This window comes from Pseudoflavitalea rhizosphaerae (assembly GCF_003991355.1).
GTDB classification, from domain to species: Bacteria; Bacteroidota; Bacteroidia; order Chitinophagales; family Chitinophagaceae; genus Pseudobacter; species Pseudobacter rhizosphaerae.
On record NZ_RCSU01000016.1, the window covers coordinates 1 to 57,671 of the forward strand.

At 41.1% G+C, this 57,671-nt stretch carries 41 protein-coding genes, 1 tRNA gene and 1 pseudogene (1 of these 43 running past the window's edge); 18 read left to right on the forward strand and 25 right to left on the reverse strand.

The features are described 5' to 3' along the window. Positions 1–805 precede the first annotated feature (805 nt). From D9Y29_RS22500 to D9Y29_RS22515, 4 genes are all read right to left on the reverse strand, one after another. Positions 806–1,657, reverse strand: a complete 852-nt coding sequence (locus D9Y29_RS22500; RefSeq protein ID WP_127132491.1) for a phospholipase D-like domain-containing protein — start codon at positions 1,655–1,657, stop codon at positions 806–808. 89 nt (positions 1,658–1,746) lie between these two features. Continuing rightward, complete coding sequence (locus tag D9Y29_RS22505) at positions 1,747–2,406, reverse strand: Nmad2 family putative nucleotide modification protein (RefSeq protein ID WP_127132492.1); 660 nt, start codon at positions 2,404–2,406, stop codon at positions 1,747–1,749. A 19-nt stretch (positions 2,407–2,425) separates the two neighbouring features. Beyond that, on the reverse strand, positions 2,426–3,844 hold the full coding sequence (locus D9Y29_RS22510; RefSeq protein WP_127132493.1) for a hypothetical protein: 1,419 nt from the start codon (positions 3,842–3,844) through the stop codon (positions 2,426–2,428). A 112-nt stretch (positions 3,845–3,956) separates the two neighbouring features. Then, complete coding sequence (locus D9Y29_RS22515; RefSeq protein WP_127132494.1) at positions 3,957–4,967, reverse strand: hypothetical protein; 1,011 nt, start codon at positions 4,965–4,967, stop codon at positions 3,957–3,959. Positions 4,968–5,052: 85 nt separating this feature from the next. On the opposite strand from D9Y29_RS22515, the gene D9Y29_RS22520 reads away from it, so the two are divergent. The 4 genes from D9Y29_RS22520 to D9Y29_RS22535 are packed head-to-tail and all read left to right on the forward strand — an operon-like array spanning position 5,053 to position 7,062. Beyond that, positions 5,053–5,241: a type II toxin-antitoxin system HicA family toxin gene (locus D9Y29_RS22520; RefSeq protein WP_127132495.1), complete on the forward strand. Its 189-nt coding sequence runs from the start codon at positions 5,053–5,055 to the stop codon at positions 5,239–5,241. A 33-nt stretch (positions 5,242–5,274) separates the two neighbouring features. Next, positions 5,275–5,664, forward strand: a complete 390-nt coding sequence (locus D9Y29_RS22525; RefSeq protein ID WP_127132496.1) for a hypothetical protein — start codon at positions 5,275–5,277, stop codon at positions 5,662–5,664. Further along, positions 5,645–6,769: a hypothetical protein gene (locus tag D9Y29_RS22530; RefSeq protein WP_127132497.1), complete on the forward strand. Its 1,125-nt coding sequence runs from the start codon at positions 5,645–5,647 to the stop codon at positions 6,767–6,769. The genes D9Y29_RS22525 and D9Y29_RS22530 overlap by 20 nt, the downstream gene beginning before the upstream one ends. A 14-nt stretch (positions 6,770–6,783) precedes the next feature. Continuing rightward, on the forward strand, positions 6,784–7,062 hold the full coding sequence (locus D9Y29_RS22535; protein ID WP_127132498.1) for a hypothetical protein: 279 nt from the start codon (positions 6,784–6,786) through the stop codon (positions 7,060–7,062). A 470-nt stretch (positions 7,063–7,532) separates the two neighbouring features. Here D9Y29_RS22535 and D9Y29_RS22540 read toward each other — a convergent pair whose 3' ends face one another. The 3 genes from D9Y29_RS22540 to D9Y29_RS22550 all read right to left on the reverse strand — a co-directional run bounded on the left by D9Y29_RS22540 (position 7,533) and on the right by D9Y29_RS22550 (position 9,980). Then, positions 7,533–8,984, reverse strand: a complete 1,452-nt coding sequence (locus D9Y29_RS22540) for an RNA-binding protein (RefSeq protein ID WP_127132499.1) — start codon at positions 8,982–8,984, stop codon at positions 7,533–7,535. Between the two features lie 13 nt (positions 8,985–8,997). After that, the gene (locus D9Y29_RS22545; protein WP_127132500.1) at positions 8,998–9,582 is read right to left on the reverse strand and encodes a hypothetical protein; all 585 of its coding nucleotides are present in this window, start codon (positions 9,580–9,582) and stop codon (positions 8,998–9,000) included. 176 nt (positions 9,583–9,758) lie between these two features. Beyond that, the gene (locus D9Y29_RS22550) at positions 9,759–9,980 is read right to left on the reverse strand and encodes a helix-turn-helix transcriptional regulator (protein WP_127132501.1); all 222 of its coding nucleotides are present in this window, start codon (positions 9,978–9,980) and stop codon (positions 9,759–9,761) included. A gap of 458 nt (positions 9,981–10,438) precedes the next feature. Between D9Y29_RS22550 and D9Y29_RS22555 the strand changes: the two genes are divergently transcribed. From D9Y29_RS22555 to D9Y29_RS22580, 6 genes are all read left to right on the forward strand, one after another. Further along, entirely contained in the window at positions 10,439–10,948 is a 510-nt protein-coding gene (locus D9Y29_RS22555) for an RNA polymerase sigma factor (protein WP_127132502.1), read from the forward strand. Between the two features lie 26 nt (positions 10,949–10,974). Continuing rightward, positions 10,975–11,526 carry a hypothetical protein gene (locus D9Y29_RS22560; RefSeq protein WP_127132503.1) on the forward strand — a complete coding sequence of 184 codons (552 nt, stop codon included), beginning with the start codon at positions 10,975–10,977 and terminating at the stop codon, positions 11,524–11,526. An 11-nt stretch (positions 11,527–11,537) separates the two neighbouring features. Further along, the gene (locus D9Y29_RS22565; protein ID WP_127132504.1) at positions 11,538–11,915 is read left to right on the forward strand and encodes a SymE family type I addiction module toxin; all 378 of its coding nucleotides are present in this window, start codon (positions 11,538–11,540) and stop codon (positions 11,913–11,915) included. An 85-nt stretch (positions 11,916–12,000) separates the two neighbouring features. Next, the gene (locus D9Y29_RS22570; protein WP_127132505.1) at positions 12,001–12,759 is read left to right on the forward strand and encodes a sensor histidine kinase; all 759 of its coding nucleotides are present in this window, start codon (positions 12,001–12,003) and stop codon (positions 12,757–12,759) included. Between the two features lie 570 nt (positions 12,760–13,329). Next, on the forward strand, positions 13,330–13,593 hold the full coding sequence (locus D9Y29_RS22575; RefSeq protein WP_127132506.1) for a hypothetical protein: 264 nt from the start codon (positions 13,330–13,332) through the stop codon (positions 13,591–13,593). Next, the gene (locus tag D9Y29_RS22580) at positions 13,586–14,287 is read left to right on the forward strand and encodes a zeta toxin family protein (RefSeq protein WP_127132507.1); all 702 of its coding nucleotides are present in this window, start codon (positions 13,586–13,588) and stop codon (positions 14,285–14,287) included. The genes D9Y29_RS22575 and D9Y29_RS22580 overlap by 8 nt, the downstream gene beginning before the upstream one ends. A 243-nt stretch (positions 14,288–14,530) precedes the next feature. On the opposite strand, the gene D9Y29_RS22585 is transcribed toward D9Y29_RS22580, so the two are convergent. Next, complete coding sequence (locus D9Y29_RS22585) at positions 14,531–15,346, reverse strand: hypothetical protein (RefSeq protein WP_127132508.1); 816 nt, start codon at positions 15,344–15,346, stop codon at positions 14,531–14,533. Further along, positions 15,324–15,782 (reverse strand): hypothetical protein, encoded by a 459-nt coding sequence (locus tag D9Y29_RS22590; protein ID WP_127132509.1) that lies wholly within the window; start codon positions 15,780–15,782, stop codon positions 15,324–15,326. The genes D9Y29_RS22585 and D9Y29_RS22590 overlap by 23 nt, the downstream gene beginning before the upstream one ends. A 630-nt stretch (positions 15,783–16,412) precedes the next feature. Between D9Y29_RS22590 and D9Y29_RS22595 the strand changes: the two genes are divergently transcribed. From D9Y29_RS22595 to D9Y29_RS22605, 3 genes are all read left to right on the forward strand, one after another. Then, positions 16,413–18,914 (forward strand): hypothetical protein, encoded by a 2,502-nt coding sequence (locus D9Y29_RS22595; RefSeq protein WP_127132510.1) that lies wholly within the window; start codon positions 16,413–16,415, stop codon positions 18,912–18,914. 50 nt (positions 18,915–18,964) lie between these two features. Beyond that, positions 18,965–19,324 (forward strand): hypothetical protein, encoded by a 360-nt coding sequence (locus D9Y29_RS22600; protein WP_127132511.1) that lies wholly within the window; start codon positions 18,965–18,967, stop codon positions 19,322–19,324. A gap of 77 nt (positions 19,325–19,401) precedes the next feature. Beyond that, complete coding sequence (locus D9Y29_RS22605; protein WP_127132512.1) at positions 19,402–20,544, forward strand: hypothetical protein; 1,143 nt, start codon at positions 19,402–19,404, stop codon at positions 20,542–20,544. A gap of 61 nt (positions 20,545–20,605) precedes the next feature. Here the strand turns inward: D9Y29_RS22605 and D9Y29_RS22610 are convergent, their stop codons facing one another. Further along, positions 20,606–21,853 (reverse strand): site-specific integrase, encoded by a 1,248-nt coding sequence (locus tag D9Y29_RS22610; RefSeq protein WP_127132513.1) that lies wholly within the window; start codon positions 21,851–21,853, stop codon positions 20,606–20,608. A gap of 248 nt (positions 21,854–22,101) precedes the next feature. Beyond that, positions 22,102–22,186: transfer RNA gene (locus D9Y29_RS22615), tRNA-Ser, on the reverse strand. 637 nt (positions 22,187–22,823) lie between these two features. Between D9Y29_RS22615 and D9Y29_RS22620 the strand changes: the two genes are divergently transcribed. The 4 genes from D9Y29_RS22620 to D9Y29_RS22635 all read left to right on the forward strand — a co-directional run bounded on the left by D9Y29_RS22620 (position 22,824) and on the right by D9Y29_RS22635 (position 28,719). Beyond that, positions 22,824–23,369 (forward strand): RNA polymerase sigma factor, encoded by a 546-nt coding sequence (locus D9Y29_RS22620; RefSeq protein ID WP_127132514.1) that lies wholly within the window; start codon positions 22,824–22,826, stop codon positions 23,367–23,369. A gap of 104 nt (positions 23,370–23,473) precedes the next feature. After that, the gene (locus D9Y29_RS22625; protein WP_127132515.1) at positions 23,474–24,442 is read left to right on the forward strand and encodes a FecR family protein; all 969 of its coding nucleotides are present in this window, start codon (positions 23,474–23,476) and stop codon (positions 24,440–24,442) included. A gap of 125 nt (positions 24,443–24,567) precedes the next feature. Continuing rightward, positions 24,568–27,867, forward strand: a complete 3,300-nt coding sequence (locus tag D9Y29_RS22630; RefSeq protein ID WP_206513853.1) for a TonB-dependent receptor domain-containing protein — start codon at positions 24,568–24,570, stop codon at positions 27,865–27,867. A gap of 12 nt (positions 27,868–27,879) precedes the next feature. Continuing rightward, a complete protein-coding gene (locus D9Y29_RS22635) occupies positions 27,880–28,719 on the forward strand; it encodes a hypothetical protein (protein ID WP_127132517.1) in 840 nt (279 codons plus the stop codon). A 111-nt stretch (positions 28,720–28,830) separates the two neighbouring features. Here D9Y29_RS22635 and D9Y29_RS22640 read toward each other — a convergent pair whose 3' ends face one another. Continuing rightward, complete coding sequence (locus D9Y29_RS22640; protein WP_206513854.1) at positions 28,831–29,334, reverse strand: hypothetical protein; 504 nt, start codon at positions 29,332–29,334, stop codon at positions 28,831–28,833. Positions 29,335–29,558: 224 nt separating this feature from the next. Between D9Y29_RS22640 and D9Y29_RS22645 the strand changes: the two genes are divergently transcribed. Next, the gene (locus tag D9Y29_RS22645; RefSeq protein WP_127132518.1) at positions 29,559–31,286 is read left to right on the forward strand and encodes a catalase; all 1,728 of its coding nucleotides are present in this window, start codon (positions 29,559–29,561) and stop codon (positions 31,284–31,286) included. A gap of 61 nt (positions 31,287–31,347) precedes the next feature. Here the strand turns inward: D9Y29_RS22645 and D9Y29_RS22650 are convergent, their stop codons facing one another. The 13 genes and pseudogenes from D9Y29_RS22650 to D9Y29_RS22710 form a co-directional block, all read right to left on the reverse strand. Beyond that, a complete protein-coding gene (locus tag D9Y29_RS22650) occupies positions 31,348–32,139 on the reverse strand; it encodes a TerC family protein (RefSeq protein ID WP_127132519.1) in 792 nt (263 codons plus the stop codon). Between the two features lie 3 nt (positions 32,140–32,142). Further along, positions 32,143–32,811, reverse strand: coding sequence for a DedA family protein (locus tag D9Y29_RS22655; protein ID WP_127132520.1), 669 nt, complete (start codon positions 32,809–32,811; stop codon positions 32,143–32,145). 38 nt (positions 32,812–32,849) lie between these two features. After that, positions 32,850–33,152 (reverse strand): TFIIB-type zinc ribbon-containing protein, encoded by a 303-nt coding sequence (locus D9Y29_RS22660; RefSeq protein ID WP_127132521.1) that lies wholly within the window; start codon positions 33,150–33,152, stop codon positions 32,850–32,852. Positions 33,153–33,249: 97 nt separating this feature from the next. Then, positions 33,250–33,576: a hypothetical protein gene (locus D9Y29_RS22665; RefSeq protein WP_127132522.1), complete on the reverse strand. Its 327-nt coding sequence runs from the start codon at positions 33,574–33,576 to the stop codon at positions 33,250–33,252. A 179-nt stretch (positions 33,577–33,755) separates the two neighbouring features. After that, on the reverse strand, positions 33,756–35,975 hold the full coding sequence (locus tag D9Y29_RS22670) for a hypothetical protein (protein WP_127132523.1): 2,220 nt from the start codon (positions 35,973–35,975) through the stop codon (positions 33,756–33,758). Between the two features lie 306 nt (positions 35,976–36,281). Beyond that, a complete protein-coding gene (locus D9Y29_RS22675; RefSeq protein ID WP_127132524.1) occupies positions 36,282–37,439 on the reverse strand; it encodes a hypothetical protein in 1,158 nt (385 codons plus the stop codon). Between the two features lie 362 nt (positions 37,440–37,801). Then, entirely contained in the window at positions 37,802–38,254 is a 453-nt protein-coding gene (locus tag D9Y29_RS22680) for an SUKH-3 domain-containing protein (protein ID WP_164735519.1), read from the reverse strand. Then, positions 38,238–39,254 (reverse strand): annotated as a pseudogene (locus D9Y29_RS22685) (RHS repeat domain-containing protein); the annotation flags it as partial. The gene D9Y29_RS22680 and the pseudogene D9Y29_RS22685, both read right to left, overlap by 17 nt. 146 nt (positions 39,255–39,400) lie before the next feature. Then, positions 39,401–39,895, reverse strand: coding sequence for a DUF6896 domain-containing protein (locus D9Y29_RS22690; RefSeq protein WP_127132527.1), 495 nt, complete (start codon positions 39,893–39,895; stop codon positions 39,401–39,403). Then, positions 39,885–48,896 carry an RHS repeat-associated core domain-containing protein gene (locus D9Y29_RS22695; protein ID WP_127132528.1) on the reverse strand — a complete coding sequence of 3,004 codons (9,012 nt, stop codon included), beginning with the start codon at positions 48,894–48,896 and terminating at the stop codon, positions 39,885–39,887. The genes D9Y29_RS22690 and D9Y29_RS22695 overlap by 11 nt, the downstream gene beginning before the upstream one ends. Before the next feature lie 6 nt (positions 48,897–48,902). Then, positions 48,903–49,628: a hypothetical protein gene (locus D9Y29_RS22700; protein ID WP_127132529.1), complete on the reverse strand. Its 726-nt coding sequence runs from the start codon at positions 49,626–49,628 to the stop codon at positions 48,903–48,905. A 2-nt stretch (positions 49,629–49,630) separates the two neighbouring features. Then, a complete protein-coding gene (locus tag D9Y29_RS22705) occupies positions 49,631–57,151 on the reverse strand; it encodes a PA14 domain-containing protein (RefSeq protein WP_127132530.1) in 7,521 nt (2,506 codons plus the stop codon). Between the two features lie 27 nt (positions 57,152–57,178). After that, positions 57,179–57,671: the end of a hypothetical protein gene (locus D9Y29_RS22710; protein WP_127132531.1), read on the reverse strand. 623 nt of this gene lie beyond the right edge of the window; only the last 493 of its 1,116 coding nucleotides appear in the window; its start codon lies beyond the right edge, outside the window; it ends in the stop codon at positions 57,179–57,181.

Here is a 57,671-nt window from a genome sequence, read left to right on the forward strand (position 1 = left end):
CTATTTATAACCCGGATTTATCCGGACAACAATGTTATAAAATGAAAAAAGGGTTCATAATATTTACATAAGCAAAGCAGGAACAATAATGATCGATTGCAGGAATTAATGGCATCCAAATACTAATAGCGGGTGTGGAGCAGATCCTGGAAGCACCAACTGAAATGCAGACAGTTTTTGGTTAACGAATCAATGGAAACCGTATCAACAAAAACGTGTTGGACAACTGTTGTTGTATCTGGCATATACATTATTAGTGTGATAATAAATAAACATAACAGTTAGACAACGCTTTGAATTGAATAGTTCGGGCCTGGTGCTGTTTCAACCTGATCCGATAGATTTTCAAGCTTTCTATTTCGGCAGTAAAAAAGGCGCTGAAATTCAGCGCCTTACTAATAATTATATTATCCAGCGGAGAGAGAGGGAGTAGAACCTATCCCTCAATCCAATTTATTATCAAAGCGTTAGACTCACTGTAACTGGCCGGTGCACCGAATTTACCACCTCTGTGACACTGGCCAAAATTACGGATTTTACTTGGCTAAACCGAAGTATATCCGGACTGGATTCGAACAACTTAATGCAATTTATTTGAAATCAGGTTATTCCATTTGCAAAACTCACTTGGCCCCGAATAGGCCCCCGTTTGAAATAAAATGATTTGTAATGGTATGAAAGAGCTTTATCCTTGCGAAGTTCCTAAATCATACTATTTCGTTTCAAATTAATAACATCATTTGACATCTTTAAAGCTGTAGATAGTCTGCATATGTCTCAGCGGTTCAGGCCGAGTTATTTGAGCCTACAGTAAATTATACTTGGACATTATCTTTTTGCAGAATTCGATCTCTTCAGTTGTAAATAAGCAAGTAAATTCGGGTTGAACGACAAGGTATTCCAATGACAAATCAACTTTAGGTGGAAAGTGATTGGCCAGTTGCTTAAACCCAGGCTTCATGACACCAGAGGTCATTTCGTCATGTAAGATTCTTTTTACAAACTCTACTCCACCGCCGTCTTTTTCCATTCTTTCAAGTAAGCTTTCCCCCACTGATATTTTCAAGGCCCTCGACCTGGCAAACGATTCTTTGATTCTATCCTGAAACTGTTCACGTAACCTTATTTCTTTTTCATCTGTAACTGATAAAAGTAAAGCTACGTTCCTGCCCTCCTGCTTGAGTTTATTCAGAGTCGGGAGGTCAGGGACCTGTGTAGAGCAGCGGTCACATAAATAAGTATGTTTCGCTTTAAAATTATCAAAGACCAAGTTATCTTCCCGGGTATCGCTATTCCTTACGAATACCGTTATATTTTCCTCATTTGTCCTGGCTGAATAAGACCAGTTATACGATCCGTTTATAACAACCTGTTCATCGATAATACAGAATTTATGGTGCAGAAAGCTTTGGGTAGCAATATACAGCTCACCCTCGGCGGCTAAAAACTCCCTGAATGGATGGGTATTAATGAAATTCTCAATTGAATCACTGATAGCTATTTTTACAGTAACCCCCGCCTTTCTGCGGTGTGTTAATTCCCGGATGATATCTTCATCAGTGAGCCAGGCAACCGCCAGTTTGATTTCGCGTTCGGCCTTTTGAATGTGGCCGATTATTTCATGTCGGATCTTGCTAAAAAAAACAGTGACCTGCATTGTACAATAAGATTTATTTTATTAATGATGTATTTTCTTACATCAAAAGACAACCATCTACTTAAATCCAATAAAGATCAGCAGTACCTTCAGAAGCCGTGGGGGGTGTGCACAGGAACATTTTTAGGAAAATGATCCTGTAGGTAGCCCAACAATGATTTGACTGTATTTTCACTGTTGGTAATAAAGCCATGTGGAGTATGATAACGGGGAACCTTGATGTTAAAGCGATCAATAGGAATGGCGCCGCTCCCCAGGTAAAAGAACTCATTGGAAAGTAAAACATACTTGCCATTTAGGTCGACCTTTTTTTCACGATTGCCGTGGTAATAATTCGGAACCTGTTCATAAGTAGTAATAGCGGATTCAGTAAAGCCCTGGAGGGGCTTGTAAATGTTATCTCCCTTAAGTTCAATATCGGAATTTCTACCAGGCTTTTTCATTGCAAAGCGGGGATCATTCCAATAGATATCATAAGGAATCTTTTCCGTTACTTTCATGATAAAGATCAAACGTTCCTGCCCCGGCTTTTCCTGACATAACTCCTTTGAAGTAAACCCAGCTATATAATCACCGACGTGCTTTTTCAACCGAATTAACGGCTTGCAAGTTGCCAGCGATAAAACACCGTGAAACGGATTTGGGGCAAACCCGGTATCATGTGTCATTTTATACGAATACAGCATTAAGATTACAATATAATGAATAATCCGCAAGTATCTTTCCAGTATAACCGGAGGATTTGCCATAACTATTCTATTTAGCCGCTTACTTGGATGGAAACGGACTAAGGATGAGGCATAGATCTTTTAAGGCATGATGTTTAACTAAGCTAACAAGTAATGACCCTATTTTCCAATATCTACCTTCCCAGGCATCATTTCTTATTTCCTCTGACTCTTTCTCAAAATTAAAGTAGCCTTTTTGATAAATATCAGGGCCCAATATCGTCATACATCGATCTATAATAGCTCCCTTTTCCCTAAAATTTGGCGTCGATAGGTTGTGCTTTGGCCGTTGCCGCAGCAAAAAATGGTATACATCATTTTCCTTGACTTCCATTAGAACATCAAAAAAATTAAGATAAGTGTGATTTAGTTCCAGATAGCATTGATGGCCTAAATCTGTAGGTAACTTTTCATTTTTAGAGCATTCCTCAATATCCTTTGCCAGTTTATCAGAAAAGAAGGCCAGATTCTCGTCAGTAGATACACCAATTGCGGGAAGAGCCTCAATAAAATCATCAACGGTAAGTATTTTAGTTTGTATTTCGAATTGTTCATACAACGCCCTGGATTTGGCCAGCGATTTTTTATCTTCTGATACATAATAATCGCAGTACTGTGCGAAGTAAGAGTGTATCCCGTCATTCAGGAGGTTATTGTAGTTATTCTTCCTTGATATCTCATCTTTACTAATTCCCAAAAGATCTAGGCAATGGTAAGCTTGTATGTAGAAATCATAAACAGGGATATTTTCATTGGGCTTTTTGTTAAGGGAATCTCTGACAAATTCGAAAAAGCTTTTTTTGAAAACTGAATCCTTAAATGCTAGGTTAAAATCAACTTCACTGTTATTGAGAGTGAATCTTCCATTATTAATGCCCTCATCAACCATCCACCTTAGCTTTTTATATAATTGATGATTAGTGATCATTTCTTCATATAGTTCGATTTGAGCAGTCATCATATCCTTCATTGTCAATATTGGCTTGTCAGTAGGAAATATTTTAGAAAGTACGGCCTTCTGTTCTTCCGGCACTTCCACTAAATCTATATTTTCGTACATTGGCAAATCGACAAATCTATTCATTAAAGATTTTACTGACCTAACCATTGGTTCGTCATCATCAGATGGCGTGAATAGGTCAAACACAGATCGAACATTAAAATCATCATCTTGATCATCATCAAAAACCATTTTTGGAGTTGCAAGATAAAATGTCGTACGTTTTTCTAATGGATGATATGCTATGTAATTGTCCTTTGTGAATGATTCAATGAACTTAAAATCTGCAAACTTGTGTTCACTTATATCACGCTTTTTGTCTCGAATATGTGCAATTGAAAAGAAAAAACTTAAGTTATCCTTGTATTGATTGAGTAATTTGTTTAATAATTTATATTGATTAGTTTGATTATTTCTGAGTTTACTGTAAACATTGCTATCAAAATAAATTCTGCTCATTAGTATGTTCTTTGATTGTTATCAGGTTTTCAATTGAATTGGGTGTAAAGCAATGTTGGCAGACAAAGATTTTGGTATAAAAAAACAACTCGAAGTCCGCTCCGTCTAGACCTCAGCTTTGTTTGCAATTCGTGCATTGAAGCTTGATCGTTTTCTGAAAATGTTGAATCAGTTTTCCCGCACCTCTCTTGCCGCGAATAGAACATTTTTCAAACCAAAGAATAAATCCTGCCAGCCGCGTCAGTTCCTTTAAAAACTTATGTTTCTCAGCTGCATCGCCTGCAATAAATCGGAATACAATGCCATCTGCAATGGCGGCCGTATACGATAACAAATAGGGCACAATAAAATAATAGTGCTGCCAGTAGCGCCTGAAGTCCTCTTTTTGTGAAAAAACAAAATTCAGGTCTTGAGGACTTGTATGATAGCTTTTATTGGTCGTTACGATATGAATGGCATGATCGGTAAATCCGCTAATTCCTACCGTGGAATCCTTATTATACCTGAATTCGTAAAGCTGCTCGGCATTGAATAATCCTTCATCCAATTGCTCAACTGCTTTCCTGATCAGAGTCTTTCGCTCCTCGGCAGTTTTCTTGCTTGGATCATAGCCGCTAGGTGCGCCATTATAATAGAAACGTTGAATGAAATCTTCCGGGTCCACATACAGGTTTTCAAGAATGAGCAGTTCATCTTTAAACGGTTTTCTCAATAAGGTATATGCGACAGTCATCTTTCCACTTTGAGCTGAGCTTATCGATTCGTAAATGAAATTAGCTTGGTCCGATAGCACAGCATGCGTTATTTGCTTGATCAGTATAGTGTGCAGATCATCAATGTAGTCATTTTTTCTAAGGAAATCGAGTATATGGCTTTTGTCTCCCGTTGCTTTATGGGCATGATCCTCGCTTTGGAACTTAATATGTGTTGTCAGTAACGGTTTGTATAATTCTGATTTCACGATTTCGACCAGTTGATCGTATAATACGGCACATATATTATTACCGGCCCGGTAACGCTTGGGTAAAACAGAGGAATCTCCTTCTTGGATCAAAAGCATAGAAAATAATTCGCATAAAGTTAAAAAAAAATTTGTCAAAAGTAACAATTTTGTTACTTTCATGCTCTGATCTTCGAAATCAGCCCTTGAAACTGGAAGAATTGTGTTATGCATTAACCATATTCTTCACGGTTTAAAACTTAAGGCTATGACTTTTCGAGAAATCAAAAAGTGCCTCCTGCAGGAGGGCTGGGAAGTAAAGGATCAGAGAGGAAGTCATGTTCACATGATCCATCCTTCCAAACCTGGAAAGATTACCATTCCTAAACATGGAAACAGGGATCTGAAGCCGGGTACGGTAAAAGCAATTTGGAAATATGCGGGGTTAGGAAACTAACCTCGCCTTCCAAAACATAATATTACAGAGCAAATGAAGCAAATACCACTAATTATTGAAAGGACCAATGACCGTTTTGTCGGAAGAACACAGTACGACGATAATCTAATTGTGGCAGATGAAAAAAGTCTTGAAAAACTGGAGGACAAGATAAGGGAAATGCTGAAGGGTTTTCATAAAGTCAAACCCTCTGAAATCTCATTTAAGCATAGCTACGATCTATCCGCTCTTTTTGAAAAATTCAGTTATCTGAAAATTTCAAATGTGGCCGAGCTAGCCGGTATAAATGCCAGTCTCCTTCGGCAATATGTAACCGGCAATAAGCAGGCTTCTTCTTTGCAAGCAAAAAAAATTGAAACTGCTATTCACAGAATTGGTAAGGAATTGCAAAATATTCAAGTTTATGGCCCTGTTGAGCGATGATCTGACCGGGAATACCCACCAGAAATTTTTTGAAGAATTAAGCGTGAAGACATTTGTACTTCAGTTCTACTATTGGTTCACACGCGGGTACTGGTCGGTGGAGGAAAAAAAGGAATTTGAAACAACCAACGATCAAAGTGTGGAAAGACTTCAACTGATGAAAGATTTGTCTCGCTGGGACGGAAACTATGGTACCATTTTCACGCTAATCACCAAGACGGATACTTTGATACAAAAGGGAAAGTCACATATGCTTTATAAGCAGACTGCTCCTGATAAGGAAATAGCCACTTATCTGGCTGAGCATCCCAATTGGTATCTAACGGGAATTGATCTGTTTAGGTTTCAGAAATTATTCGACATTTCATCCCTATTAAAAGAAGGCTATATGCTTCAGGACCAGCATATGGGATACCCCGAAAAACATATGTATCAAATTGGTGTCGATTGCCTGGATTATGTGCATTCAGCAGCTTTTTTCTACAACGAAGGATATGAGTACTATCACAACCTGAAGAAAGTCCAGTTCTATGACGAAAAGAAACCGTCGGAGATCGGCCCCTTTGAGTTCACCAGAATTCAGACCAGGGAAGAAATCTTGCTAAGGACTTTTCGAGAGGCCTATATTAATATTATTCTTTTTATCGAGTGTTTTATAAGCTCCGTGGGATATGACGCATTTTTGAATGGCGTAGCAACTAACAAGGACGATGAACTCAGGCTTAGGGGTATTGAATCGATAAAGAAGAAAAATGGAAGATTTGTTTATTCGAACCTCGCTGCCAAACTTGAGAATATTACCCGAATCATTGGAGGGACAGAGATTGATCTGTCAAAAGAACCTTTTAGTTCTTATTTGGAGCAGGATGTTGAATTGCGAAATGGACACATCCATTCATCGCCGGATAAGCCCAAAACATTGCTCACAATTGACGGCTGGAAGGCTATATGCGATGAAATGATAGCTTTTAAATGCCAAAGAATATTGGACTGTTTCTGGACAGCCTGCTATCCCAACAAGTCATTTCCTCTCGGTATTTTTAATGAATTTCATGGTAATTCATTTAAAGGAATTCAGCATAAGCTTATGGCATCAAGAAATTAGCCCAAAAGAAAAGCATGTCAACAAGTATAGAGCTTAAACCTGACGACCGTTGGGAAGGAGTTTACGAAATAAGGACATATCAACAATACCTGGAGAAAATAGGAATGCCCATTCTCCTTATAGAAACTGCAGATGAGAATGTTAAAGGCATTTTTCGGTTGGTAAACAAACTTATTTCTCTTGCATATTTTGAATATGAGTTTTGGGACTTGGCAAGTATGAAAGCGCTATCAGCATTTGAACTCGCTTTAAAGAAAAGATATCAACATCTTCACGGTGCTAGTGTGCCTTAAGGCATGAATCTTAAAAGCTTAATAGAATGGTTCCGGAAAAACAATTATTTTGAAACGGATTCTGAGTATTACCTGGATCATATTCGTATGATACGAAATCATTTCGCACACCCAGAATATCACTCTTTCGGTGGCCCAATGATCTCGTTTTTTCAATGATATGCAAGTTTTTGTTTTAAATGAGTTTTTCTTTATTACTAAAAACGAGTATGCTATCTGCTAATTCTTTTGGGGTAAAGTCAGATAAGCTGAAACATTATCTTAACTTTTAGCTTACCATCGAAAGCATTAAATTTTATATGTAAAATCTTCTCTATTGATTGGAAGCCCTGTGGACGGGGAGGGGGGTGGAGATAGAACCTTTCCCTAGTTTTATTTAGGCTTGGCAGAATTTATATTTCCTAAAGGGACTATATTATTGTATTTATAAAACAAACTCCTAAAACTGGCTGATAAAATATGGGTAGTATTTAGATTAATTGATGAGATTTCATATAATTCCACAACCGCAATTGAACTTCAACCTCTTCTTTATGTACGCTTGAAAAACACTTATTTTGGAATTGCGAAAAGTCTCCGGCAAAACGTTCATCCAATGCCAAGTCCAAAATTTGTTCAACATACTCATTCGGGATGTTTTTTATTACATTTTCTTCAATTGAAGCACGCAGTTCATTTTTCAAATTGTGGCTGAAATACTCAGACAGTACACTATAGTACATCATTCTTGCTACAAATTTTATATTTATCTTATTTTCTTTAACCCCTTTATATAGAGAGCGAAGGCAATTGCCCAAACAGGAAGGTATAAAATCGATATATGTACTTTCTTTCTTGAAATAAATGTAGTCCGACTCAGGCATGGCATCGTTTCCCGGTTTAACGTGCTCGCTTCCAAAAAGGTTAAGCCAATGACTTGCGCTGGAAAATATTTCACCGATTAACCAATGATAATTTGTTGGGTATTCTTCATCTCGGTTTCCGATTTCCACATTTAAATTGGTAAGCATTTCGTCTATCATTCCCTCAAATAGTGTATGCATATGAGGATATGTGTCAACCTTGTTAGTTATCGCCGTAGAATACATTAAAGCTATGAACCTGATATGGTAAAATACAGGTAGGTCGTACCCTTCTTCACCTTTAGTATGCTGGTAGTAATGCGACTGAAGATATATACTATGCATCTTACCTTTTTCCGCTCTTAGTTGTTCCTTAGAAAAATCTGAAATAAGATATAAAAGCCCATTTTCTCTATTTATCAGCAAATTCTTTACAAGAATTGAGTTGAGAAATGGTAAGTTTCTGAGCACAGTATAACTGCCATCGTTAGCTTTGGTTTCTTCATAGTATACAGAAGTGGTGTCGGTAAGAAATGGCTTAAGCACAATCTTAAAATCGGATTCATCTAACAATTCCCATAAATTATTTACATATGCGGGACGATGTTTACTCATTCCTTGTAGAAATTCTGGCTGCAAAATAATTTCCTGATATAAATGCCAATCTCTTTTTTGTAATGTGGGAGATGAATACTTTGTAAACAAAGAGAAAAATTGAGGGAAAGGTAGTTCTGTTAATGCGTTTTTGAAATAATCAATAATCTTACCGTTTACCCTGCCCACAGGCCTGATGACCAAAAACCTAACAACTATCCAAATGAAAAGCCCATAAAAGATCCCAAAAGCAATATTTGTAGGATTAAAACCTTCTTTTATTGTAAACCTCCTAAACCAAGGCCATCTCCCAACCACCTGAGGAAAAAAAATAAGGTACGGTATAGCGATAAACAACAAAGCAAAGAACACTAACAATTCTGCTTTATGCAACTTCAGTTGTAAAAGAGTTCTTTCTTCCTTAGGGAGAACAGTAATTACCCCTATGAAAATAGTGACAACAGTTAACCATGTGTTTATATCCATACCGGTTAGGATATTATACTAACAAATGCTGATAATAATAAGAATGATCGAGCATAAGGAAAGCGTGGGAAGAATCTAACTGTCTGGTAGCATCCCTGAAATCAATATTATGCCCAGCTTCGGCTGAGAATGCATACTTATAATAATATACCGAAGTTATAAGTAGTGCCCCAACCGAATTAATTGTGTTTTGCAAGTTCGCTTCGGAATAATGATCATTTCGTTGATGTTTAACTCTATTGTAACTTCTCCACCAGTCTGGATTGTCTAACCCATTCCAGTTTTCCCACGGTCTATGTGTCATCCCATACCTTGGAATCGAAATTTGCTCGTTTATTAGATCTGGAATGTGGATTGTAATGGCATTTCTATAATGATTAATATTTTCAAATATGCCTCCAGGAGCTACTGTATTACAAAGTTGCTTCATAAGGACATCGACTTCCGAAGATGCCGACAATAATATATGGGCCAATTCAATTGAATAGGTCTGAAGATTGTCTGGGCAAAATTCAATATACCGGGAGATTTTTTCCAAGTCTTTTTGAATCGCTAAAAAGTAATTCCAGTGATATTTAGGGGTAGAGAAATAGATCATAAAACAATAAGTTTAATCTCAATCTATGATTTAACCTGAATTCTCCACTGGTAAATAAAAGTTAGTTTGCCAATGTAATGTTAGCTGCATGTGCATGTTTAAAATTTCAGGCTAATGAAAAATAAAGTTTAAATTCTTGTAAACCCAATCAACAGCTTATGCTAAAAAAAAATCATTCATTTCTTGAATAGGTGGCCATTTGATTCAACCAAGTCTTTAATGTCTATTTTTAAGAGCAGGGAAATATCGTAAAGAACAGTCAATGGAGGTTGTTTTACATTTGAAGCCCAGCGGGAAATCATGCCTTCTGTATAACCAAGTTTTTCGGCCAACCATTTGTTGGTTAAATCCTTTTCTGCAAGAACCACTTTTAAACGGTTTATTTTCCTTTCTGCCATAATTGTCCATTACTTTCTGGCTGAAAATTAAGTAGTTATATTTTTAATGTCAATTATTGCACTATTAACGCAATTAATATCAGTAATAATCACTATTATTGCGTTTATAGTAAACCTTAATTATGTTGTGGTATTATAATGATGATTAATACTTGTTCATTTATTTTTGCAAGCACATAAGATATTATAAGCGTGTTTGCTTTATTCTCTGAGTTGGAAATTACGACCTTCTAAGGCTACGGGGAAATAAGGTAAATCGCTCACGCTACTTGCGTGGGCGTTCTTATTCGTGGCCAGGGCGTCGTAACCCTCCAACTCGATGAGGACTAACCCACGCAATTTTTATGTCCTTTCCACAAATCTCACTTACTTTCCTTCTCACTCACGATAATGGTCCGATTAGTAGCTCACGACCTTAAAGACGGCATTTTCATTATACTTATCAAACAGTGGATAATATGGAAAGCTACACTTTTGACGACCAACTATTGATTGACTTACTCATAAAGAGGGATGTAAAAGCCTTTCAACTCCTATATGAAACGTATTCCCCGGCACTCCACGGTAGTATTATTGAAATTGTAGCTAATAAAGAAATAGCTGCTAAAATCCTGCAGGAAGCATTTTTAACTGCCTGGGAAACCATCAATAGCTATGATAAGGATAAACAAAAACTATTTACCTGGATGCTGCACATTGCTCGCCGGATATCCATTCAAATGCTGCGGTCTATCAATGCCTGGCCTTCGGCATCCCAACTCGCAGAAATAGCAGGCGGCCTGCGTAGCCTATTGAAAGATATGAATGCCAGTCACCGGCAGGTTATTGAACTGATGTATTACAAGGGTTATACTAAAAATAAGGTGGCGGAAACCTTACACATATCCCTTGATACAGTAAATATTTTACTTTATCAAGGCTTGGTGCAACTTCAACTACGACTTGATGCTTTTACTGCTCACCGGTAATTTATTCCTTCGTCTTAATTTGTACTATGAATCCTGTTATTGATAAGAATAACGAATTACTATCCTATGCGGCTATGGTCTGCCCACTTAAAGTAATTGTCCTGATTTTTAATAATACAAAGTTGCAGAATATCAACGCTGAAATGTCAAATCTCTTGAAAGCTGCAATACCTCAATGTGGCACCAAAAAGGAACAAGCACAACTTATAAATTTTCAGAAATGGCAAGAGCATTTATTCAGTGCATTGCACACAGTTTATATAGGTAACAATTTGCGAGCTGGAGGTGAAAACAAAATACCGACAAGGGCGCTAATGGCTTTCAAGCAATCTGGCACCGACGAAAATGATCTAATCTTTATCACGCAAGATCCGACCAAGGTTATCCAGCGATTATTGAAAAGGTGTCCTGCGAGCTATGCCAAAATACGCTTGTGGGATTGGATGGATAGAGGACTTTCAAATAATTCTTTCTACAAATCCAATATTGAGCGCAATACTATATTATACTATTACCAATTATGCGCTGCATTGATTGCTGCAGCAAATAGCCTCAATAATTCCTGCATTGATAATTAAAATAAGATTCAATGAAGCCTCCTTTTTTAGATCATTATCCAAGAGATTATGCTGAAAATATTATATTGAGAGGAATCAGGCTTATAACAGCGAAAGCTGAGAAAATTCACGATATTCTTCAATATAACGAGGCTATTAAAAATATCCTTGCAGATAAGATCGGGGTTAGAAACCTCTTGATAGAAGAACATGCTTATGAGTTAACCCATGGGTTTGGCAAATGCCCGAGGATTCGCCTGAATGCCAGGTGGCTGGACAAATGGGGATTCCAGACAGGAAATCGGGCAAAAATTATTACCATGCGAAACCTTCTTATCATAACACCGGAAGAAATTATCAAAAATGACCTCGTTTCAGATAAACTTCCGCCAAAAAGGTGGAGGCTGTAATAATAAATGAATGTACCCCTATATAGAATATGCCACAACCTGTGTCATAAATTAGGTAGCCATCAAAATATTAAATGTTGTACTAATGAATGAGCAGGATAAAGCCACCTCATCTTCCGACAAACTCGTGAAGATTGAAGATTTGGTAAAAACCAACCAACTTTTGGAATCTGAAAAGAAATCCTTGGAAACCATCATCTTTCAGGAAAGGGATTTCATTGCCAAAGTTGTGCATGAAGCAAGGTGCCATGTGCGAGGCATATTATGGGGATTAAATTCGCTTTTTCATGTAATAGACAATCCCGGAAGAAAAGCCGAATATGAGAAGTTACTTTCCTATTTGAAGGAAAGTACCCTAAAATATAAAAACCTGCTACATAACCTCACCGACTATTCCTTTAACCAATATGGCAGAAAAATCACGATCAAAATGGAACCTGTATTAATTAATGGTTATCTCCATTCCATTGCTGATGAGTTCAATGACTATCTCGCTGAAATAGGACATACACTTCATGTGCAATATGCTGAACCCGTTTTTGAAGCCAACTTGGATATTATGAGGTTCAGTCAGGTTGTTCAAAATTTAATCTTTAATGCTACGCAACATGGAGAAAGCGGAATTATCAACCTGGCCGTTTATACTGACAATCTTGCAAAAATGTGGCATCTTACCATTTGTAACCCTTACAAGCAACTTCGTCAAAAAGAAAATAACGCGAATGCCAATCAAGGTTTAGGGCTGGCGATCAGCCGCCAGTTGATTGAACTAATGAACGGGACAATTGAAATTAACGCAGAAGGACAACTATTCACAGTATCCATTCGTTTGCCACTTCCATAAATAGCTTCTACAAGTTACTCTTGGATCAAACCTCCGTTAAATATGTCTGGACTTAATCTTTCTAAACAACGAATAGCAATGCGCAATGACTTGTCCATTTAATGCTGCCTGGGCTATAATTTCCTATTACTTTTGGCTTTAGTGGCTTTCTAACCTGAGATTTTAGGGGTTCCTTTTTAGATCCTTATGGACAACTTTTATGTACAGATTCCAATTGTCCCACCGGTTGTGGGACAATTGCTGTGTGACAAATTTTAGCTCATTCTTTCTTAAGAAAATGCTTGTTAATAGGACTGTTGTATACAACACACCATCTTGCTGTGCGCATCACCGGCGCACTCAAGGTCAGGATCGGTGATGAAAGACAGGAATTTTTAACCAGACTTGATAGCCTAACAGCCGTCAAACATTCGTCTTCTTAAGATTTATTTTGATCTTAAAGTTGATTATAAATCGCTCATTTATAAGGGCGTTTAATTGACTTTAGATAACCACTTTTGCCACGTCACATGAAAGGAACTAGTTTTAAGTATTAACTTAATTGCTTAAATTTGAGACAAATAAGACAAGATGACGCAGGGACAAAAGCTGGCAAATATCGGACATGATACTATTCTTAAAGTTCGATTGAGTAAATTGAAACGTGGGAGACCTTTTATGATTAATTCTCCCAATCTTCCTTCTTTTCAATGCTACATGGAATACGCTGATGGTACTATAAAAATAGAGCAAATTAATGACTCGGGTACTGATTTCAAAGTAGTGCGTGAACTGTCAGCAGATGAAGCAGCGCAATTGCGTATTTCCCTCGGACTAACTCCGTTCCATGCCTGATTTGTATATTATTACTGGATCAAACGGTGCCGGAAAATCCACGATTGGGCAGGATTACATTCCAGCAAATGTTTTGGCCGACTCTCCAATTTTCGATGGTGACAAATTATATTTACTAAAACATTTGGAGCTATGGAAATCGGGCATGCGAGTTGACAAACAACTCAGGGAATTAGCTAATAACTTTGTCATTGAAACATTTAACCTTCTCGTAGACACAGCGATTTGTGAAAAAAAACATTTTGTCTATGAAGGTCATTTTACTGAAGCCAGTTCATGGAATGTTCCAAGGCTTTTCAAAAATGAAGGCTACGCCATTCATCTAATCTTCTTCGGATTAAATAATACCGATCAGTCTGAACTTCGCGTATTGGAACGAGCTAAAGATGGGGGACATAATGTTCCCAGGCTCATGATCGAAAACAATTTCTATGGCAATCTACAACAACTGAACCTTCATCTTTCACTTCTCGATACTTTTCTGATTTTCGATACGTCTACACTCATTCCAATCCTCCTCGCAGAAATGAGTAACCAGAGGGTTAACTTAGCTTCAGAGAAAGAAAAGCTTCCTGAATGGTTCCAGAAATATCTTCCGGAAATTATAAACAAAGCAGGTATAGGGCATAAGTTATTACGAGGTGACAATTTTCTACAGCCTGATAGCGGCAAAAAGAATAAACCGAAACGATGAATTCTCAATTATGCACGTCGCCAAGTCTTGATACACCTAATAGTCCTTTAAATGAATTCTCATCGACACGATAGTTTGGATAATTTTTCCATTATTAGCACGCCTGTTGGTAAAAAAAGGAATTTGGAAGCCGGCTGCAACTTCGACTGGCCGGTGAAGAATCATAGCTACCTATAAATTTACACCGAAACACCTCTGATTGGGTTTTGAAAAAAAGTATTCTTAAAACATCAAATCTTCAGATTATTTAAGCTCGTCGAACGTATGTGGCCTTGACCTATTAGTGATAGTCCTCAGCTCCCGGATTCTTTTGGTAGTAAATGGATGCCATGTAGAACTAAACAGGTCGTAAATTATGTTAATGCAATAGCGGCCTTCAAGAGATTCCTTAATCTTCAATGCGTGATCATTTGGCTTTCCAGAGATCATCAATGAGGGCGCCAGGTGAAGTGTGTCAAAAACTGTAAAAGTACCGTTTAAATGAGTAGGCTTAATTTCATTCACGATACCAATAAAATTAAACATCAACTCAGGGAATGGGGTAAATTGTTTTACTTCACAAAATGTTACCAGATTGGTATAGGCTACAAATGATAATTTCTTAGACCCTGAATAAAATTCTTCATTAATTTCTATGCTCGATTTTTGAACTACTGAAATATCGGGTGTCGTGTAAACATTCACATCATGCGCAGACTGTATCGCTATATTATGGTGAATTTCGAATTCATGAATTACGCCTTTCTTTTCACGATTTACAGTGAAGTATGAGAAATTCTCCTGGTTACCTTGTGTTGAGCATTTGTACCGGTACTTGTTATCCCTCAAATTCTGAACGGATATCTCATAATCGCGTTCGGTATAGAATTTCACAATATAATTAAAGCAACACATTTCAAAATAATCGCTGATCCGGGAAGCGTGGTTTGAAAAACTGGTTTTATGAATATTCATAAAGTCGGTAATTTCCTTCTCCAGCTCGGTCACATTTCGAAATGGCGATATCTTCCTCCTTTTCTTTGGGCCGGACTTCGGCTTAGCGGTTCCTTTGTTTGCCAAAACTTTTTCGATAATCAATAACGTATGATAAAAATTGTTTAGTCTCATTATATTGGAAAACCCAGTCCGGCATTCCAAAGCGCTCTTGAATTTTTTTATAATGCATAACAATTGCCAACAACCTGTTTTTTTCCTTAACATCCAGATCATAACTGCCAATACTGATAGCCTCCGCATTTCCTACCTTACTGACCGTCCCATAAAATTTTACAACGGCATCTAAATTTGAAATAACACGTTTATGAAAAATAGATAATGCTAGCAAAAGCTCCACAGTCTTTGTGTCTTTTCTAAGAACACCAAAACGCTGGCTATGATTTATTAACCATGTCGCCTCTTTAAACCGGCTTACAAATTCATTGTAAACCTGGCTACTCAGATCGTAGGGCAAGCGGTAGCACATTATATTTATGATTTTGTATTCTTTATTTGACATCAGATGTGAATTACTTTCCAAATTTCGTGGCCCGTTCTTCAATTCTAATTCAATCCTGCCCGTGGTGCTTTGGTTACAACTTTAAATGGCGTCTATTATGTTGATTTGCCGGAATCATTCAAGCCAATCAGTACGGTTATTCTTTTGTTGAAATACAAGGTAAAGTCGGGCTTCGCCAGATCGAGGGCGACGCCGCTTCCTTATTTCCGGAAGACCCAGATTTTCAGAGAGAATAAGAACATATCAGGTGATTTATGATCTATTAGTAACAATTAACTCGTTACTGACAGTAACAAGCAGACGGGTTTGGTTGACCTAAAACTACTGTTTTTTTATATAATATAGTTGAGGGAAACCGTAATTTATGGATTATTTTCATCATACGTAAAGCGCATTATTATTTTTGGTTATATCCGGAAAAATTGTCACCTTCAATATCTACCTAAAACCTTATAAGCCTATGTCAGTGACAAGCCGACAAACTTCTGTAATCATCTATCAGTGTAAGCTCCCCCAAACTTCTTTTCAATAATTTATTTTAGTTCACCTCTATCCTTATTACTCGATTTTCCGTCATCTAATCGCAACGAAATTAAATTGCATTGGGAATTAAATAATGAATGTTGCTTTATGGAATTCAATGAAGATGAACATACCTCGAATAAAAAGCTGAAGTTCCGGTTGTTTAAACCAGAGGAAAGAAATTACTGGAAAAATTTTGAAATTAATATCGACGCCTTTTGTGATAAATGGGGAATGTATAAGAGTGAACTGGAAAAGGAAATAAAAGGATTTTCTGAGGAACAATTGAAGAAAATTTGCTTCCTCTTGGAAGTTACCCCAAAGGTAACCGAGTCAGACTTCGAGGAGACTCTGCTCGGTGCATTGGAAAAATCTATCCTGTTTTTTTGCATTACTAAGTTTGCTTCTGTTAATCCCAAAGCAATATCGAGGCATTATAATATAAGGATTAACGGCGGTAAGGTTGACAGGCCGAAGGTTTTTATAAAGACGCTGGAAATCTATAAATCCGGCAAACTCTCGGAGTTGTATTTACTACTTTTTATGCAACGTGTAGGAAAAGCAAAGTATTCATTTGATGTTGTTGCCCAAAAGGGTATTTTGAGTTTTGAGGCTGCCAGGAAATCTGCAGAGCTGCTGGTAAGGTATTTAAACCGAAATGACAAAGAAGGAAAGGAATACCATTTAAGATTTTCGGAGAAAATTAATAGAGATTTTGTTTTCCTGTTACTCCGGGAGACTTCTGACAAGATAGTTGCTTCCCTGCCCGATAATACCCGGGTAAAGTATGGGCGATATCTTCTTGTAAGAATTGAAGGCACTGGAAAGCTAAGTATCAATACCAAAATCCATCAAGAGGCGGCGAGAATCAAAAACTACCTTGCAAGGAAAACAAAGTCTTCCATTAAATATAATAAGGAGTATGCAACATATGATTCGAAAAAATTCTTTGACTCGATATTAGAAGAAAAGTCAATCTCAAAAGATGTGACTCTACTCAATGTTACGTTTAGAAAAACCGTAATGGGGGAACAGGAATTAAAGGTAAGTGATAAATTGAAAAAGAATGATATTACTCATGTAATAAGGCTCATGCGTGACAAGGGTATTCTAAAGCTAACTGACTTTTCCGAGTTCCAAACATTGACGTTTTCGTTCAAAGGTGTTTCTTTCATTATTCAGATTCGAGAAAATCAATGGGGACAATTGCGCTTAGTAGTCCTGGATCAAAGAAAGCCTGCCAATGAATTAAGAGACTTCAAACAAGCATTTTCACGCGCGTACGATATTCCATTTGACGCTTTCTTAAAATCAAAGGATGTTGTCACTGATAAAATGACCATAACCCGAAAGATTTTAGATAACAAAACGCTCAGCCCGGATATGCCGGAAGATGTTGAGTCTGTGTTTTTAGACCTGATCAATAATAATTTCATAAAAAAACCGGTAACCAGTGCTAAGCGAAAGTGTGAAGAATGCAGGCATGTTTATTGGCAAAAAGGAGATTGTCCTAACTGTGGAAACCAGGCTTTCTTTGAGGGCGACTATATAGACGTTGAAATCGATGAAATGCATTTCGGCGACCATCTTTATAAAAGCATTAAAGCTGACAAATCCTTGACAGTAAAAAAAGTTAAACGCCAAATCAATCGACATTCATTCCCCTTCATTGAAGTAATCAATAAAAATGGTGATTTGCTGAGTATTTACACCAGTAAATCAAATATACCACTTGCGGTAACCGAGCATTTCGAAGAAAATGGCAAGCCTTTGTTAATCGTACTATTAAAATATAAACAAGCTGTACAGGCTGAAATAGCCGAGAAGAATTTTGAGTGCGCTGACTTTGTGGAGATAATTAACAAGGATAAGAGATTTTTGTCTGAACTGGTCAAAACATCCATCGATGCGCAAAAGAAGAAATGGCAAGCCAAGGTTATTCAAAAAGCAACTTTGTCGTTCAACCGGATCAGGTCAAAGGGCGCAAACTATGGGGACCAGTTTTTTGAGAAAGATATTTATAACTTACTTCATGTGCTGTTCCCAATAGCCGATAGGTTGGGTGGCAAATTCGCTGGAGTTAAAGCCCCTGATGGTATTATCTCTATACAGGATTACGGGAAGCCACGCAAGCGATTTTGTTTTGGCTGGGATTGTAAATTCAGCCTATTTACAAAGGGATATCAACTTAACGATAAGCCGGAAAAGCACAAACACTACCTAAGTACATTAAGTAAAAATGAAACTGTAACCTTCTTTGGAGGATTCAAAGTTTATGCATTTATCTCGCAGAACATGGATGAATCAAGGTATGCTAAGTTTTATAGGAAACTTATTGCCAGGGCAAGGTGGAAAGGGCATATCTTATTATTAACTGAAAGTAACGTACTGCTTTTATACACTGTCTATAAAAATAATGAAGAACTCATCAAAAGTTACCCAAACCTTTTCTACAGAAAAATATTTACACTTATCAGCAAACCCTGGCTTGCAGAGTCAGAGCCTTATAAGTACATCAGCAACGAGCGTATCATGCAAACTATGGATGATCTGCAGGCTCAGTTTAAAAAGGTTCATAAAAGGTTTAATTTTAAGAGATCAGATTTTTAATGATCATGGTGTTAAATCCTTTATCTTACTTTACAGATAAATAATGTAAAATGATCGATCTTTCTACCCAATCAGGGTTGTATGATTTTATTCATTCGCACAAGTTAATGAACAGGCATAGTCATATCGAGTTCATGGCTAATGTATCCATTAAGACCAGTAAGCATGAAATTGCCACCGGGCCAGTTAAAATGATGGCGCGGTTGGATGGATATGACAATCCTGGGACACTCACCTTTCTTGATTATGAATTCGATCCAAAGTTGTACCCAAGCGACTTTGCTGTAAAATGGCAAAAGTTTACACATGTGAACCTGGAATATCTGTTGATAGAAGGCTTTCATAAGCTTAATGCAGCTATAGGTAAATATGAAGTAAAGGTTTTTCCGCTTCACAGAACTATAGATTAAATATAACTTGGAAGCAAGTCCTCCGTCCTGTCATTCAGAAACTACCTGTTATTTATTTGTCGTTATTAATGATTCGTATGAATACCTCTGCTCCCAAAATAACTATTCCAGCATTTATAGCATCCCCTTTACCGTTTCGACTTATTAAAAGAAGTACCAACGACAATTGGAATCCAGATATTGACGACATAAATAAATTTACTTACGATTATGTAAGGCTACATCGCGTTAGTGGGACTATTGACATAGGCCTTCCTAAGCCATATACAATGGCCGTTACATTTGATGGAAGTTTCATTTTGCCTGCTATAAAGAAATATTCGGACATTACTACTGCTGTTGACGAGTTTAATAACTTTTTTGGTAGCCTCCTATTAGGAGGCGTTTTTACCCAGGCAGTAGATGCTACATTCTTGCAGCGATGCTTTGTACATAAAAACTACTACTTTGAAACAGTTCATCAGCCGTTAAATTCATTTGTTGAATTGAAAAATAACTTTCGCCACAAACACGCTAGTGTAAAGGATAATATCATTCTAATGGATTGTGAAAGCATTCTATTGCATGATATATCTATTGCTTATTTAGCTGGCAGAGCGATATTGCAAAAAGTCACCAACCTTTCCCCTTCATTCCTTATCAAGGGTATGTCGACATACATTAATAATTCATTTGCTGAATCGCTGGTGAACAACTGGTTGTCGGTTGAACAAATACTGGACAATATTTGGCAAAAAAAAGTCGTTCAAGATCAAAGTCCTGGAACGATCAAAGGTCGCCAAGATTTCCTGAAAGATAACCGGACTTGGACCACTGCAGCAAAGACAGAATTATTCTTCCAGAAGGGCCTAATTAACGAAAGACTTTACAATCAAATTTCAAAAGCAAGAAAAGCTCGAAACAATTTCGTCCATACAGGGACAAATCCTTCAAAAGAAGAGGCTGAGACAGCTTTTAGTTTACTATTTTTCCTGTTGTCACTCGTCGTAAGCGACTTTAAAGAACAAAATATTTTTGACAAATTGCTTTTAAAATATAAAAAAATAGATCCTATAAAAAGAAATTTTTACGACAAAAAGCCAAGTTCTTTTAAAATTGAGGCTGTTTCTTATTGGCTCAACGCGCCAATTCCTCCCATACCAGGTAGCAACAATTGGGATGAACAATTGTATCCATACGACATTGGTTTTGACTTTGATAATCAAGGCGATACTAGATAAAGTCAACGTATAGGAACAAATGTTAGCAATCCGTGCAATAATAACTCATGCAATTCCTATTTTATGCTGTCTTAAACCCAGTCCCTCCTTTATCTTTCTTTCCAAACTTCTCTCGCAACAACCTCATATCATCACTCACCTTCCTGTCAAGGATTTTCGCATAATGCTGCGTTGTCTTTAGATTTTTGTGTCCCAGCATTTTGCTCACCGATTCCATCGGCACCCCATTGCTGAGCGTAACAGTAGTGGCGAAAGTATGCCGGGCAATATGAAAAGTAAGATTCTTATGAATTTTGCATACATCGGCAATTTCCTTCAGGTAGGCATTCATTTTTTGATTACTCAACACCGGCAGGGCTTTGCCCGAATTGACGCAAACAGGGTAGTCCTTGTACTTTTCCAATATTTGCACCGCTGTCGGCAAAAGAGGGATACGGGAAGCTGTTTCTGTTTTTTTCCGGCTGGTGAAGATCCAGTAATCGCCATCGATCCCACGGGCAACCTCAGACCGCTTCAATTTCTGCACATCTGCATAAGCAAGGCCGGTAAAGCAGCTAAACACAAAAATGTCCCTAACGTGATTTAAACGATCAGTTTCATAATCCCTTGAAACAATAGTTTGTAATTCTTCTTCCGTCAGAAAATCTCTTTCCACTTCGTGCTTTGTCATCTTAAAACCTACAAAAGGATCTTTCTGCAGCCAGCCCTTGCGGATACAAATATTAATGATCTTCCGGAAATTGCTGATGTACTTGATCGCGGTATTGTGGTTGCAATTTCTTTGCGTTTTCAGCCAAAACTCATAATCGGCGACAAATTCATAATTCAGCCGTTTGATATCAATGTCGTTAATTCCGTACTTCCATTGCAAAAATGCTTTCGTGTGATTGCTGGAAGTATTATACCGTTCCAGGGTAGCAGCGGAAAACTCCTTTCCGATCAAAGCCGCCAACTGATCGTTGTGGTGCTGGAAAATCTCAATCAGCATCCGGGGCCGTTCCTGGTTGCCCATCCATTTTTCCCGGAATGTTTCAAAAGTAATGTCCAGCCCATCCTGCACCATTTCCCGTTCCAGCTTCAATACTTTACCGGTAAGCGTGTCGAGGTAGGTATTGAGCTGCCGCGCCTCCACGCTGTTACCCCGCGCGCGGCCCGCCGCCGCACTCCAACGCGCGACCTCGATATACCGTTGAATGCTGTGTTCAAGACGTTGCCCATTAATTGTAATGCGGGCATAGATTGGAGTCAAATTCCCTTTGGTCATTTTAGACTTGCGGGCATAAAAAAGAATACTGATCCGGTGTTCCATCTTCCACCTCCTTTTTTGTGTTTTACGAATGATTAAAATCCGTCACTAAAAGTTCTATCGCTTCAAACCCTCACCAGTAGGGCGTTTCCGGAAAATTCGGTGCACCGAAATTAAGTAAGATTCAGGTGCACCGAATTTCCACCTTTCAGGCTGATTTCGTTTGATGCGATTTGAGGTGGAAAAATCAAAAAGGGCTCACAAAACCAGCGTTTTATGAGCCCTTTAATACGATTTGATAACTTATCCAGCGGAGAGAGAGGGATTCGAACCCCCGGACCTGTGACAGTCAACGGTTTTCAAGACCGCCGCATTCGACCGCTCTGCCATCTCTCCGGCGCAAATGTAGGGGCATTGTTGAAAACAACAAAATCTCTTGGAAACATTTTGAAAAAAAATTCATCATTAACAACAGAAACTGAGGCATTAAGAGCAAAACCAGATGCATAAAAAACAGTCTGGACGCGGCTTCCAGGGCATCAATCCTACTCCCTTTGAAAATGATTCTTCCAACTATCCTTTTTTAACAACCACATAGTATCCCCTAATGTTCCTTCACCAACCTGCGGCGACTTCCCAGATTATTTTTTTAAAGCAAATGAAAAGTTCGATAAATTCTCCCCCCCCCACATCCAGGTAAACATCACTGGGGGCCCTCCGGCACGCCTGATCTGAAAATAAGCTTCTTCCAGTTGGCCAGCCGGGGATCATCCTGAACAGAATTTGTAAAAGCTCATTCGTTTCGCTTGTACAAGAGCGTTACCAGTTGCCGGTATTGTTTTTGAGCTGGACGAGGTTGCCAGCACAGTACCGAACGTGCTTCCTGATTCGACAGCTGCATGTAAAAAGAATCACCCAACTTTTAAGCGAATCCGCTACCGCTCCTACCCACCCGGGCATTCATTCCTGATCATGGCATAGCATAACATTAACTTAACACCCGGAAGCTACTTTTGCCCCACAAGTAAAATGTATGCTTTCCAGTACTTCTGCGGATAAAGAATATTTTACCAGGTTGTATAAGCAGCACCATCGCAGCTTGTATGCATATGCCTATAAGAAATCAAAGGACCAGTTCATTGCCGAAGAGATCACACAAACTACTTTCATCAAATTCTGGAACCATTACCGGAAAACCTGCATACAACCTGAAACGCCTGAAAGATTATTGTTCTTTATATCGAAGGCATTACTGGTAGATCATTTCAGAAAAAGATCCACCGCCATTTCCATCGAAGAAGCACTTTCAGAAGTGGAAAACCTGGCAGACAACAGCACTATACAATCTGCGCAGGTATTGCGTTTCGAAGAACTGGTGAGATCCGCCGCGGCGTCACTTCCTGAAAGGCAAAAGCAGATCTTCGAAATGAAATATTTCCGGCAATCGAAACACGGAGAAATTGCTGCCGAACTGAATATTTCTCCACAAACCGTTAAGAACCTCCTGGGCAAGGCCGTGAAAAAAGTAAGGAGAATCGCTGCACAACAATTCCTTCACTCCTTTACAGGTCTTCTGTAATTCCAGTTTCCCATTTTATTATTACCAAATTGTGAACTCGGTTCCTACTGTGGTACCATCGCAGGTCCGTTACGGTATTACAATAAAGAGCGCATTCCATTTCAATGAATCAGAATCAGAATCATATTCATAAGCTCATCGACCGTTTCCTGGCAGGCATGGCAACTCCTGAAGAACAAGAGGAAATGCAACAGTACTTCCATCTGCATGGTCTGCAGGAAGCTTTACCCGAGGCTGAAACTGAATTCCATCCCGGAAAGGAACAGTCGAAGAAAATGTACAGAAACCTTATTCAGCAATTACAACCAGGTGGCGCCGCCAAAGTTTACAGGATGCACAATAAATGGATGCTCCGGATAGCAGCGGTACTCATACCTATAGCTCTCATTGGAGCAGGCATTTACCTGATTCAAAAACCAGCTCCCCAATCTAAAGCCAAATATGCACTTGCGGAAATAAGGAACAACAGCGAAGCCGTTCGTTACCTCCAATTGAAAGACGGCAGTGAGATCTGGCTTAACAAACATGCAGTACTGAAATTGGATACATCCAGCTTCACTCAAAATAGAAAACTGTTCCTTCAAGGTGAAGCCTATTTTGATGTATCGCATGATCCGGCGCATCCTTTTGAAGTGAGTAGCGGACAACTCAATACTGTCGTATTGGGCACCTCCTTTTCTATAAACAGCAACAGCTCCTGTACCAATGTAACTTTATTCACGGGAAAAGTATCACTACAGTCAACAGGTATCAATTCACAACTTTTGAGTCCGGGCCAATCCGGGGAATATGACCTGAAAACCCGTACATTCCGGACTGCACCGGCTTCTGAATATGCCATCGCCTGGAAGACAAAAGAGATAAACTGTAAGAATGAAAAACTGGAATCCATTATTCACTACCTGCAGGATCATTTCGGGATCAATATAAGGATCAGCAAACGAATCGGCGGAAAACGATTCTCGGGAACTCTTTCCCTGCGGGGAAATATATCATCTGTTCTGACCCGGCTGTTATTCGTTCATCAATTACAGCACAGAAAAAATCCGGATGGCAGCATAGTCATTTATTAAAGCACCCATCTGAGAAAACTCTAACTGCCTCACTGAGTGCGGTACAGGAAACTATTGACATCACCTGGCATAAACTAAAATCAACCTAAGCAATGCGCACCAAAAGAATGCAACAACTAATCAGCATGCAACTTCAATTCCTGATTATCTGTTGCCTGACCCTCACCCCTACCCTGCGCGGACTGGCACAGACAGCCGATAAGGGCAACCTGGGCACCATCGTCCGGGAACTGGAAAAGAAATGGATCGATTACAAATTCCTCTACGATTTTGAAGCCTTGCAAACAAGATCGGTAGTATCCAAACCTGATATCGCCAATTTGCCTGTAGAGCAGGTCCTGAACAAACTACGTAAAGACGGGTTCCTTACCTATCGCATCGAATCGAAATCGATTTCCATCGCAGTACTTCCCTTCATCCCATTGAAAAAAGATCCAGGACTTGTAACCGGAAAAGTGATCGATGAAGAAAATGGACAAGCAGTTTCAGCCGTCAGTATCCGTTTCGGCAACAAAGGCACTACCAGTCTTGTAGACGGCACCTTTTCCATCTCCTTACCCAAAGGCAAATACGAAGCTGAGGTTTCCTCCGTCGGTTATGGGAAAAAGATCATATCCGGTGTGGAAGTGAAAGAAGGTCAACTTACCCATCTCACTATCACCCTGAAAAGGAATAAAGGACAACTCGCTGCCGTTGTAGTGAGATCATCCGCAAGGAAAGAAGGCGTGAACGCGCACTACGCCAGGCAGAAGAATGCAGCTGCGGTAACAGACGGCATCAGCTCCGAACAAATTTCCCGTACACCTGATAACGATATGGGACAGGTGCTGAAAAGAGTATCGGGACTAACTACTGTAGACAATAAGAATGTTATCGTCCGCGGTATGTCTGACCGGTACAACCAGGCAATGCTGGATGGTGTAGTGATACCCAGTACCTCCATGAACAGAAGGAATTTTTCATTCGATATTATCCCTGTTGAAATGGTGAGCAATGTAGTGGTAAATAAAACCGCCACTCCGGATATGAGCTCAGAATTTTCGGGCGGACAGGTTTCGATCAATACCCTCGATATTCCTTCTCAGAATTTCACCACTATCACCATCGGTACCGGCGGTAACAGCCAAACTACCGGAAAGGATTTCTACCAGCTGGGAGAACGCAAGAGCAGCGAGTATTTCGGCTTCTTCGACAAATCGTCCAAAAAACCTGAAGGCCTGACTCCCTGGTATTGGAATATTGACGCTATTCAGCTGGATGCCCCTCCGGGCGTAAGCAATGATCCAAAACTCGATGACTGGTCGCTCAACTTCGAAAGACCTGGCATGAAGTACAACGACCTGGATGCGATTGCACAATCCAGGAAACTGAATGCAGATCCCCTGAAACTGCAAAAGTATAAAGGCTCACCCAATCAGAATTATCGAATTGCATTGGGGCGCGTATACAAAATGAAAAACAATTTGCAATTCGGATTTTCCGCCAGCGCCAACCTGAGAAATGAACAAAATATCATACACTTCAATAATGTTCGTGGACAGGATTTCAGGAAGAATTATATAGACAGTTCGAAATATGGACAAAACGGCGCCGGAAGATCTTACCGTTTCAACAGCAGCAGCGGCCTGGTGGGCAATCTCGGTTTACAGGGAGATAAATTCAAGATTGCTCTGAAGAATATGTACGCCCGCACTTACAGCAATAACTACAATGAAGCGGTGCGACTGGATTACCGGGACGAAACACATAAGATGCGGAAAGAAATATACCAGTTGCCCGAGGCCATGTCGCTTCAGCAACACCAGCTCATTGGAGATTACCTGCTCCCCGGCGGTATCAAATTTGAAGGACAATTCGCTTACAACAAGATCAGTCAACAAATCCTGGACGAAAGAAAATTCCAGTACAGGCTCACTACTCAGTTAGGCGACAAATATTATTTCCAAAACCCCAACCTGCTGCAGCACTCAGGATGGTCTAACAACACAGTGGCGCTGGATTCAAGAATGTGGACGCAGATCGAAGAACAGGATTTCAACTGGGCCACTAATTTTTCCAGATCATTCGGAAAAGGAAAAAAGATAAACACTATCGTGAAAATGGGTTACCAGGGATGGAGAAAACAACGTGCACTGGAAGTGTTCCGCATGTTGCCCATGACCAGGTCTGCCAAAGCCGGAGAGATCCTGCCGCAAATCGAGATGCCTTATGAAGTGCTGCTCGATCCGGCCAATGTTGGCGCAGGTACAGGACAGGCATATTACTACGCAGAGAATATCGGCGGAAATATATTCGACGGAGATATGAACAATCATTCCATGTACCTCATGGCCGACCAGAAGCTCTTTGGCAAGCTCAGACTGGTATATGGAGCAAGACTTGAATATTACGATATCAGTAACAGGCAGACTGAATTACTGAGAAAAAAATTCGGCAACGAAATTCCTGATTATCTCAAATTCCAGGAAGAAGCAAAAGAACAGGATTGGCAATTGCTGCCTTCGGTCAATGCCACTTATAGTTTCACCAATACATTGAACCTGCGCGCAAGCTACTCAAAAACCGCTATCCGTCCGGATTTCAGGGAAACCTCTTTTTTCGGGTTCTATGATTATGAGCTGGATGCTAATGTATCCGGACAGGACGTGATATCTACAATGGTGGATAATATCGATCTCCGGTTGGAATGGTATCCCAGTCCGGGTGAGATCATTTCACTAACCGGTTACTACAAGTACCTGGACAAACCAATTGAACTGGTGAACCATCCTGCTTTCCAGGATGGCAGCTATTATGTTTTCGCCAATATGGCTTCAGCCAAAAATTATGGACTGGAAATGGAGGTACGCAAGAACCTTTCATTCGTAGCCGGCAAATCCTGGCTATCTGACCTGTTCGTATATGCGAACGGAACATTATTGAAGTCGACTGTCAACTATGAAGGACCCTGGGAGTTCAGAACTGTTGACGGCAAGATCGAAAGGTTCAAAGAGCGGATTCCGGGAATGGACCGCCCGTTGCTCGGTCAGTCGCCCTGGTTATTGAACCTTGGTGTTGGTTATTGGGGAGAACTGTTCGGAGCAACAGTTAGCTATAATCATCGCGGTTACCGTTCCAACCTGATCATGAAAGATCCTTCGGCCATTGAATACGAACTGGCTCCCAAACTGCTGGACTTCCAGTTATACGGCCGTTTCCTGAAGAAAAAAATGGAAGTGAAAGTAAATGTCGCCAACCTGCTCAATGAGTGGACGCGATATTACGTGAATGCAGAGGGCTATCAGCCTGCCAACGATGGCAGCGGCGTACTGAAATATGATCGTGTAAAAGGAGACAATGGATACAGCAGTGCAGATGGGGATCTCATCATGTACCGCAGGCAGGAAGGTCAGCGATTCAGCATTACTGCCACTTACAAATTCTAAAAAAATAAAATCATGAATAAAATAAAACAGGCCGGTTACTGGTGCCTTCTCCTTATCATAATGCTTGGCTCCTGCCAGAAAGCTGAACAGGTTGAAACTTTCAGGGATTTTGTAAATGTATCTTTCGACGCATCGAAAGTAGCACTGGCTAATAATGGACAGGGGATCTTCATTGCAGCAAAGTACAATGGGTACCCGGTGGAATGGGATTTGAGCCTGAAAAAGATAAAAGTAGTGGAAGGTGAAGGAAAATTTGAGTTCTACGATATCCGTAACGGAAATACAGTACTGGAAAAAACGATCGATGTCAAAGCAGGTTCCGAAGAAACCTATATTTTATTTCAACCTACACTTGAATCACCGGTAACCTTCATCGATGCCAAAATGCAGGACCAGGAAGAAGCTGCTCCTGCAGGACATATAAAATTGAAAATAGCAAATTATGCACAGTACCTTATTCCATTTACCAGAGTGGATGTAAAAATGTACATCTCATACTTCGATGAGGATTGGAATGAAGTACGTGAAGAAATTGGCATGATACGCGATATTGCCAAAGACGTGAATGGTGGCGAATACCAGGTATTGCCGGATGGCGTCCCCGAAGGTTTGGTCAACTATTCATACCTGTTTGAATTCTTCGATCATGAAACAGGGCAGCCGCTCCTGAATTATGGTGGCGCCACCTATTCATCAGCTGCCTTTGCGCCGCCTTATCTCGATCCGCTCCCAGCAAGGAAAGTTTTTACCTTATACCTTGCTCCCTATAAAGCATGGGGCGAAACGCCCTTCTTCCTCAAAAAAGATGAAGAATTTTGGGAGGTAGCATGCAATGTACTTTTCGCAAACTAATTCCGCCCCTAAATTTCAAGCTGTACAGAGAACGCCTCAATTCGTTTGGGGCATTCTCGTTTTTACTGATAAAATAACTGGAATTGTCCGGCGCGCCGGGTAGGGCAACCACTATTTCCCCTGCAATACCTTGTAAGCTTCCGGCACCTCTACCCCGTTGAATTCACCAGTTGAACCATAAAGCACCAGGAGCATGATCACCAATCCGGCAATCATCACAGCAATGGATTGATGCCAGGGAGAAAGACCAGCTATGTTTCTTTCCATTTTTTTATAATGAATGCAGGCAATATGTGTAAAGAAGGAGAAAATAGCCATTGCATAATAAGGAATGAAGAACAAACTGAAAGGAAAGCTATTCATGCCTGCAACCCCAAAGTAGAAATTGGTATCTAGGTTCAAAATAAACCTTCCGGTGAATACCGCGCCTACATGGACCAGGAAGAAGAATGCCAGGTAAAGGCCCGTCCATATTTGCAGTTTATCGAAGCTTTTTGTTACAGTTCTCTTTTGTTTTTTGAAAAGATATAGTCCGGATACAATTTGCAGCAGCACAGACAGGAGAATAATGGTTTCAACGAATGCATTGCGGTAAACAATCCTCAGTGAATTCATTACCTCAATATGGAAGTCCGCTCCCAAAACTGCACAGCAATGATTGAACAAATGAAAACCTGTAAAAATGGATAACACCAGACCAGAGCAATAATGCAAATTTCTCATGACCAGAAAATAAGGATTGCAGGGTTGAATTGATGCTGTCGAAGATAGATCAATATTAAAGTAAAGCAACTACCTGCTTTTGTGGACATCTTTGCTCACTGATTCCAGGGAATAATATGCCGGTATTCTTCATCCAGGATGCACACAAGTTCCCCGATATGGTGCATGCCTTAAAACCTGAACCTCACAACGAAATACCGCAGGCGGCTTCTGCTCATGATACTTTCTGGGATTTCATTTCCCTCATGCCGGAGTCAACTCATATGATCATGTGGTTGATGAGTGATCGCGCTATTCCCCGCAGTTTCCGTATGATGGAAGGATTTGGCGTACATACATTCAGGTTCGTAAATGATCAGAATGAATCACACTTTGTAAAGTTCCACTGGAAACCTTTACTGGGCGTTCATTCTGTAGCATGGGACGAAGCACAGAAGATCTCAGGCAATGATCCTGATTTTCATCGGCGCGATCTCTGGGAATCCATTGAGTCAGGCATATATCCCGAATATGAACTGGGCGTACAGATCATTCCTGAAAAAGATGAACACAGTTTCGATTTCGATCTGCTGGATCCTACAAAGCTGATTCCTGAAGAACTGGTGCCGGTCCAACGCATCGGCAAGCTCACGCTGAACAGGAATCCGGATAACTTCTTCGCAGAAACAGAACAGGTGGCATTCCATATCGGCCATATAGTGCCCGGTATCGATTTCACCAATGATCCACTTTTACAGGGCAGACTTTTCTCTTATACAGATACACAACTGATCCGGCTGGGTGGCCCCAATTTCCATGAGATCCCCATCAACAGGCCCATCGTTCCTATACACAATAACCAGCGTGATGGTTTCATGCGGCAGCAGATCAATAAAGGACGAAGCAGCTATAATCCCAATTCGCTGGGAGGCGGCTGCCCCTACCAGGCAAAAATGATGGAAGGCGGATTCACTTCCTACACAGAAAAGATAGACGCTCATAAAGTGCGTCAGCGAAGCGCCAGTTTCTTCGATCATTTCAGCCAGGCCAGACTTTTTTACAACAGCCAGTCGGATCCTGAGAAGGCGCATATGGTAGATGCTTTTTCCTTTGAACTGGGGAAAGTGGAAACGATCGCTGTGCGAGAAAGGATGCTCCGCATTCTTGCAAAAGTGGACAAAGGCCTGGCCGCCAAAGTAGCCTGGAACCTTGGTCTCCATGTGCCTTCCGATAAAGATATTGCAGAGCCGATCAACCAAAGTATTCCCGCCGATGGCAATCCGGCAGATTTCCAACCGGTGGTTAAAGAACTCTCACTGTCAGCATCAAGCGCTTTAAGCATGGCCAATACAGTGAAGGATTCAATAAAAGGCAGGAAGATCGCCATATTGGTGGCAGATGGCGTAGACAGTGTTGCCGTTGAAAGCATGCTGACAACATTGCAAAAAGAAGGAGCTGTTGGAGAACTGATCGCGCCCAGGTTTGGCCTGGTGCAGAGCGCCGGCAAAGGGGAACTGCTGGCAGACAAAAGCCTGCTCACTACAGCTTCTGTGTTCTATGATGCAGTGTTTGTGCCTGGAGGCGCCAACAGCGTGGCTTTCCTGGAAGCTGACGCTGATGCTGTACATTTCCTGGACGAAGCCTACCGTCATTGTAAAGTGATTGCCGCAGATCCGGATGCACTCCAGGTTTTGAAAGCAACCCGTTTCGGAAGAAAATTCCCTGAAGCAGTTACTGCTGATATGCCCATTGAGGCCGGGATCATCCTGAACAGCGACCGGACTCAACTTGAAAAACAATTCATAACAGCTGTTTCCCAACACAGGGTTTGGGAACGCGAAGACGAAAGAAAAGTGCCGGCCTAGAAAATCAAAAGTCCCTGCGTGATGCAGGGACTTTCTTATTATGGAACTTATCAGGTATTACTTAATTGATCATTGGTCTGTCAGAATCGTTCAGCTTCACTTTCGCTTCCCTTCCGCGGAGTTTGATGTTCAGCATTTCCACCGCCAGTGAGAAGAACAGGCAGGAGTAGATGATGCTCTTGCTTACTTCCTGATGGAATCCGCTTGCCACCAGCACAACACCGATCACAACCAGGAAGCTGAGGGCCAGCATCTGAAGGGTAGGTTGTTTGTTGATGATGCGGGTAACAGGTCCTGCAAACAGCATCATAACGCCAATGGACACTACCACTGCGATGATCATGATGATTACGTTCTCTACAAGTCCCACCGCAGTGAGGATGGAATCGAAAGAGAATACGGCATCCACCAGGATGATCTGTCCGAGTACAGAGGCAACGGAAGAGGCAGCTTTACCGGATCCGGATTTCTGTTCTTCTTTTTTCACCAGTTTGTGGTGAATTTCCAGTGTGCTCTTTACAATGAGGAAGATACCACCCGCAATGAGTATGAGGTCTTTCCAGCTAAGGCCGATGGGACCGTCCGTGAGATTCTTTACATGCGGAAGGGTGAACACCGGGTCTTTGAGTCCGATGATCCAGTTGATGCAAAGCAGCAGGAGTACACGGAACACCATTGCGAGCAGAAGGCCTGTGTTACGGGCTTTTCGCTGTTGCGCTGCCGGTAGTTTACCTGCTACGATCGAAATGAAGATGATATTATCGATCCCCAGGACTATTTCCAGGAAACAGAGTGTGAGTAAGCTTATCCATACCGCCGGATCTCCAAAATCCGGCATAAGAAATTCGGTCATTTTTTAAGAGTTTAATTGATCGGCCGGGAGGGGTTCTTTTTTCTTTCGGCTGGCGATCATTTTGATCAGCACCGGGGCGGTGGTTACAACCACGATTCCAATGATGATCTTGTCGAGGTTATTTTTTACCCAGTCATAGTTACCTAGCAGGAATCCTGCTGTTACAATACTTCCGGCCCATGCAACGGCGCCGAGGATATTGTACAGTGTGAACTTTTTGCGGTCCATATTCACCATTCCGGCAACAATGGGAGCAAAGGTACGAACCACGGGCAGGAAGCGTGCGATCATGATGGCTCCCCCTCCTTTCTTTTCGTAAAAGTCCTTTGCCTGTATAAGATACTTCTTTTTGAACAGCCAACTGTCTTTTCGTTTCATCAATACTTCACCCGACTTTTTGCCGAACCAGTAGCCAACATAATTTCCGATGATGGCGGATGCCGAGATCAGTGTTACCCAATAAAGGAGGCTCAGTGCGGGAGCCACATCGGGACTAACGGATTGGGCAATGATCATTCCGGCGATGAACAGCAGGGAGTCTCCTGGGAGGAAGAACCCGGCAAATAGTCCGGTTTCAGCAAAAACAATAAACACTACAATATAAAGGCCACCATGGGCCATGATCCACTTAGCGTCTGTGAGATTGTGAAACAAATCCAGCAATGCCTGCATTTTCTATCTTTTTAATTATCCAATGGGTTTAAGAATGCCTAATCAAAATCGAAGAGATCTCCGAGAAACCCTTTCTTTTTGTAGGGTTTTTGATAGGGATTGTGTTTATGATGCTCTTTATAATGATCGTTATCGTATTTCTTATATGGCTGTTGATATTGCTGCTGATGGTTCTGGTTTTGGCCTTGTTCGGCTGACCTGTACTTCTGTTCAGCATATTCCAACATTTTATCGAGCTCACCTTTATCGAGCCAGATGCCGCGGCAGGAAGGACAATAATCGATCTCGATGTTGTTCCTTTCGGTCATGAGCAGGGTCTCATTGCAATTCGGACATTTCATACTATTAATTTTTCGATTGGGATGAAAATGGAAAACAAGAATATCGGGCCTCCAACTGGAGGTCGGTAAACGGAAACCATCCGTATGAAATGCGGGATCAAAAAAGGGTGTATCTGAAGAGGAAAACGTAATAGGCAGGTCTTTTCACTGTATCGAAACCTGCTATCGGAGAAGTGGAAATATGTACAGGTTCAACAGCCTTTTCAGCAGCTTCCGAACCGGGCTGCAGCTTTTTTACACATTTAACCTTGGTCTGTTTTCTAATAGAAAGATGGAGATCGGAGTTAGGGCCACTGGCATCTCTGAACTCGGCCAATCTTTCCATACCCGTAGTACTGGGGAGCAGCCAGCCTGCTTTTACATGCTGCTGATCTTGTACCCTGGGGGTAACGAAACTGCTGAAAAGCACCAACAACAGCCCCATAGAGAGTATGAGGGTGCGGATGGAAGCCTGTCGGCAATTAAAATATGATAAAAATTCACTAATTGGTATCATAATCCCGGCCCGCGAATTTATAGAAAAAAAGTCTTTGAAACTGTTAAAGCGGGGATTGGGATTGAGCTGGGAGGGTGAAATCCTGCATTTAAGGGTTCCTGGGGGGATCAAAACGATTTCATGAATTGAACGCTGGCCATTTCGTTCCGGACAAGCCCCTGATTGAAACCGGGGAGGTATCCCCGCTCATAGCTCAGAAAAATATTATCTTGTTTGAATATCCTGATATTGGTGTTCAGAAATCCTCCTGCTTTCACCTCTTCACTATTGAGCGCATTCACTTTAACGCCAAAGCCAAGTGCAAATAGTTTACCAAAGGGTATTTGAAATCCTTCTTCCAAAACAGTCAACTGGTAAGTGCCGTTCTTGCTAAAGGAAGCTCCCATACTGGCAGTAAACCTGCTGAACATGAATTGTTGCGACCAGTAGATATTGGTAGAATTGAAATAGACATAGCCGCTATCGCTTTGGTTATTGAAGAATTTATTGAACATGATGGTAGAGCTGGTGGGTAGCTTTCCGAATTTGTAATTATGCAAAACGGTGCCGGTAAGTGTTTGAAACCTGTTTTCCACTATTTTGTCATCGAATACTGTCAGCTGGCTCATTGGTTGGTACCCCATAGTTACTACCGGCCAGCGACTTTTCCGGAAAGTGGCGGTAAGGCTTTTGAATACGGTATTGCTTTTATAATTCTGTTCAAGATATGGGTTGGAGAATTCATTTTTTCTGAGCGATCCACTGATCCTCAACATCCTTCTGAAGAATGGCTGCTCTACTTTTATGGTCCATGTTTCCAATGCAGCATTTGCCTGGAAACTGCTGAAAGATTGAAAATTTGCTCCTGTTTTTTTATACAGCCCTTCGATCCTGGTTTGTGTACCGGGCAGATAAGATTGTGCTTTGAGAGAAATCGCCTGGTTACTCTTATCTGATAAATTCATGGAAGTGTTCTTACCTGGTGGGCTGGAACGGAAATCAGGAGAAATGGATTTGGCTACCTCTCCAATGAGGAAGGTATGTTGAGCCACTTTCCATTTGGCTTCCAGGCTAAAGCCTGTAACGGGAATTGAAGACTGGTTGGAATTGACGAATAATTGCTTCTTCCCATGGTACATTCCGAGGATGACATAATTCTTTTCCAATCGCCCGATCCCTGCCCGGAGCATGTAAAGGAACTGAGGTTTCCGGTTGAATCCGTTTACTGTAAAATCGCGGAAACGATAATCCACCATTCCTGCAGTAACACCAAGATAATACCGGCTGTTGTATTCAAAATTGATTCCGTTCACGCTGACATTTTTCGCTGTCAGTTCGCTTGTATTGGCGGTGCTTCGTCCCAGACTGAAATTCCTGATCCCCATGAGCCACTTGTATTTTGCGGGTATGCTGGCATCTTCGAGTCCATATTCAGAAAGCTTCTCGCGCCAGTTGGGAGTATTGATCAACTGGTCCCATTTTCCATTTACGAGTTGTTTGAAACCTTCCAGGCGAGACTTGTTTTTGTCATAGATCGCTTTGAGGGAATCAGTTTGTCTTTTTACAGTTTTATAGGTTTCTACGGTTTTATAATATAATTCCAGGAATTGCGCAGCAGATTGCTTAACGGAGTCTTCCACTTTTTGATTGGTGCTGTCTGGCAGTTCATAATTCCAGGTGATGCCGGGCACTTTGAGTACCTGGTTTGCTTCTATCAATGCCTGTGGTGTAAACCGGGTGTGTAGCAGATCATCCAATTCGCCAAGTTGGGAATTTTTCAGGCCATACAATTTTTCAGTGAGCGAGTCTTTGAGATGGGGAGCCATTTTCAACAGGCGGTCCCGCATGGCAGCCTGGAGCTGGTTCCTGAAAGCGCCGGCATCAAAAGATACATTTACACTGGTGATATCTCTGAACAAGGAGGAATTGCTTTGCCGGCTCCAAAAGGTCACACGCATGGGCAGGATATTACCCAGGGTGAAATTGAGATGTCCTGTAGTATTGTGTTGGGCAAGGTCTTTTTCTATGTACGGAGTATCGATATTGGATCGATAATCGAACTGATAACTTACATAACCTCCTGCAAATTTGACAAGGGGTTTTGTGTCGAAAAGGTTGGCATAAGTATGATTGGAGAGATCGTTCATGAAATCCCGCTTTTTCATTTTCAGGCCTGCGGGAGTGGTAATGATATCGTTGGCAGTTGAACGGAATGTTTCCTTTGCAAGTTTCTTCTTTTCTTCCAACCATTGGAGACTGCCGCGGATCAGGGTATCAGGAAGTTTCCCAAGGGTATCAGCCAAACCAGAAATGGACTGTTTGGTTTCGTTCAGCTTCTGTTTAGCCAATTGAGGAATTGAATCCTTTGCAGCATTGAGCCTGCTCCTGCCAGAATCTATTTTGTCCTGTAATTGCTGTTTTACAGAAATAGACGTTGAATCTTTTTTGCTGGCAGGCACTTGGCGTCCAAAGCCAGAAAAGGATAGCAACAACACCAGCGAAAGAAACGCTGAAATTTTCAGTGAAGGGACAAAGTTCATGGTTCGGCGTTATAAAAGCGGGCTGGTAGTATTGCAATTTAGGGGTAAGAGGAACAGAAAACAAATTTATTGAGGGTGGTGGCAGCGGTATTTTAGAGAAATAAATATATGTACTTAGTGAGGGGCGATTCCGGGATTCTTAAGGGCCTGCACAGCTTTGTAACCAGCTGCATTAATGATAGCAAAACATATCATCATTACAATCACATTCATAAACTCGAACCTGGGATAATAGGCATTGGCCATTAATATGGCCGGCCCCACAGCGCTCATCGTAATCAGAAAATAGAATATTTTTTCGGCCGGACGATACAGGTATCTAAACATCAGGAAGAACAGAATAACTGAATAAGGTAAGAATATTGCTCCTATAAATGATACTTCTATCCTGCCACCAGAAATATCGATACCGAAATAATGAACGATATTATTGATAAGCAGATTTATATTATAGCCGCTTATTTGCTTATCCGGAGTATAATTGTAGAAAGGATAATCAAGGAGGTCCACAAAGAACTTCCACTCTCCTGCATAATACAGGTTATGGTACAGAGGTAACAAAAGCACGAGGAAAAAAGTAATGAACAGTAAAATTCTTTCCTTGCTATTGACCAGGATGTAGAGCAAAAGCAACAGGGCTGTTATTACTAAATTCTGCCTAAAAAAGGGTATCAATCCCAGCAGGAAAACCGCAGCCAGTTCATTCCTGCGTACTACAAGAAAGTAGCTGCATCCCATGAAAAGACATGCAGTCAACCACTCAGGCATTCCCATCAGCAAGTTCTTAATAGCAAACGGGGTAATCAATACAACCAGCACAAGTATTGCCTTTTTGAATTTTCCTGTAATTGTCAGTTCATGAATAACCCTTAGGAAGCAATAAATACCAATTATCAGAAGTGTAATATTGAAAAAGGATACTATCCTGTATAGGTCGCGAAAAACGAGTAGTTCCAGGAAAATAAAGTAACGATAACCAGGCTGTGTCACCAGACCTCTGCCTAGCTTGTCATAAAAGAGTTGGTCCCCACCCCAGAGTGTGTTGTTGTCAAACATATTCTTTGCATAGAGGTAATACCTCGCAAAGTCATTTGCTGGCGTAGGCTGAAATGTCTGAAGGAAAACCGGCAGGAAGGGAGTTATCTGAATGAAGTACAGGAGCAGGGTTTTGATAAGAAGTTTCCTGTTTAATGAGTATTTATAGCCTGTATATGTCAGATAGACAACAGCAATGAATGGAGGGATAAAAACACCAATGAGACTTTTCCCCATTTCATAAGGGAAGCTATCCAGGTATTTGAAGGTCAGGATGGAGAAAACAAATCCAGAGAGACCGCAAAGCAGGAATACCTGGAAATCTTCTTTGGTAACGAATCCTTTTCGCAGAAAACCAGGTGTTTTATTATATAGAGTTTGAATAAGGTTCATTGGAAGTTTACATGTCGTCGATTGGGGAATGGTCGATGATCGCTACAGGCTGCAAAAGTAATTTCTACCCTATTTTATTCGGGTACCTGATGGAGAGAAAATTCGTTTACGCGATTCTCAGAGCCTTCAGATTACTTTTGAGACACCCTCTTTGTTATTTAGAATATGATAAGTTGGCCACTATCTACTTAACCACTCTACCTAAATTATTCAATAAACTTCGGCGTCCTACCAGAAACTAGAGCAAGAACAGCACCTAGCCCGGAACTGCTGATTTCACAAAGGCTGTCATCAAATCCTCCATATACACTTCCATCTGAAGCCATCATTAACACCAAGTGACTGGAATACGCTGTTCCAATTGGGCATAAATCCTTTCCTATTCGCGGAACATAATCACCCTTAATTCTTTCTGGAACTTCTAACAAAATGGCTTTTTCAAAAGAAATAATAATATCACTCTTCCCAATTGCATTTCCCTCATTTTCAAAGAAAATCTCAATATTATTAAATTCTTCCAGAAATTTAACCACTACTTGCATTGGTGTGTACCCCTCCGCCTCAATTGCTCTTATAATTTTGTCTCTATCCAGAGTACGACCTTCCTGCCATCCAGCGGATTTTAGTATTGCTAATATTTTATCATCCCTTTTTTCCATGTTGTTTTCCTCCTGATTTTTCACTTTTAGGTGTTTTCATCTCTTTTGTTGTGATTTTGCAATTTGCACACCTTTCTACATCTTTTACAGTCTTTGTTTTTTTCTCAATTACAACTGTATGCATTTTTAAGTTCTTTATATCTGCCTTTACTTTCAAAGCCTTGTCTAAAGCCGCACATTCTGAGCAATTTTGTACAGGGTATGCCTTTATAGGAGGATCTTTAGGCAACAGCCTTTTCAGGCTTTCTCCTACATCATCCATGGATCTAAGCTCCCCACTTATTCCTTCATATACCCTACCCGTTTTTTCATCAACAATTACAGTAGCAGTTCTCGGCATTTTATTATTCGAGGTTGATGCTATTATTCGCTCTGCATATTCTACTACTAATTTTTCTGCACTTGGAGAAGTCTTCAGTACTTCTGCAGCTGCGAATTTCAGAGATCTCCCAGCGACTGCAAATGCTTCACCGGGAATAAGGTTTAGGGTAACATCTGCACTTGTTTCTACATTAAAAGCTATAATTTCTCCACTACCTTGAATTACTTTAGCCTGCCCTTCTTTATGATTAATATCATCCAATCGTTGTTGAACTACACCTGGCACTTCTTCCCGATGATAATTGTTTCGACCAGTTTCTACATTTGCTTGTTGAACTGCTCCTCGCATTGCAGTTCTAGCTCCCGTTGGGTCTCCATACTTCCAACTCATTTTAGTTTTCCAGAAAAACCACGAAGTAGGATCCCATGGCAAGAGTGGTTCCAAACCATCTCGATCCATTGCTATAACTGGCATGTTACCAGCAAACTGATATGGAGTTAAATCTGGATACTCTACTGTCAACGGATCAACACTCAAAAACCTCCCCAACCTCGGATCATAAATCCTCATCCCATAATCCTGCTGCAACCCTTCTCCACCCTTCACCTCATTATCATTCTCCTTTCCATTAAACCCAAACCGATAAGCCCCTTCTCCTGCACTCCTCATCGGCCAGCCAAACGAATAATAATCCGTTCCGCCATATCAGGCTCAAATCTGGATTGTCAAAGAACTCATGAATGAATCTGCCATCCTGTATTATGAAAAGGATTGACCGTTAAACCGATCCCTTTGTGTATCATTAACAGAGATAAGTTTTAAGTTCAAACCTTATCATTATTATCATCAGTAAATGGTATGCCAATTTTATAGGACTCAATCCATTCTTCATTAACATGAAATCTAACTTGATCACTTTGAGTCCGAACAAAAACGCCCTTTGCCTCAAGCTTTTCAAATAGAGGATCAATTTTATAGACTATTTGATATTTCTCATAATCAATAATGAAAGTTTTCAAAAAACCATTAAAACCACCCGGAGTAATAATTATTTGATTAACACAAGTAGGATCTATGCCAAAATAAAGCTCATGATTATTAAAAAAAATTGTACAACCACTACCATGAAATCGATACTTAAATTCCATGCCATCAATATATAGGCTCCCGATTTTGGGGAACATTTTACCTGCTAGATTATAAGGAATATCACTTAAAGAATAACTTACAGCTAATTGATTGTTAAACTTTTTTATTATCTGAACACATTCAAATAAAATTTGCTCAAAATCAATTTCTTTTTGATTTCTATTTGTCATTTTCTAAAGTTGTATTAAAAACATCTTTTACAATATCAGCAACTTTATCTTTGTATTTTCTGGCTGCTTCCTCTAATGGCAACACTGTTACTTTAACATCCTTTCCCATTTCACTAAGAGCTTTTAATCTATTATGCCCATCCAATATAAATGTTTTGCCATTATGCATTACAGCCTCAATTGGATCTTTTAAAAGCCAAGCTAATTCTTGCCCGCCTCTTTTAATCGTTTCTTTCATTTTATCTACTTGGAACAATGCTCCGGGCTCAGTAGTTATAAATTTCTTTATTTGCCCAGCAGAAAAAGATTCAATTTTTGATACGGCTGCTGCATTTGCCCCACCAAGCGCTCCACTTTCATCAAGTGCAGACAAAACTTTGCGTCCTACTTCAGCAATTGCAGGAACCCTAGCTATTGATGCTAATGTAGCATTTGCAACCGCCGTATTTGCTAATGCACTAAATGCTGCACTTTCGATAGCTGCAAGACCTGCACCAGCAGCACTTATCCCACCATATGCAACAAATGGTGCAGCCATTGCCGCTGCAAATCCAGTTGCCATTCCTCTTGTCAACTGAGCTGTTTGTTCAAGGAAAATTTTGTCCTGCGTCTTGAACTCAACCCATTGTCCATTTCCTGCCATTCTCACACTTTGGTCTGCTCCGAGATTATGCTTCCAATAATAATCCCTACCATCATTTCCACTATGGACAAACCAGTTTTGCTTCGACCATTTGTCGTAGTAAGCTTCTACACTTATATATCCAAGTTTAGGATCATTAATTTCTCTTGAAAATCTAGGCTTACCATCATTTACTCTAAATGCAACGGGAATCCAATTACTTCGGTAATCTAATGGCTCACCACCATCTTTATCCAAGTTCTGTATTGGGTTATTCCCTGCAAAATGGTATGGAGACAAATCTGCGTATTCTTTACTTAATGGGTCAAAACTGAGGAACCTCCCCACCCTACTATCATACACCCTCATCCCATAATCCTGCTGCAACCCTTCTCCTCCCTTCACCTCATTATCATTCTCTTTCCCATTAAACCCAAAACGGTACGCCCCTTCTCCTGCCACCCTCATCGGTGATCCAAACGCATAATAATCCATGCCACTGATCATCTCAGGCTCAAAGTAATCTATCAAAGTCCCATTGGAAGATACACCAAATTTCTTATCGGTGATCGTCGTGAGCACATTCCCCAGGTGGTTCGTCAACTCATACTGCCGTCTGCCGCGCTCAAACAATCCGTTTGAATAATAAGCTGCAGCGTTCCATGGACCACCATCAACGTTTTGCGATTTCCTCTCGACCCCTAACCGGCTGCTTCCATACATATATCTTTCGATCTGGTCAAGCGATAAAGCCCCAAGATTCACAGCAGTGCCTTCGGATTTATACACACTCATCACATTCCCCTGCGCATCTCGAACATACCATGTATAAACCTTCTTGCTAGTTCCCTCTTCTACAACTTTACTAATCCTGTTCCCGGATGCATCATAGGTATATCTGATCCTGGTGGTGGCGCTCCTGGCTGTTGGATATTTATTTATTTCCTGGATCTTCCCATACACATTCCATTTGATATCGTAAATACCCTCTGAAGAATCCCTTTTCAGATTACCGATAGCATCGTATTCATAGTTATTAGTATAAACCTGGTTATCGATATCCACTATAGGGTCCCAGGACTGGCTACCCCAATTGTTCGCAGGTACAGAATCAGCAACATGTTTGAGTTGATTTGTTCCGGGATAATACGAGTAGTTCAAAACATCCATCACAGGAACTGCCCCTTTGTTGTTCCTGCGAAGTGAAAGGATATTTCCATTAGCATCATAAGAGAACCGCTCTTTGAATCCTGGTAAGCTATTCAGCATCGGGTAGCTGTTGGATACCATATTGAAACCGGTATCTGTATCCAAAGAAACGATCCTGTTCAACTGATCATACTTATAGTTGAAGAACAGGTTCGGCCCATTTTCATAAGTCCCCCTGTCTTCAAACCTGCGGATAGCTGTTGCCATGCTGCTGATATTTCCATTGTACAGTGGTCTGTACCTGGTTCCTAGCATTGCTGAATATCCTGGAAAAGGATTTACGTTCACACTTGAAGGCTGATAATCACCAGTGAAATAGTTCAGGTTAAAACCATAAGCATCACGAGCGGTATACTTATTGATGGAATTTATTTTACCGTCTCCACCCATATCATGTTCACGGGTTGCACCGGTACTATTCACTCCTTTCAACCACCCCTGTAACGTATAAGCATAATCTATACCCTGAACAGATTGATCACCTAATACTGTCCTTGCCAACGGACCATGCAAATAATATTCATAGCGGGCATCTTTTTGCCATACAAATCCATCGATACTGGTTTCCACCAGGGTCAGGCGATTTTCAGCATCATACTTATACCTGTGATAGAACTGGTCGGCCCATCCTCTCTGATAAGCCACACTGTTCACTTTTCCACTTATCAGATCGTAATCATATTCCATCAGTTTAAAACGGTTGCCATTCGTGTTCATCACATTCGGTACAAATCCGCTCAAACCATAATCCTGCAACAGTTTATCTACGTTACCATGAATATCATAAGTATAGAAAGTAGCGCTGTTGTAAAGTGATTGATTGGCTCCATCCGAATAAAATGTAGCACTCACCCTGTTCCGCAGATTCTTTTGAATGATCTCTCCAAAATCTTCACCACCTGTGCCCTCATATGGTATATCATATAGTGTGCTGGTGATCTGAGACCGGCGGCTCATCAATGTAAGATGCCATAGGTCTAACATGCTTTCATCCCTGACCATTTCCCTGGTAATAGTTTCTTGATCCTGAGGATTCTTCACCTCCCCTACCGATGTTATTCTGCCGAGTTTGTCATAACGTGTATAACTGTACGACCAATCTTCGTAGCCAGGTGTTACATCATTTCTTTGTTTCGCATTTTGAGATAGCGCCAACCTGCCAAGCCTGTCGTAATAAAACTCACTTCTGCCGCCATCAGGTGATTTTTGCTCCACCACCTGGTTCAGTGTATTATAGCGGTAATCAGTAGGCAGTTTATGTACTGGTGTCAATAATGTCTTGTTCTTCCTGGCAAGTTTCACGGAATCACTCCAGCTGGCAGCCCATGCGAACTTGCTGATATCCACTCCTGCCGGAGGAACTGTTTTCACGAGGTTTCCGGCGAGATCATAATAATATAATGTATAATGATACTCATTCACATTATGCTCTACTGTGAACTGCTCTGTATTTTTCACTTCCAGGCATTTTGCCAGATAACGATCATCAAAGCTGCTTACTACTGAATCTTTATAGAAATCATGCAATATGGTAGCAGCGGAAAAGGCAAACATGGTTGAATCATCGCAGGGAGTACGTTGAACAGGTGTCAGTTCCTGAAATGAAGGCTCATTGCGTCCACAAAGACGCAGGTCACTGTCACAAATATCGAGCAATACATTGTTTTGTGCATAGACCTGGGCTATTTGACTGTAAGAGAGATTGGTCTTTTGAATCCTGTTGTAGTACGCTACAAAATCCTGGTCACAGGGTTTTCTCATACAATGCACGGAATCTGGCACTCTTTTAAAGTTTTTGGGATCATCAAAATCCTCCTGGTAAAAAACACTATCGCGGGCATCATAATATTTCACCCAGTCAATTGCCAAGGGCATAACCTTATTGAAAGAACCACCGCCCACGTTCCATCCGTGCAAGGTCTTAAAATTGGCTTGCGGGCTAAATGTGAATGTCCTTCTAAGTACTCCGTTCAAATAAAATCTGACAAGTTGATTCTCAAATTCCCATTTGACAGTGGTCCATTCACTCATGTTGAGGTTCAGAAATTCTGCTACATCGGACGCACCTCCAAGGCTTACTGGGGGATCATTAACAGGTCCAGCCAAATAATCTATCCAACAGTAGTTTAGAGAATTGTTCATTTCTATGTATAGCTTTTCAACATAATCCCCTCCACGGAAATAAATATGGTAAGAAAATCCAGCAGCCTCCTGCAACTTCATCTTCATTTCCATTGCGAATTTATCCCCAAGACAAATGGAATCTTTATATATACTATAGCCAACTCCCCTGGCCAGCGGTGGTGTATTCAAGGTATCTGGAACCTGCAGAACACCATTCCTTACCAGATCACGTGTGGCATATGGAACTGGCGAAGCTCTCCACCAATTAGTCATATTTCCATCCACATCCCTCTTAATGCCATAATTATAATAATCGTTCTTAAACTCGCTTTGTATATCTATCAATTTATTGACAGCCGAATCTCCACAAGGCGCCAATAGTGTACAGCCTCTGCTCTGGTACAGGCTATCAATTTGATAATAGCTTAGCGTAGTAGCCATTTGTTTATTGAAATGCTTTGCGAATCCCGACATGCATTTCTCTTCGCATCTGAAAGCAAGAGGCGCATTTGTATTCGACTGAATATGATCTTCAAATTCTTCTACATATCTTAATACATTATTTCCATCGTAAATTTTAAAATACTCTACATAACCATTATTAGCTTTCCCTTCGAATCCAACACTAATTCCAAGCAATTTTCTCACGGAAGAATCAAGATAACGTTCTCCTACCAGGACATTATTATAGTAAAGCCTCCAGTAGTTGTCTGCCGAGTGTGTTATCTTAATGACTTTCCAATCAGTAAAATCAGGGATCACCTGAGCAACCTGTCCTGAAGTATCACCTGCAGCTACATAAGCTATTCTTCCTGAATTAGCCCGAACAAATGCGGAATCTGCATTGGTCGGGTTTTTCTTCAGCATATAAAATATTGGCGCGAGCTGCTGCAAATGCCCATCCTGATTGAAGCTTATATTAAGATCAACAATGCTATTAAAGGTGTCCCTGGCCGGGCGCCTGATCCTGGTTTCAATTGTGAACTCATTTCCTAAACACAAAGTATCCAGCTTGCCATAGCGACGGCCCCATCCTGAAGTATTAACATGTACATCTGGAATATGTGCCCAACTTCTATAGTAAACTTCCCGCAATTTGTAGGGAGTATTAGTGTCTGGATACCCGACAAAATGCGTAGAATCATAATCAGTAATAAAATTGTAATCCCTCCTGATCTTCGCCAGGCTCTCACAGGATTTTCCCGCCGCGACACATTCGTTGATAAACTCCAGGTATTCAAGCGTTGATTTATTGAAACCAAGTCCATCGTTCATGTACTTCATGAACAACTTGTTATTGGATTGCTCTGTTTCGCTGGTATCAGAAATAGAAGGAACAACACCCGGAAACTCGAGTTTGAATTTTTCAAAATTCGTAAGCACAGCATCGCAATCAACACAAACATCGGTTACTCCGCATTGCAATACCGGCGGTAATTTTATAGGTGCTGTGAAGAAGCTACAGATGAGCTGTCCATTACAGGATCTCTTTAACGTATCCAGAGCACCTTCCGATATAGTCGTTTTTTGGGTGCGATAAAGATACTGTGAGAAATTCTCGCCATTATTCCCCCTGGATTCATAACTCTGGTAAAGTGAATTAATAGTAGCGCATTCACAGGAATCAGGTTTGCTATAAATTTCCTTCTCTCCTATTACCGGCTGTTTACCATAAGGCTTCGGAGAGTTTATCAGGTATACATTACAGTTACTATTGTAATTTGCTCCCAACACATCCTTCATTACCTGCTCAAAGCTCCTGTCCAGATTAGTACTGGATGGCTTCACTGTGGAAGCGCCAAATACATGTTGCGGATCGCCTCCTTCCTTACATACCTGGATCATCCTGGAGATGATCTCATCTCTCTGGGTTGGGGTCAGGTTACAGGGCTTGAGATCCTCGATCCATTGCACTGAGAGCGCCCGGCAGTTAGAATCGATCTGCGCATTGAACATTATTTCCGCTTCTTCCTTCGAACCTGGGTATTCCACAACAGTTCCTATCGGAGGAGTAAGATTGAAATGAACGATATATTTGGAACCTACAGGAGGAATATTTCCTCCTGCCTGACTTACGATCACTTGTATCATTTCCCGCCTCGCCTGCAGATAGAATTCACGGAAATATCGCCATGCAAAATCCAGTTCTCCGGAACAATCAGGCCCGAGATTGAACGCCTGGTTGATGGGACTGAAAGCGTGTAAGCAGGCTGTATCCTCTTCTTTGCAATGGGCCATCACAGTAGCAAGGGACCAAACATTGAGTTTAAGTGATTCCGGACCGGCCTTCCAATCCAGTTTAGCCTTGAATGCATTTTTGTACAATGGTGCAATAGAAGTAAAGATCGGATCAGCGAAAGCAGTATTATGCGCAAAGGTGGCGGAAGCAGGCAGTCCTGAAAAATTTGAAGGATTTAAGTACCCTTTAGCAAGCGCTTCCTGCCAGGTATTGGTGTTCTGGAACTTCTCTTCCCAGCCATTGCTGAGCCTGTCAATATACTCATACATAAGAAGCTTTGCATATTCAGGATGCAGCTGCAGGAGTGTTTCCGTCCAGGTTGGCTTTAAGTTGTTCACAAAATCAACTTTCGACAATCCATTTGCCGCATCGGTAACTCCTTTTTCATCTTTGTAGATCAGTGAAGCTTCCTGATATCTATATGGCGCTCCGATGTTATCCTGGTAAAAGATCGAATACTGATCAACATCCTCAGGTCGAGCATATTGACCGAATGGCGGCGTTACGTCAACCAACATCGCTTCCCGCACACGTACACTGTTGTTTAACCGGTCACCAAGCGCCGCGCATGCACGCAACTCTCTTTGATACGCAGCTCTTGCAGATGCTTCGTACACGGGTTGCTCTGCAACGGGAATCCCAAGCGCACTGTAATAATTATTGAAATATGCCGTTGAATCCTGCAACCTTACCCTGCAACTCACAGAATCCGGTTCACAGATCATGGAAGACAATGCAGCTCTCTGCTCTTCCAAAAAAGTTTCTTTTGTTTTGCAGGTATTTCGACTTAGAAACACTGACCGGTAATAATCCATTGCCGACTTATTAAGGGTCAGCTTTTTTGTAACCAGGTAATTACCTTCCTTCAGATTGATGGTTTCTTCAAATGCAGGAAACGCCTCGATAGCATTACAATTGGTTTCGAGACTTACATTATCCCTTCGGAAAACAATGGGCTCACTACCACACTCATCGGTTATTGTAATTTCCAGATCATACCGGCAATCATAACAAACCGGAAGACTCTGGCAATCCAGAATAGTTAAACTATCAGGTATCAATGAATATCTGAAAGTGTACAACTGCTCTTTGGGAACAAGCAGACTCCGGCTGGATTCTATGGTAGTCCCTTTGACTATATTATTGTTTTCATCCAATAATTTTTTTACCACCCGTACCTCTTGATTGGAAGCCAGCTTTTCCATATTATCGGGAGCATCGCCTGCGAGCGCGGTAGCAATGGTACGGCCTAACATATCTACATACGAAACACTATACTGCCCATTCGCATCCCTGACCATATTCTTAAAATAATGGGAGCTATTTCCTACTTCAGTTCCAAACAAAGCATCCAGTTCTTCCTGATCCGCTGATCCGTAGTAATACCTGGTTGCATGTTGCCCGATCTGGAATACATCACCCACACCTGATTGCAGGCTCACCCGGTTTGTATTGTCCGGCAAATATCGAACTTCCGTGAACGGATATCCTTTTGCTTTGGGGATGAACTGGTTCATCCCTGCATTGATGAGCGGATTTGAACCAGAATAATATTGCGCCGCACCGCTAGCACTGTCGAATGGAGGCGCACCCATTTCACAGTTATCGGTTAAAGAGAATTCTTTATCATATAACTCTTTCTCATATTCTGCACTATTGATAGAAGCATTGAACCTTGGCGTGAACCTGATCATGCTGTCAAGCGAAGGACTGGGAAGCACCTGAATAACGGGTCTGCCCTGGAAATCGTAAAAGCTTTCTGCTATGATGGTTCTGTTGGTAGTATTGTCTTTGGTTACGGTTTGCCTGCTTCTCAGCGAACCATCGAAATATTGTACAACAGATTTTCTTTTTCCTTCTTCTGCAAAGCTTGTACTTGCCTGCCAATTGAAATCTCTGTCATGCCCATCAAACGCAAATTGCCCAAGACCATTGGCATAATCAGAGCTCCAGTTTGCTTCGATGCGCTGTCCGCTGGGTTTTACCTGAACTGCTCTTACTCTGAAGAATAAAATCCCCTTCATATCGTACAACATCGGGACACGATATTGATTCGGTGTGATACTTACCCTGGTTGCATTCCTTAAGAAAATAGCATTGGCATTATAAGTAGTTGGATTTAACTTGTAATCGGCCAGGGATGAATCATCAATATAGGTCCATTCAAGATCATATTCATCTGCCGCCCTGTCTTTACCCCAGTTTATTGTCAATTCACCGGTAGTGCTCAGCTCACCACTATTGAAACTTATGGTCTGAATGGCATTGGCCGTACAAGAAAAGATATATTCCCGGTTTACGAAGATCTCATTCTCCAAAATCAGAACATCTTCAATAGCCGCAAGATTGGTGCCGGCATCCGGAGTAACTTTCTTGATCTCTACTTTGGCTTCATAGCCACCGGTGAATGTCTGAATGGCCCGGTAGTTATAAGTACTGTTCTTATTATAATCCACCCGCAGATAAAGAATACCTGTGGAATCCAACACTGTATTGGAACCAGATTGTTTTCTGTAATACACTTTGATCTCAAGTGTAACCCCAAACACATCCGGCAGCTTTTTCATGGAAGCTTCATCGATCCTGAAAGTGATCAGGTTCCGGACCGAATGGGTTGTCTGTAAGGGTTTGAGGGCAGGATCGAAATACACTGTGTCTGCCACTACTGAAAATGAATCTTTTCTTATCTGATTACCCTTCAACTGCGGTGCACCATAATTTTCATCGATGGCAAAAACAGCATTCAGATAGCCGCCGGTTAGGATAAGCAGAACAATGAGAACTGTTCTGAGCATAAAAGGTTTCATGCAGTATTATTTACTCCGTTCAGAAATATGCAAAAAATAATTGCTGTAAGTTTCGGTCAGCATGGGTTTTCCGTCAACTCGTTTGAAATAAGGCTCATTGGAGAAGACGGACTCATCAAAAGCTGTTGTCTGGTAGTTTTTAAAATCACAGATATATTCATCATCCTCACGCTGTCCGGAACTGTTGACTTTTTTCATGGTATACCGGATCTGTTTAGGGAGGAATTCAACCGGGTCGTATACCACTATATATTTTTCCCAGGGTGATTCAGGTTTGAATTCCATCACCAGTTTTCGCAACGAACCACTATCTACCGCATACATTCTTTGAATATGTCGTTCCCAGAAAATTCCATTGTCAAAATTGAAAAACATGATTGCACTCAGCACGTTCTTCCTTTCTGTAATGGCAACTACTTTTGACACAGTATCCACTGTGAACCTGTGCGAATAGTTCTGTACCAGTTTACCGTATGTCCTTTGTATCGAATACTGGCCATTGTGTATCTGATAGTGTCTGGTTTCTGTTTCAAAAGCCTGAGAATTTATCCCCGATGAAATTTCAACATCGAACCGTAGCCATGGAAAAAAAGAGGGCATTGAACGAAAGACCATTACATCTTTATCAGCAGGCAATGTATCCCTGATGAGAGCTACGTCTTTCCCCGATGCATACAGCATATTGCTCAGCAGCAATAAGGCCAATATAGAAATAATGAATTGTTTCTTCATAATCAGGGATTGGTTTGGTCTTGAATGTCTTTTTTAGTCAATGCACTCCGTGTTTCTTTGATTGTTTTTACGCCGCGCTCTGTTTCTTTCTTGACTCTTGTTAAGGTTCCTTCATCGTCATATTCATAGAAAGTAGAATAGTTGTTTTCATCCAATTCTGCCAGCAACCTGATGTTTACAGGGTCATATACATAGGACTTCATGTTAGCGTTATAAGGATGAACTCTTATATCATCGAAGTAAGAAGATCCCGAAGGACCGGCGAAAAGCTCATATTTCATGGATGTTGCGCCAGGAGGAACATTGATTACCTCCTCAAATCGTTGCCAGCCTTCAATTACTCTTCCACTTGGTTTTATCGTTTTGCTTGTACCTGCCACCCCAGGGAAGGATATGTTTATGCCTGAGTTAATATAGCCGGTTTCCGGACTGCAGGGTATATTCTCTCTTACCCAGCCACTGACTATCATTTTGGATTCACGTACCGGAATGAAATTAGTGGTAAGTCCATTTACAGGTTTTACCGGCGTAAGCCCGATACACCAGGTTGTATCTTTTCTAATGGCATTGGAATTATTGGCTACTTCTGTACTGGCATATTGATTCACCAAAGGAATTTCTACAAAAGTCGGATTACCTGTTCGAGCCCATTTGATGCTACTTTTTGCCAGCGTTGGTCCTTCTTTCAGCTTCACTACGATATTTTGAAATCCCTGGTGCAAAAGAACCGGACCTATTATCTGATTTTGCATCCTTCCTTCTTTTAAAATTTGTACACCGTTAATGATCAGTGTTAAGGTGTCATCACATTCTACATCAAAGAAGTATGTGTTAGTTTCTTCCACCAATAACTGGCCTGTAAAATGAACCTCAAACCAATCTTTTGCACAAAATACAGGAGGGCCGTCATAGCCAAAGTCAACATTCAAATTTGAAATATAGGTGTCAGGCCACATTTCAAGCTGTGTAATAGTCCTTCCAATACATTCATTCCTGTTTGGATGGGCACTGTAAACTCCTGCCTGAGCGGTAAGTCCATACCCATTCGGAAAAACAGTCGTTTTCACCTGCATCACCGAATCACGTTTAAAATCTACACCTGCAGCATCCGAAGCGGGTGAAGCCAAAACAGGAATCGACATTTCCATTTTCTTATTCACAAAAACTTCAAGGCTGTTCCTTCCGGAATGACTGACATGTTCTGTTCTCCTGCCATTTAGTGAATCTATTTTCATCCATCCACTTTCAAAGCATTCATTACATTTATCAACCTGGTATTTCTGATCTTCAAAACCATCGAAAGCGATCTCACTATTGCGCGCATTTTGCGCCGTTGCAACTGGCAGTGTTTTGTTGAAGCCATAGATGGCGGCATTATAGCGATCCAGCGGATCTTTATTTTCCAGTTCCAATCCTCTCTTATTGTGAAGAGTAGATTTACTGTTCCATACCCAACGGGTAATATCGGGATGGGCAGTCAGGTATTTTTCACCGAAAGTCCAATAGGATGCATAATCCCTGATCAGACCATCCGTTCGGGTATTGGTTTGTGTTGCGACAGTAGATTCCCGTCTGTCACCATAATAAACATAGGAAGTATCTACTTTCCAGTTGCCCAGGATCCCTACAACATATGGATTGAGTGTATCCCCTTGAAGGTATTCTTGCCGGCAAACCTTATAACAAGTCAGCTCCGGATAACTATACTGGATCTGTAAATAACTGGGACAGGTTCGGTTAAGGCAACCATTAGGGGGAGGAGCGCCTATGCAATTCGAAGCAAATGGTGTAATGACCGATTGAGCAAATGACTGAATAGCAGGTTGTGCATAAAAAGTCATAAAACGGACTTCACTACTACCATTTGTGTTGTTCTCGGTATTCATTTTCAACAAAAGGTTCTGTTGCTGTGGATTTAGCCCAACAAGTGGCTGTACCGCCGATTTTATTTCAAGCGCATCATAATCCAGACAGGTACTGACGCTTCCTCTGGAATAAACTTCCACCTTATTAGGGTCCGAATTTAAAGTAGCATCTGCTTTAAAATCAACATAACCACCTGGAGTAATATTATCGGTAAAAGGAATAATAAATCCTTTTGCCTCTTCACCCAAACCTTCATAGTTATAGTCCAATGTAGAAATCGTGAATGGTCCTACAGGAAACATATCTACCGGGCTCCTTCCTTTTAGATAAAGTAAAGCTGAATTGATGGTGGCATTTCCAGGAATTCCACTCATGTCAAGCGCCATCACAGATCTGGCTATGAACGTCCTTGTCCCATGTCGTTTATACACAGCAGCCAAACTCGTATTATTGTAGTGCACTTCATGATTCGGATGATCATCGGAATCATACTTCAACAAATAATTCAAAAAGGGAACATCCTTTGATCCACTGCGCGTTTCCATCACACAACTATCATATTGCCGCAATACTTTTTCCACTTTCCATTTATCCTTAAACCTGACGGCCTGAGCACTCAATACTTTGGTGGTATCATCCACCACAAGTCTGCCACCACGGATTGGACTTGCCATGCTCGTTATGGCGCCCACCGGACTGGTTCCGATATTCCTTTTACCGGAGCGAACGATCTTCATTGAACTCACCATAACGGTTACAGGAAATCCTCTTCTATTTATAAAATAAATTCCCTTTTCATGTATATCGGGCTTGTTGCCATGAATTGCCCATACGATTGAATCTTTCAGGCCCGGCTCATATATATAATAGAGAGGATCACAAGGATCCGGACTGGCCAGGGATGCCGATCTGTACCAGCCGCTAAGCAGTATTTCATCCCCGCTTTCAAAGAACCGGCTCAAATCCACCTCAACACCATTTCTGTAAGTAATACCTCTTCGTATACTAATGTCTGTCAGTACTGTTCCCTGATTCTTGTAAGCAGCTTCCATCCCACTATATGCCCAATGGGCGGGGTAGTTCAAACTGTAAACGGGATCATCAAACATATTGTTCGTACTCGTTACCAGCGGATCTCCGGTTTCTCCATCGAATACCAGGTTCCTGGTAGACACCTTACTTCCCTTCTCGATCACCACCACACTATCGAGGATGGCATACCTGTTCACCACCTTCAACACAGCAATAGAACGGAACCGGTTGGTCTCTTTGTTAGGGAAAGGAATGGAAGAGCCAATCACAACCGGAGGAATAAGATTCGCCACATCTACATTCACTTCATAAGAGGCACTTCCGGATACAGACATCTGCTCCCTGATATCCATCATGATCTCCACTTCCTTACCCACTTCTGCATTCTCATCTATAACACCGGACGCATCATTTACTACAGCTACTTTGTTAGACAATTTCTTCCGTTCAGTATTATCATTTTCCAGCCGGTAATAATTGTATGTATAGCTGATCGCGTCCTTCAGATTATTTTGAGCATAGGATGTGGTTGACTTCATTTTCCCATTCATATCATTGAGTTCAACCTTGAACCCCTGCGAAATGGTTACATAGTTGACCGCGTCCACCTTGAAGAAGTTCCGTAGCCTGGGATTGTAGGTTTTCTTGCTTTCCCTGTCTAACGGTGTGATCTCAACTACTGTAGGAAAATCCTTCGTTGTGTAGAATTCTGTTTCTGTTATGCCATTCGCAGATTTTTTCGTTTTATGAATCGACTGCACTGTTACTTTACTATACCCAACAATTGGAGCAGGAAAGAATGTTTCAGCAAAAGGTTCTTCCGTATAGAGGAAATCTGCAGGCGCCAGCGCACCTACCTGTTCAGAGTACAACCTGAATGGAACACGGAAAGGATTCTCATCATTTCCGATCACAGGTTCATAAGAGGCAACCCCGCTACTGATTACTTTCTTTTGACCACCAATCTCGATGACAGTGGAATAATCATATTCCTGACCGTATTTGGCAGCCTTGCTGCCCGTTGACATCTGGTTCCAGTTATCGTACACTTCCACCTTCTTCACTCGAAGACCGCCACCATATTTCCGGTAGTCAGGGTTGTTCAATCTGACTAAAGACTTGTCTAAAATAATTTCCCTGCAAAAGGATTTATCTCGCGCATACTTACTGAAGCCCTTTATTGCGTCTGTTACATTACTAACAATTGAAGCCATGCTTGTCAAAATTGCTCTAAGGCTTAAATTATCCCCAGTTTCTGAACCAGGATAAACTAAATGTGGATGGTTCTGTCGTATATACTGTATCGCTGCAGTTGCCAGTGGGCTTTCATTTCCGGTTATGGGCCTCAGTTTCACACAAATAAGCGTAGGATCATTTGCATACCGGTAAACATTATCGAACTCCGCATAGCAGGGAATGAACTCACTGCCCAAACCATTGGCACCCTTTGGCATTTTTACCATGAGCTTGAAAAATAATTTTTCTACACCTTCAAGGTATTTTCGCCTGATATCATCAACTGAAGACACGGGCTCATTCACTCTAAGAAATGCATAATGATAATCACCCTCACTTTTACTATAAAGGTTGAGTGTTCTGGAACCAACAAGCGTGTCTCTCCCAAAGCCTTCTACCTGATAAAACTGCATAGCCCGTTTATTCTGCACGTAGGCATAATCATCTGCTTCATAAGAAACCTTAATGGCGCCTCCTGAAGGGAGCTTGATATCAGACAAGGTCCAGCTGGCTGCATTCACATCAGCACTGTCTTTTGTCCAGTTTCCATTTCCGGTTTGAAGCGTATAGCTATAATCAGCATTTGTTAATGTTCCACCTGTTGAGCCGGGGTTATTTTTTGAATTCTTATAGTTTCCCCAGCGGTCAGACATTTTGCTATCATATCCCGGATTGGATGTATGGTAATTGAACTTATATGCATTCTTTGCTGCCCTTCCCCTCTTATTATAAGTAAACCATACACTATCCAGCGTGAGCTTTCCCAATTCAGGGTCTGTTGTACCGGGAGCCCCTTTACAAAGTGAATAGGAATAGGCAAAGTGAACAGTCTTGATTGGACGGGCACTGGTTCCATTTTTTACCCAGTCGGCTTTGGCATACAGGTTAATTTCTTTTAACCGGTGCAATTTTTGAGAAGATGAACCACCACCGTTTTCATCTTTTACACCAATTGCATCTTCCCTGTTGCCATCCAAAACAAAGGTTGCGATCATCGTTTTGGATTCTATCGAATTCAACATCCATACTTCACGCTCTCCATAAGTGTAGCTACCGCGCTCATCCCTGTTATCTGTTTTAGTGCCTTCATTATAGAATGCCTTGTTCTGATCAAAAGGCGCTCTCCACCTGTAAGGGTTATCCATATTGAATGTCCTGCTGTAATTGAATTTCACAGCATCGCCCTGATCATCCTCAGTGATGCCATCCCCTGTGAGATCGATATAATCCGGTGAAAGGATGCCACTCAACAGATAGGAGTGTGCATAGGGAGGTAAAACTTCTTTATTGAAATAACCATCCTTATCCCTGCTGTTGGCTGTAGAATTATCAACTCCAGGTGTGTAATCCACCAGGCCTGTATTGTTATTACCTTCTCCTGTGGACATAGTAACTTCTATCTGTTTCTTATTGTACACAGGAACGCCATATACATATCTCCGTCCATCATCGCTTAATACGCTCACTTCTGAAATATGATGGTCCCGGCGTCCTTCAGACGAACGGTTTATTATATTAAATCCATCACAGCTTCCATTAGGGAACTGGTTAATGAAATAGGATTTGATCTGTTTATCCAATCCGGCAACCCGGGCTTCTTTTGCAGTGAGATAGGAGATCATTTGTTTTCTCTTCTCTCTTTTCTTTCTGACTACGTCATTGGAAATGGTTCTTGTATCGAACTTCCTGCCATTTTTGAACAAAGCCATATGTCTTGTAGCACCGGCTTCCGGTTCATTTTGTGCATCACCTGCCGGAGTAAGCATTACCCTCATCAGGTTATCGTCTCCGATTGCATCGAGATATTCTTTGTTTACAGCAGTTTTTTCACCGGGGTTCTTGAAATAAACGTTCTCGAATGTTGTATCCCTTTTCCTGAAACGTGTAACATCATACATGGCATTGTTGGAGATCCAGGGATAGGAGGAAGTAACAGAGTAGGCATCATCAAAATCCACACCCACGTGAACTATCGAGCCAACACCCAAATCCACAGAGAACCTGTCGCTGTTGGATCTGGTGGTCATGGAATGATCGAATACAGAACCTATATCTCCCCGGTAGGCCCTGAACATACCGCCAGTTCCTTCCCCTGAAATTGACCAGGTATCATAGGTATAAATGGGGAGCGCTATATGAGGTGAATTATTGGAATAGGAAACATCTTTTTCACGGTTGAAATCAAGTAAGACCCTTGTGTTGGAGCCGGCTTCCTGGTAATTCAGGTATCCATAGGCGGGAAGTGCCAATAATGTATCTTCTTTTGCTACATATTGTTTCGACATATATCCACGCAACAAGAGACTGCCATGCAAGGCCCATTTTTCATCCCCCATCTTAAAAGTGAAAGAGGATTGGGATGAAGTATATGGAACGTGAATGGTTGGAGTGAACGATGGTTTGGCAAAGGATATACCCGCATTTATCCCTGTTCCTAAATTCACCCGGAGGTTTTTGTTTATGTCCAGCGAAACCCTTGTTTGTCCTGATACCTGCAATTCCTGGATGCCCAGCCTCGAGTTAAAATTCGTTCCGATATTGATATTACCGTTCATCTTCGATTCTTCCTTGCCCAATTTGAAACCAACACTGGGTGAAACATCCAGCCCTGACTGTGAGTTATTGGTGATACCCAGACCACCGGTCAACTCACCCTTTCCTCCTACTCCCGCCTTGATACTGGCGCTTAACCCCAGTTCCGTTCCCCATCCTTTGTAAGTATTGTGGAACACACTCATGTTGGTGGATACTTTCATGGGAAAGCCTGCCAGCTCTGTATCAAATCCACCGGTAACGCCTACTGTCTTATTTGGTTTGATGGAAACGATCTTACCTACTTTATCATCTTCCCCACTAAAATCATCCGGCAATCCACGCATATTCCTGACGATCACTCCGGGATTTATATTCCATCCCAGACCAACCCAACTTGCATCCTGATCTGAGGTGATCCCGCTCTGGTAATGCAGGTTCACCGGATACCCACCAACATCCAGCAAGGGGATATTATATGAAAAGTCACCGGTGAAGAGATCTACCAGGTTATTGGAATTCACGGATTGGAACGACTTCATTTCAGGCTGCGTAGGCCCTATTGTGAATTTTTGTTTTTTCTCTTTCCGTTCATCAACTATCGCCGGGCTGACATTTTTATGGCCTGTTGATTTTTCAGCAACAGTAAGCTTTTCGTTATCAAATGATTTTGTTGCAATTTCTTTGACAACAGCTTTTTTAAATGTCCCTGGAGAAGTTTTGCCAAAAGCATAATTGGGTTTATACCTTCTTTCTTCAGCACGGGCCACTACGGGCACAAGGATCAGTTGCAGATAAAACAGCGTTACAAAAAGCCAGGCAATGACTTTATGGAATCGGACAAGGGTCTGTACCATTTGAATCTATTTAGGAGGAAATCTTTACTAAGGTTTACGGTATTCAAATTTCAGATACCATTTTTCCTGTTTGGAATTGATCAGCTCAAACAGGTAAAGGTGTTTATCGGTCAGATGTTGTGAGTGCAGATCCAGCGAGTGCAGGTTTTGACCGTAATGCACTTTTAACTCAGAAGGCTCCTGCATCACTGATCTTCGCACAGCTGTAGTAATATCAGTCAACCTGATGCTGACAGCCGAATCTGCATATTCATGGAGATAACTGAACTTCAGTACATCTCCCGAGATAATATAGGAGGCGTCATCTTCCCTTCGCATGGCCGTATAATAACCTCTTGAAAGAAATCTTGAACTGTCTGCCCCGTATTGCTTTACCCTGAATGTCCACACTTCGCTATTGGCCACGGGTATGATCCCGTTCTTTGCCACAATCCGCCATGCATATGATTTGGAGGAATCCAGTTCAGGCAGGCTCATCGGGTATTGATATGAACTAAAGTTGATATTGCTTTGTGCTGTA

Excerpts from the sequence above, each read along its gene's own strand:
- D9Y29_RS22500 (WP_127132491.1), bottom strand. The coding sequence starts at position 1,657 with ATGCAGGTCACTGTTTTTTTTAGCAAGATCCGACATGAAATAATCGGC.
- D9Y29_RS22505 (WP_127132492.1), bottom strand. The coding sequence starts at position 2,406 with ATGGCAAATCCTCCGGTTATACTGGAAAGATACTTGCGGATTATTCAT.
- D9Y29_RS22510 (WP_127132493.1), bottom strand. The coding sequence starts at position 3,844 with ATGAGCAGAATTTATTTTGATAGCAATGTTTACAGTAAACTCAGAAAT.
- D9Y29_RS22515 (WP_127132494.1), bottom strand. The coding sequence starts at position 4,967 with ATGAAAGTAACAAAATTGTTACTTTTGACAAATTTTTTTTTAACTTTA.
- D9Y29_RS22520 (WP_127132495.1), top strand. The coding sequence starts at position 5,053 with ATGACTTTTCGAGAAATCAAAAAGTGCCTCCTGCAGGAGGGCTGGGAA.
- D9Y29_RS22525 (WP_127132496.1), top strand. The coding sequence starts at position 5,275 with ATGAAGCAAATACCACTAATTATTGAAAGGACCAATGACCGTTTTGTC.
- D9Y29_RS22530 (WP_127132497.1), top strand. The coding sequence starts at position 5,645 with ATGGCCCTGTTGAGCGATGATCTGACCGGGAATACCCACCAGAAATTT.
- D9Y29_RS22535 (WP_127132498.1), top strand. The coding sequence starts at position 6,784 with ATGTCAACAAGTATAGAGCTTAAACCTGACGACCGTTGGGAAGGAGTT.
- D9Y29_RS22540 (WP_127132499.1), bottom strand. The coding sequence starts at position 8,984 with ATGGATATAAACACATGGTTAACTGTTGTCACTATTTTCATAGGGGTA.
- D9Y29_RS22545 (WP_127132500.1), bottom strand. The coding sequence starts at position 9,582 with ATGATCTATTTCTCTACCCCTAAATATCACTGGAATTACTTTTTAGCG.
- D9Y29_RS22550 (WP_127132501.1), bottom strand. The coding sequence starts at position 9,980 with ATGGCAGAAAGGAAAATAAACCGTTTAAAAGTGGTTCTTGCAGAAAAG.
- D9Y29_RS22555 (WP_127132502.1), top strand. The coding sequence starts at position 10,439 with ATGGAAAGCTACACTTTTGACGACCAACTATTGATTGACTTACTCATA.
- D9Y29_RS22560 (WP_127132503.1), top strand. The coding sequence starts at position 10,975 with ATGAATCCTGTTATTGATAAGAATAACGAATTACTATCCTATGCGGCT.
- D9Y29_RS22565 (WP_127132504.1), top strand. The coding sequence starts at position 11,538 with ATGAAGCCTCCTTTTTTAGATCATTATCCAAGAGATTATGCTGAAAAT.
- D9Y29_RS22570 (WP_127132505.1), top strand. The coding sequence starts at position 12,001 with ATGAATGAGCAGGATAAAGCCACCTCATCTTCCGACAAACTCGTGAAG.
- D9Y29_RS22575 (WP_127132506.1), top strand. The coding sequence starts at position 13,330 with ATGACGCAGGGACAAAAGCTGGCAAATATCGGACATGATACTATTCTT.
- D9Y29_RS22580 (WP_127132507.1), top strand. The coding sequence starts at position 13,586 with ATGCCTGATTTGTATATTATTACTGGATCAAACGGTGCCGGAAAATCC.
- D9Y29_RS22590 (WP_127132509.1), bottom strand. The coding sequence starts at position 15,782 with ATGTCAAATAAAGAATACAAAATCATAAATATAATGTGCTACCGCTTG.
- D9Y29_RS22595 (WP_127132510.1), top strand. The coding sequence starts at position 16,413 with ATGGAATTCAATGAAGATGAACATACCTCGAATAAAAAGCTGAAGTTC.
- D9Y29_RS22600 (WP_127132511.1), top strand. The coding sequence starts at position 18,965 with ATGATCGATCTTTCTACCCAATCAGGGTTGTATGATTTTATTCATTCG.
- D9Y29_RS22605 (WP_127132512.1), top strand. The coding sequence starts at position 19,402 with ATGAATACCTCTGCTCCCAAAATAACTATTCCAGCATTTATAGCATCC.
- D9Y29_RS22610 (WP_127132513.1), bottom strand. The coding sequence starts at position 21,853 with ATGGAACACCGGATCAGTATTCTTTTTTATGCCCGCAAGTCTAAAATG.
- D9Y29_RS22620 (WP_127132514.1), top strand. The coding sequence starts at position 22,824 with ATGCTTTCCAGTACTTCTGCGGATAAAGAATATTTTACCAGGTTGTAT.
- D9Y29_RS22625 (WP_127132515.1), top strand. The coding sequence starts at position 23,474 with ATGAATCAGAATCAGAATCATATTCATAAGCTCATCGACCGTTTCCTG.
- D9Y29_RS22630 (WP_206513853.1), top strand. The coding sequence starts at position 24,568 with ATGCAACTTCAATTCCTGATTATCTGTTGCCTGACCCTCACCCCTACC.
- D9Y29_RS22635 (WP_127132517.1), top strand. The coding sequence starts at position 27,880 with ATGAATAAAATAAAACAGGCCGGTTACTGGTGCCTTCTCCTTATCATA.
- D9Y29_RS22640 (WP_206513854.1), bottom strand. The coding sequence starts at position 29,334 with ATGAATTCACTGAGGATTGTTTACCGCAATGCATTCGTTGAAACCATT.
- D9Y29_RS22645 (WP_127132518.1), top strand. The coding sequence starts at position 29,559 with ATGCCGGTATTCTTCATCCAGGATGCACACAAGTTCCCCGATATGGTG.
- D9Y29_RS22650 (WP_127132519.1), bottom strand. The coding sequence starts at position 32,139 with ATGACCGAATTTCTTATGCCGGATTTTGGAGATCCGGCGGTATGGATA.
- D9Y29_RS22655 (WP_127132520.1), bottom strand. The coding sequence starts at position 32,811 with ATGCAGGCATTGCTGGATTTGTTTCACAATCTCACAGACGCTAAGTGG.
- D9Y29_RS22660 (WP_127132521.1), bottom strand. The coding sequence starts at position 33,152 with ATGAAATGTCCGAATTGCAATGAGACCCTGCTCATGACCGAAAGGAAC.
- D9Y29_RS22665 (WP_127132522.1), bottom strand. The coding sequence starts at position 33,576 with ATGGGGCTGTTGTTGGTGCTTTTCAGCAGTTTCGTTACCCCCAGGGTA.
- D9Y29_RS22675 (WP_127132524.1), bottom strand. The coding sequence starts at position 37,439 with ATGGGGAAAAGTCTCATTGGTGTTTTTATCCCTCCATTCATTGCTGTT.
- D9Y29_RS22680 (WP_164735519.1), bottom strand. The coding sequence starts at position 38,254 with ATGGAAAAAAGGGATGATAAAATATTAGCAATACTAAAATCCGCTGGA.
- D9Y29_RS22690 (WP_127132527.1), bottom strand. The coding sequence starts at position 39,895 with ATGACAAATAGAAATCAAAAAGAAATTGATTTTGAGCAAATTTTATTT.
- D9Y29_RS22695 (WP_127132528.1), bottom strand. The coding sequence starts at position 48,896 with ATGAAACCTTTTATGCTCAGAACAGTTCTCATTGTTCTGCTTATCCTA.
- D9Y29_RS22700 (WP_127132529.1), bottom strand. The coding sequence starts at position 49,628 with ATGAAGAAACAATTCATTATTTCTATATTGGCCTTATTGCTGCTGAGC.
- D9Y29_RS22705 (WP_127132530.1), bottom strand. The coding sequence starts at position 57,151 with ATGGTACAGACCCTTGTCCGATTCCATAAAGTCATTGCCTGGCTTTTT.